Source organism: Streptomyces sp. NPDC092369 (assembly GCF_044755245.1).
Taxonomy (GTDB): domain Bacteria; phylum Actinomycetota; class Actinomycetes; order Streptomycetales; family Streptomycetaceae; genus Streptomyces.
Map to the genome: position 1 here is coordinate 472306 of NZ_JBIVQP010000006.1, position 54537 is coordinate 526842.

At 71.7% G+C, this 54537-nt stretch carries 57 protein-coding genes and 1 riboswitch (1 of these 58 only partly in view); of the genes, 30 read left to right on the forward strand and 27 right to left on the reverse strand.

Annotated features, from left to right (window positions below):
* Nucleotides 1–694: copper homeostasis protein CutC (locus ACIQI8_RS34045; RefSeq protein WP_402359131.1), on the reverse strand; the 694-nt coding region annotated here is incomplete at its 3' end.
* A 199-nt stretch (nt 695–893) separates the two neighbouring features.
* Nucleotides 894–1565, reverse strand: coding sequence for a maleylpyruvate isomerase family mycothiol-dependent enzyme (locus tag ACIQI8_RS34050; protein WP_402359134.1), 672 nt, complete (start codon nt 1563–1565; stop codon nt 894–896).
* A 61-nt stretch (nt 1566–1626) separates the two neighbouring features.
* Here ACIQI8_RS34050 and ACIQI8_RS34055 point away from each other — a divergent pair, with 61 nt between their 5' ends.
* Nucleotides 1627–2283 carry a hypothetical protein gene (locus ACIQI8_RS34055; RefSeq protein WP_402359137.1) on the forward strand — a complete coding sequence of 219 codons (657 nt, stop codon included), beginning with the start codon at nt 1627–1629 and terminating at the stop codon, nt 2281–2283.
* Between the two features lie 10 nt (nt 2284–2293).
* Nucleotides 2294–3355 carry a GNAT family N-acetyltransferase gene (locus tag ACIQI8_RS34060; protein WP_402359140.1) on the forward strand — a complete coding sequence of 354 codons (1062 nt, stop codon included), beginning with the start codon at nt 2294–2296 and terminating at the stop codon, nt 3353–3355.
* On the opposite strand, the gene ACIQI8_RS34065 is transcribed toward ACIQI8_RS34060, so the two are convergent.
* Complete coding sequence (locus ACIQI8_RS34065) at nt 3352–3633, reverse strand: DUF4031 domain-containing protein (RefSeq protein ID WP_402359143.1); 282 nt, start codon at nt 3631–3633, stop codon at nt 3352–3354. The genes ACIQI8_RS34060 and ACIQI8_RS34065 overlap by 4 nt on opposite strands.
* 55 nt (nt 3634–3688) lie before the next feature.
* A complete protein-coding gene (locus tag ACIQI8_RS34070; RefSeq protein ID WP_402359145.1) occupies nt 3689–4087 on the reverse strand; it encodes a hypothetical protein in 399 nt (132 codons plus the stop codon).
* A 55-nt stretch (nt 4088–4142) separates the two neighbouring features.
* Here ACIQI8_RS34070 and ACIQI8_RS34075 point away from each other — a divergent pair, with 55 nt between their 5' ends.
* The 4 genes from ACIQI8_RS34075 to ACIQI8_RS34090 all read left to right on the forward strand — a co-directional run bounded on the left by ACIQI8_RS34075 (nt 4143) and on the right by ACIQI8_RS34090 (nt 8158).
* On the forward strand, nt 4143–5051 hold the full coding sequence (locus tag ACIQI8_RS34075; RefSeq protein WP_402359148.1) for a MurR/RpiR family transcriptional regulator: 909 nt from the start codon (nt 4143–4145) through the stop codon (nt 5049–5051).
* Between the two features lie 44 nt (nt 5052–5095).
* Nucleotides 5096–6031 (forward strand): N-acetylmuramic acid 6-phosphate etherase, encoded by a 936-nt coding sequence (gene murQ, locus ACIQI8_RS34080; RefSeq protein WP_402359151.1) that lies wholly within the window; start codon nt 5096–5098, stop codon nt 6029–6031.
* A gap of 16 nt (nt 6032–6047) precedes the next feature.
* Nucleotides 6048–7451 carry a PTS transporter subunit EIIC gene (locus ACIQI8_RS34085; RefSeq protein ID WP_402359154.1) on the forward strand — a complete coding sequence of 468 codons (1404 nt, stop codon included), beginning with the start codon at nt 6048–6050 and terminating at the stop codon, nt 7449–7451.
* 134 nt (nt 7452–7585) lie between these two features.
* On the forward strand, nt 7586–8158 hold the full coding sequence (locus ACIQI8_RS34090) for a hypothetical protein (protein WP_402359157.1): 573 nt from the start codon (nt 7586–7588) through the stop codon (nt 8156–8158).
* A gap of 10 nt (nt 8159–8168) precedes the next feature.
* Here the strand turns inward: ACIQI8_RS34090 and ACIQI8_RS34095 are convergent, their stop codons facing one another.
* The 7 genes from ACIQI8_RS34095 to thrC all read right to left on the reverse strand — a co-directional run bounded on the left by ACIQI8_RS34095 (nt 8169) and on the right by thrC (nt 16170).
* Nucleotides 8169–9707, reverse strand: a complete 1539-nt coding sequence (locus tag ACIQI8_RS34095) for a carboxylesterase/lipase family protein (protein WP_402359732.1) — start codon at nt 9705–9707, stop codon at nt 8169–8171.
* Nucleotides 9708–9721: 14 nt separating this feature from the next.
* Complete coding sequence (locus ACIQI8_RS34100) at nt 9722–10627, reverse strand: metallophosphoesterase family protein (RefSeq protein ID WP_402359160.1); 906 nt, start codon at nt 10625–10627, stop codon at nt 9722–9724.
* Between the two features lie 62 nt (nt 10628–10689).
* Nucleotides 10690–11835, reverse strand: a complete 1146-nt coding sequence (locus tag ACIQI8_RS34105; protein ID WP_402359163.1) for an NADH:flavin oxidoreductase — start codon at nt 11833–11835, stop codon at nt 10690–10692.
* 200 nt (nt 11836–12035) lie between these two features.
* Complete coding sequence (gene groL / locus ACIQI8_RS34110) at nt 12036–13658, reverse strand: chaperonin GroEL (RefSeq protein WP_402359166.1); 1623 nt, start codon at nt 13656–13658, stop codon at nt 12036–12038.
* A gap of 295 nt (nt 13659–13953) precedes the next feature.
* Nucleotides 13954–14157 (reverse strand): cold-shock protein, encoded by a 204-nt coding sequence (locus ACIQI8_RS34115; RefSeq protein WP_004986573.1) that lies wholly within the window; start codon nt 14155–14157, stop codon nt 13954–13956.
* A gap of 451 nt (nt 14158–14608) precedes the next feature.
* Nucleotides 14609–14884 carry a MoaD/ThiS family protein gene (locus ACIQI8_RS34120; protein ID WP_402359169.1) on the reverse strand — a complete coding sequence of 92 codons (276 nt, stop codon included), beginning with the start codon at nt 14882–14884 and terminating at the stop codon, nt 14609–14611.
* On the reverse strand, nt 14881–16170 hold the full coding sequence (gene thrC / locus ACIQI8_RS34125) for a threonine synthase (protein WP_402359172.1): 1290 nt from the start codon (nt 16168–16170) through the stop codon (nt 14881–14883). The genes ACIQI8_RS34120 and thrC overlap by 4 nt, the downstream gene beginning before the upstream one ends.
* Before the next feature lie 17 nt (nt 16171–16187).
* Nucleotides 16188–16342: riboswitch (SAM riboswitch) on the reverse strand.
* 170 nt (nt 16343–16512) lie between these two features.
* Here thrC and ACIQI8_RS34130 point away from each other — a divergent pair.
* Both ACIQI8_RS34130 and ACIQI8_RS34135 read left to right on the forward strand, forming a co-directional pair.
* On the forward strand, nt 16513–17457 hold the full coding sequence (locus ACIQI8_RS34130; protein WP_401715885.1) for a glucosyl-3-phosphoglycerate synthase: 945 nt from the start codon (nt 16513–16515) through the stop codon (nt 17455–17457).
* A 117-nt stretch (nt 17458–17574) separates the two neighbouring features.
* The gene (locus ACIQI8_RS34135; protein WP_402359175.1) at nt 17575–19065 is read left to right on the forward strand and encodes a trehalose-6-phosphate synthase; all 1491 of its coding nucleotides are present in this window, start codon (nt 17575–17577) and stop codon (nt 19063–19065) included.
* Here the strand turns inward: ACIQI8_RS34135 and otsB are convergent.
* Genes otsB through ACIQI8_RS34150 form a run of 3 tightly spaced genes read right to left on the reverse strand, consistent with a single transcriptional unit; the run spans nt 19053 to nt 21471 of the window.
* Nucleotides 19053–19922: a trehalose-phosphatase gene (otsB, locus tag ACIQI8_RS34140; protein WP_402359178.1), complete on the reverse strand. Its 870-nt coding sequence runs from the start codon at nt 19920–19922 to the stop codon at nt 19053–19055. The genes ACIQI8_RS34135 and otsB overlap by 13 nt on opposite strands.
* Nucleotides 19923–19962: 40 nt before the next feature.
* The gene (locus ACIQI8_RS34145; protein ID WP_402359181.1) at nt 19963–20196 is read right to left on the reverse strand and encodes a DUF3263 domain-containing protein; all 234 of its coding nucleotides are present in this window, start codon (nt 20194–20196) and stop codon (nt 19963–19965) included.
* Nucleotides 20197–20253: 57 nt separating this feature from the next.
* Nucleotides 20254–21471 carry an extracellular solute-binding protein gene (locus ACIQI8_RS34150; RefSeq protein WP_402359735.1) on the reverse strand — a complete coding sequence of 406 codons (1218 nt, stop codon included), beginning with the start codon at nt 21469–21471 and terminating at the stop codon, nt 20254–20256.
* Nucleotides 21472–21646: 175 nt separating this feature from the next.
* Here ACIQI8_RS34150 and ACIQI8_RS34155 point away from each other — a divergent pair, with 175 nt between their 5' ends.
* The 3 genes from ACIQI8_RS34155 (at nt 21647) to ACIQI8_RS34165 (ending at nt 24844) form a co-directional block, all read left to right on the forward strand.
* Nucleotides 21647–22591, forward strand: a complete 945-nt coding sequence (locus ACIQI8_RS34155; protein WP_402359184.1) for an ROK family protein — start codon at nt 21647–21649, stop codon at nt 22589–22591.
* Nucleotides 22592–22626: 35 nt separating this feature from the next.
* Nucleotides 22627–23826: an N-acetylglucosamine-6-phosphate deacetylase gene (gene nagA, locus ACIQI8_RS34160; protein ID WP_402359187.1), complete on the forward strand. Its 1200-nt coding sequence runs from the start codon at nt 22627–22629 to the stop codon at nt 23824–23826.
* 88 nt (nt 23827–23914) lie between these two features.
* Nucleotides 23915–24844: a 1-phosphofructokinase family hexose kinase gene (locus ACIQI8_RS34165; protein WP_402359190.1), complete on the forward strand. Its 930-nt coding sequence runs from the start codon at nt 23915–23917 to the stop codon at nt 24842–24844.
* A gap of 102 nt (nt 24845–24946) precedes the next feature.
* On the opposite strand, the gene ACIQI8_RS34170 is transcribed toward ACIQI8_RS34165, so the two are convergent.
* Both ACIQI8_RS34170 and cdgB read right to left on the reverse strand, forming a co-directional pair.
* Entirely contained in the window at nt 24947–25906 is a 960-nt protein-coding gene (locus ACIQI8_RS34170) for a carbohydrate-binding protein (RefSeq protein WP_402359193.1), read from the reverse strand.
* A gap of 132 nt (nt 25907–26038) precedes the next feature.
* Nucleotides 26039–27736, reverse strand: a complete 1698-nt coding sequence (cdgB, locus tag ACIQI8_RS34175) for a diguanylate cyclase CdgB (RefSeq protein ID WP_402359198.1) — start codon at nt 27734–27736, stop codon at nt 26039–26041.
* A 337-nt stretch (nt 27737–28073) separates the two neighbouring features.
* On the opposite strand from cdgB, the gene ACIQI8_RS34180 reads away from it, so the two are divergent.
* Both ACIQI8_RS34180 and ACIQI8_RS34185 read left to right on the forward strand, forming a co-directional pair.
* Nucleotides 28074–28658, forward strand: coding sequence for a flavin reductase family protein (locus tag ACIQI8_RS34180; protein ID WP_402359201.1), 585 nt, complete (start codon nt 28074–28076; stop codon nt 28656–28658).
* Between the two features lie 71 nt (nt 28659–28729).
* The gene (locus ACIQI8_RS34185) at nt 28730–29206 is read left to right on the forward strand and encodes a GNAT family N-acetyltransferase (protein ID WP_402359204.1); all 477 of its coding nucleotides are present in this window, start codon (nt 28730–28732) and stop codon (nt 29204–29206) included.
* Nucleotides 29207–29218: 12 nt separating this feature from the next.
* On the opposite strand, the gene ACIQI8_RS34190 is transcribed toward ACIQI8_RS34185, so the two are convergent.
* Both ACIQI8_RS34190 and arfB read right to left on the reverse strand, forming a co-directional pair.
* Nucleotides 29219–30076: a sigma-70 family RNA polymerase sigma factor gene (locus tag ACIQI8_RS34190; protein WP_402359207.1), complete on the reverse strand. Its 858-nt coding sequence runs from the start codon at nt 30074–30076 to the stop codon at nt 29219–29221.
* Between the two features lie 156 nt (nt 30077–30232).
* Entirely contained in the window at nt 30233–30661 is a 429-nt protein-coding gene (arfB, locus tag ACIQI8_RS34195) for an alternative ribosome rescue aminoacyl-tRNA hydrolase ArfB (RefSeq protein WP_402359210.1), read from the reverse strand.
* Between the two features lie 187 nt (nt 30662–30848).
* Here arfB and ACIQI8_RS34200 point away from each other — a divergent pair, with 187 nt between their 5' ends.
* Entirely contained in the window at nt 30849–31424 is a 576-nt protein-coding gene (locus tag ACIQI8_RS34200; protein WP_123996707.1) for a TerD family protein, read from the forward strand.
* 219 nt (nt 31425–31643) lie between these two features.
* Nucleotides 31644–32198 (forward strand): GNAT family N-acetyltransferase, encoded by a 555-nt coding sequence (locus ACIQI8_RS34205; protein WP_402359214.1) that lies wholly within the window; start codon nt 31644–31646, stop codon nt 32196–32198.
* 3 nt (nt 32199–32201) lie between these two features.
* On the opposite strand, the gene ACIQI8_RS34210 is transcribed toward ACIQI8_RS34205, so the two are convergent.
* Nucleotides 32202–33623: a M1 family metallopeptidase gene (locus ACIQI8_RS34210; RefSeq protein WP_402359217.1), complete on the reverse strand. Its 1422-nt coding sequence runs from the start codon at nt 33621–33623 to the stop codon at nt 32202–32204.
* Between the two features lie 53 nt (nt 33624–33676).
* On the opposite strand from ACIQI8_RS34210, the gene ACIQI8_RS34215 reads away from it, so the two are divergent.
* Together ACIQI8_RS34215 and ACIQI8_RS34220 are read left to right on the forward strand one after the other, a co-directional pair.
* Nucleotides 33677–34177, forward strand: coding sequence for a hypothetical protein (locus tag ACIQI8_RS34215; protein ID WP_402359220.1), 501 nt, complete (start codon nt 33677–33679; stop codon nt 34175–34177).
* Nucleotides 34178–34279: 102 nt separating this feature from the next.
* Nucleotides 34280–34747, forward strand: coding sequence for an SRPBCC family protein (locus tag ACIQI8_RS34220; protein ID WP_402359223.1), 468 nt, complete (start codon nt 34280–34282; stop codon nt 34745–34747).
* A gap of 78 nt (nt 34748–34825) precedes the next feature.
* Here ACIQI8_RS34220 and ACIQI8_RS34225 read toward each other — a convergent pair whose 3' ends face one another.
* Complete coding sequence (locus ACIQI8_RS34225) at nt 34826–35503, reverse strand: pentapeptide repeat-containing protein (RefSeq protein ID WP_402359226.1); 678 nt, start codon at nt 35501–35503, stop codon at nt 34826–34828.
* A gap of 162 nt (nt 35504–35665) precedes the next feature.
* Here ACIQI8_RS34225 and ACIQI8_RS34230 point away from each other — a divergent pair, with 162 nt between their 5' ends.
* From ACIQI8_RS34230 to ACIQI8_RS34240, 3 genes are all read left to right on the forward strand, one after another.
* Nucleotides 35666–36835, forward strand: coding sequence for an NAD(P)-binding protein (locus tag ACIQI8_RS34230; protein ID WP_402359229.1), 1170 nt, complete (start codon nt 35666–35668; stop codon nt 36833–36835).
* A gap of 72 nt (nt 36836–36907) precedes the next feature.
* The gene (locus ACIQI8_RS34235) at nt 36908–37888 is read left to right on the forward strand and encodes a zinc-binding dehydrogenase (protein WP_402359232.1); all 981 of its coding nucleotides are present in this window, start codon (nt 36908–36910) and stop codon (nt 37886–37888) included.
* Nucleotides 37889–37944: 56 nt separating this feature from the next.
* Nucleotides 37945–39447, forward strand: a complete 1503-nt coding sequence (locus tag ACIQI8_RS34240; RefSeq protein WP_402359236.1) for an MFS transporter — start codon at nt 37945–37947, stop codon at nt 39445–39447.
* Here ACIQI8_RS34240 and ACIQI8_RS34245 read toward each other — a convergent pair.
* The 3 genes from ACIQI8_RS34245 to ACIQI8_RS34255 all read right to left on the reverse strand — a co-directional run bounded on the left by ACIQI8_RS34245 (nt 39440) and on the right by ACIQI8_RS34255 (nt 41965).
* Nucleotides 39440–39763 carry a hypothetical protein gene (locus ACIQI8_RS34245; protein WP_402359239.1) on the reverse strand — a complete coding sequence of 108 codons (324 nt, stop codon included), beginning with the start codon at nt 39761–39763 and terminating at the stop codon, nt 39440–39442. The genes ACIQI8_RS34240 and ACIQI8_RS34245 overlap by 8 nt on opposite strands.
* A gap of 117 nt (nt 39764–39880) precedes the next feature.
* Complete coding sequence (locus ACIQI8_RS34250; protein WP_402359242.1) at nt 39881–41287, reverse strand: NAD(P)/FAD-dependent oxidoreductase; 1407 nt, start codon at nt 41285–41287, stop codon at nt 39881–39883.
* A 9-nt stretch (nt 41288–41296) separates the two neighbouring features.
* Entirely contained in the window at nt 41297–41965 is a 669-nt protein-coding gene (locus tag ACIQI8_RS34255; RefSeq protein WP_402359245.1) for a rhomboid-like protein, read from the reverse strand.
* Here ACIQI8_RS34255 and ACIQI8_RS34260 point away from each other — a divergent pair.
* Nucleotides 41964–42890 carry an aminoglycoside phosphotransferase family protein gene (locus ACIQI8_RS34260; protein WP_402359248.1) on the forward strand — a complete coding sequence of 309 codons (927 nt, stop codon included), beginning with the start codon at nt 41964–41966 and terminating at the stop codon, nt 42888–42890. The genes ACIQI8_RS34255 and ACIQI8_RS34260 overlap by 2 nt on opposite strands.
* A gap of 59 nt (nt 42891–42949) precedes the next feature.
* On the opposite strand, the gene ACIQI8_RS34265 is transcribed toward ACIQI8_RS34260, so the two are convergent.
* Nucleotides 42950–43501 carry a DUF1062 domain-containing protein gene (locus ACIQI8_RS34265; RefSeq protein WP_402359251.1) on the reverse strand — a complete coding sequence of 184 codons (552 nt, stop codon included), beginning with the start codon at nt 43499–43501 and terminating at the stop codon, nt 42950–42952.
* 217 nt (nt 43502–43718) lie between these two features.
* On the opposite strand from ACIQI8_RS34265, the gene ACIQI8_RS34270 reads away from it, so the two are divergent.
* Entirely contained in the window at nt 43719–44207 is a 489-nt protein-coding gene (locus tag ACIQI8_RS34270; protein WP_402359254.1) for a GNAT family N-acetyltransferase, read from the forward strand.
* On the opposite strand, the gene ACIQI8_RS34275 is transcribed toward ACIQI8_RS34270, so the two are convergent.
* From ACIQI8_RS34275 to ACIQI8_RS34285, 3 genes are all read right to left on the reverse strand, one after another.
* Nucleotides 44132–44758, reverse strand: a complete 627-nt coding sequence (locus ACIQI8_RS34275) for a sigma-70 family RNA polymerase sigma factor (RefSeq protein WP_402359257.1) — start codon at nt 44756–44758, stop codon at nt 44132–44134. The two genes, ACIQI8_RS34270 and ACIQI8_RS34275, sit on opposite strands and share 76 nt — an antisense overlap.
* Before the next feature lie 106 nt (nt 44759–44864).
* Nucleotides 44865–45692 (reverse strand): hypothetical protein, encoded by an 828-nt coding sequence (locus tag ACIQI8_RS34280; protein WP_402359260.1) that lies wholly within the window; start codon nt 45690–45692, stop codon nt 44865–44867.
* A 28-nt stretch (nt 45693–45720) separates the two neighbouring features.
* Nucleotides 45721–46548, reverse strand: coding sequence for a transglycosylase SLT domain-containing protein (locus ACIQI8_RS34285; RefSeq protein WP_402359263.1), 828 nt, complete (start codon nt 46546–46548; stop codon nt 45721–45723).
* Between the two features lie 222 nt (nt 46549–46770).
* Between ACIQI8_RS34285 and ACIQI8_RS34290 the strand changes: the two genes are divergently transcribed.
* From ACIQI8_RS34290 to ACIQI8_RS34325, 8 genes are all read left to right on the forward strand, one after another.
* Entirely contained in the window at nt 46771–47712 is a 942-nt protein-coding gene (locus ACIQI8_RS34290) for a hypothetical protein (RefSeq protein WP_402359264.1), read from the forward strand.
* A 253-nt stretch (nt 47713–47965) separates the two neighbouring features.
* The gene (locus ACIQI8_RS34295; protein WP_402359267.1) at nt 47966–48244 is read left to right on the forward strand and encodes a hypothetical protein; all 279 of its coding nucleotides are present in this window, start codon (nt 47966–47968) and stop codon (nt 48242–48244) included.
* Nucleotides 48245–48573: 329 nt separating this feature from the next.
* Nucleotides 48574–48861, forward strand: a complete 288-nt coding sequence (locus ACIQI8_RS34300) for a hypothetical protein (protein ID WP_402359270.1) — start codon at nt 48574–48576, stop codon at nt 48859–48861.
* Between the two features lie 20 nt (nt 48862–48881).
* On the forward strand, nt 48882–49625 hold the full coding sequence (locus tag ACIQI8_RS34305; RefSeq protein ID WP_402359273.1) for a hypothetical protein: 744 nt from the start codon (nt 48882–48884) through the stop codon (nt 49623–49625).
* A 1-nt stretch (nt 49626) separates the two neighbouring features.
* Nucleotides 49627–50865: a hypothetical protein gene (locus ACIQI8_RS34310; RefSeq protein ID WP_402359275.1), complete on the forward strand. Its 1239-nt coding sequence runs from the start codon at nt 49627–49629 to the stop codon at nt 50863–50865.
* 64 nt (nt 50866–50929) lie between these two features.
* On the forward strand, nt 50930–52423 hold the full coding sequence (locus tag ACIQI8_RS34315; protein ID WP_402359278.1) for an SCO6880 family protein: 1494 nt from the start codon (nt 50930–50932) through the stop codon (nt 52421–52423).
* A 215-nt stretch (nt 52424–52638) separates the two neighbouring features.
* Nucleotides 52639–54261, forward strand: a complete 1623-nt coding sequence (locus ACIQI8_RS34320) for an ATP/GTP-binding protein (RefSeq protein WP_402359738.1) — start codon at nt 52639–52641, stop codon at nt 54259–54261.
* Between the two features lie 23 nt (nt 54262–54284).
* A protein-coding gene (locus ACIQI8_RS34325; protein WP_402359741.1) for a type IV secretory system conjugative DNA transfer family protein crosses the window boundary here: on the forward strand, nt 54285–54537 show its beginning. The gene runs 1526 nt beyond the window's last position; 253 of the gene's 1779 nt are visible here — the first part of the coding sequence; its start codon is at nt 54285–54287; its stop codon lies off the right edge, out of view.

A 54537-nucleotide genomic window follows, 5' to 3' on the forward strand; every position in this document is an offset into this window, starting at 1 on the left:
CGTCCAGTACCGCCCGCCACTCCGCGACCGCCGTCGTCGACACCGGCTCGTCCCAGCCGGTGGGGCGGGCCGCGCCGCCGATGTGGAAGGCGTCGAAGCCGGCGGCGAGCAGTGGGGGCACGTGGTCGAGGCGGAGGCCGCCGCCGACGAGGAGTTGGGGCTCGTACCCGGGCTCCCCGCGGTGCCTCGCCTCGGCGAGCAGCGTGGGCAGGCCCTCGTCGACCCCGGCGGCGGACCCCGCGGTGAGGTAGGTGTCGAGGCCGGGCAGGTCGGCGAGCTGCTTGCGCAGGGCGGCCCGGTCGGCCGCGTGGTCGATGGCCCGGTGGAACGTCCACCGGCACCCGTCCAGCTCCCCGGCCAGCCGCTCCACCACCCCGAGGTCCACCGCGCCCCCGGCGTCGAGGAAGCCGAGCACGAACTCCTCGGCGCCCGCGTCCCGCATCTCCAGGGCGATCCGGACCAGCCGCTCGACGTCCTCGGCGGGGCCGGCGGCGAAACCGTCGGTGAGTCGCAGCATCACGCGCAGATCGATGTCGACGGAGGCCCGGATCCCGGCGAAGGTCCGCACCGACGGGGTGAGCCCGTCGGCCGCCATGTCGGTGATCAGTTCGAGGCGGTCCGCGCCTCCGGCCTGGGCGGCGACCGCGTCCTCGACGTCGAGGGCGATCACCTCCAGGACTGCACGCGTGCTCATAGGACCCCTTCCGTCGTGTTCCCCTGGGAGCGGCTACAGGTCTAGTCCAATCTCAGGGTAGCCGGGCAGGCAGGGGACCGCGAGATCGCCCCGTCGCCCTCGTCACGCTTGTCACGTTCGTCACGTGAAGTCGTCGGGCCGAGCGCCTGAATCCGGTCACGGCAAGACCCGGACCGGTCAACGACAAGCCCCTGACCGCTCACCCGAAGATCGTCAGCTCCCCCTCCTCCGCGCCGGCCAGCTCGTACGACCCGCCCGCCGGCACCGGACGCCCCGCGTAGAGCCGTACGAGCGTGGCGGCCTCGCCGATGTAGCGCGCGGGTGGGCGCGGCGCGGTCACGGCGCCCAGGCGCAGCGGCTCGTCCACGTCGTCGAGGTCGGCGTGCAGCGGCAGGTGCTCCCGCTCCCGGGTGACGCGCACCAGCAGGGTGAGCGCGTCCGGCAGCCCGGCCCCGGCGTACGCCCCCGGCGCCCCGAGGACCTCGCGCACGTCACCGGCGTGCACCCACTCCCCCAGCGCGATCATGTCCAGCACCCCGCCGGCCTTGGCGATCACCGGCCCGGCCTCGGTCATCCCGCGCTCCAGTTCGTCGACGACCTGCGCGTTCGTCCACTCGGCCCGCTCGGCGATGTCCCGGTCGTTCGCCTCCGGGGAGAAGACACCCCGCTCGAACCGGCTCTCCACCACCCGCGTCAGCACGGCCGCACAGTGCGCGAGCACGTCCCGCACCGTCCACGCCGGACAGCCGACCGTGGGCAGCGCGAAGTCCGTGTCGGGCCGGACCCGCAGCAGCGGTACGAGGTGGTCGCGCTCGACGCCGAGCAGCCGGCCGGGGAGTTCGGGGTCCCGTTCCTGGTATGGATCAGTCATGGCACCCACGCTAGGGCGACCGCCGCTCCCAGGTCACCGGGACAACGGGGACAATGGCGCCATGGCCGACCTCGATGCCCTCCGTCTGCGCTGGTCCCGTGCCCTGGACGGCGCCCGTGCCGCGGGCCCCGACCCGCTTCCCTATGCCGACGACCTGCTGGCCCGCTGGCAGGAGCCGCAGCGCCGCTACCACACGCTCACGCACCTCACGGCGGTCCTGGACCGCATCGACGTACTGGCGGAGTACGCCGAGGACGCGGATCTCGTACGCCTGGCCGCCTGGTTCCACGACGCGGTCTACCTGCCCGACCGCTCGGAGAACGAGGAGCGGTCGGCGCGGCTCGCGGAGCGCGCGCTGGCCGAGGCCGGGGTGTCGCCGGACGGGACCGCCGAGGTGGCCCGGCTGGTCCGCCTGACCGTCACGCACGCCCCCGAGCCCGCCGACGCGAACGGCGCGGTCCTCTCCGACGCGGACCTCGCGATCCTGGCGGCGCCCCCGTCGGCGTACGCGGCCTACACGGCGGAGGTCCGCGAGGAGTACCACTTCGTGCCGAACGAGGCGTTCAGGGCGGGCCGTTCGGCGATCCTCCGCCAACTCCTCGATCTTCCCCAGCTGTTCCGCACCCCCTACGGCCTGCGCGAATGGGAGGCGACGGCCCGCTACAACCTCGCCGCCGAGCTGGAAATGCTGTCGACCGCGACGGATGCCGCCACCTAATCTGCGAACCATGCGTGAATGGGGCGTGGAACGGGTGGAAGAAGCCGTCGCCGGCTGTGCGGCGACGCTGCGGATGGCGCTGGACCGGGACTGGGAGTCGGTGCCGGCCGGTGGTCTCGAGTGGGACTGCCGGCACACGGCGTTCCACATCGCCGAGGATCTGATCGCGTACGCCGGCCAGTTGGCGGGACGCGCGCAGGACGCCTACGTGCCCTTCGAGCTGGTGCCGGAGGAGGACATCGACAACGCGGGCGTCGTGCAGGTCATCGAGACGACGGGCGCCCTGTTCGCCGCCACGCTCCGCACCACCCCGCGCGAGGTCCGCGCCTTCCATCCGTACCCCTTCCGCAGCGCCAACCGCGAGGGCTTCGCCGCGATGGGGATGGCGGAGGTGCTGGTGCACACGTACGACATCGCCGAGGGGCTCGGCCTGCCGTACCAACCTCCGGCCGCACTGGCCGAGTTCGTCGTGACGCGCATCTTCCCGCACGTCCAGCCCGACCCCGACCCGTGGCGCACGCTCCTGCACGCCACCGGCCGCATCGCCCTGCCCGGCCGTTCCCTGCGCACCGAATGGCGCTGGAACAACAACCTGGTCCTGCACTCCGACCGCCTCACCCTCGAAGGCGTCACCCCCGCGGCCGTCGCCGACCTGGCGGCGGGCGGCGACGGCGGCTTCAACTGGGTGGTGGGCGGCCCCTATTCGGGCACCCGCGAGGCGGCCGGGATGGTCCTCAAGGCCTACGAAGCCGGTGTGCACCGGCCCGAGTTCGGCCTCTTCGTCCTCGTCCGCGAGGACGGCCTCGCGGTCGGCGGCATGGGCTTCCACGGCGTCCCCGACGAGGACGGCCGCGCGGAGGTCGGCTACGACCTCGTCGAAGGCGCTCGCGGCCGCGGCTACGCGACCGAGGCCCTGCGCACCCTCTCCCAGTGGGCCCTGGCCCGGGACGACGTGAACGCCCTCCTCGCGACGATCGACGGGGACAATCTGGCATCGCAGGCGGTGGTCTCGCGAGTGGGGTACACACGCGTGAGCGCGGACGAGGAGGGGCTCGCCTTCGAACTGCGCTAGGGCCTGTCCGGCGGAGCCGTCCGCCCCTTCGGCCGCCGCAGCCCCGCCTCCGTCAGCAACCGCACCACTTCCCGGCTGCTGACCTCCACCGCGCCCGCCCCCACCGCGTCCCCGTACCGAGTCGACGGCAGGTCGTAGTGATCCCGCTCGAAGGCGCGCCTGGGCACGCCCAACGCGTCGGCGAACACGTGCAGTTCGTCGTACGAGACGTCGCTGACGAGGTGGGACCACATGCGGCCGTGGCCGGGCCAGGTCGGCGGGTCGATGTAGATCGTCACGGGTGCCTCACGCAGGCCGACACGGAAACCCTCACGCGGACCGTCCCGGGCGCCCTCATGACGACGGCATCCCACCGGTCGCCGGGCCCAGCGTGCCGACCGCCGCGACCTTCACGCCCGCCTGGTGGCAGACCCAGTGCGGGTCGGGGCCGAGTTCCGGCTCGACCTCCAGCGCGTGGGGGTCGCCCGCGCCGCACACCGGGCACAGGGGCCAGCGGCCGTACCGCTCCAGAAGCGCGTCCTGGACGTCCTGGGCGACCAGTCCGGCGACGTACTCGACGCCCTCCGGCCACTGCTCGACCCACCAGCGCCGCTGCACGACGGAGTCCTCGACCAGGGACACCACGTCCGCCTCGGCGACCGCGCCCGCGGCCAGATCGGCGAGCACGAGGGCGCGTGCCGCGTGCAACGCCTGCTCCAAGGGGTCGATCTCCGGCGGGTCGATGGGGTTCATGCCCCTATTGTGCGCACTCTTGACCGCGACACCGAGCCGAAAATATCTTTCATACGTGACCCAGGAAGTGAAGGAAATTTTCGCCGACCGTGCCGGGCCCGCTCCCGCCGCTCTCGCCGCCAAGGTCCGCACCCTCGCGCCCTCGATGACCCGCTCGATGCAGCGCGTCGCCGAGGCCGTCGCGAACGACCCCGCGGGCTGCGCGGCCCTGACGGTCACCGGCCTCGCCGAACTCACCGGCACCAGCGAGGCGACGGTCGTCCGCACCGCCCGCATCCTCGGCTACCCCGGCTACCGCGACCTGCGCCTCGCCCTCGCCGGCCTCGCCGCCCAGCAGCAGTCCGGGCGCGCGCCCGCCATCACGACCGACATCGCGGTGGACGACCCCATCGCCGACGTCGTGGCGAAGCTCGCCTACGACGAGCAGCAGACCCTCGCGGACACCGCTGCGGGGCTGGACACGGTGCAGTTGGGGGCCGCCGTCACCGCGGCCGCGGCGGCTCGGCGGATCGACGTGTACGGGATCGGTGCGTCCGGGCTCGTCGCCCAGGACCTCACGCAGAAGTTGCTGCGGATAGGGCTCATAGCCCACGCGCACAGTGATCCGCATCTTGCCGTCACCAACGCCGTGCAGCTTCGGGCCGGGGATGTGGCCATCGCGATCACGCATTCCGGGTCCACCGGGGATGTCATCGAGCCGTTGCGGGTCGCCTTCGAGCGGGGGGCCACGACGGTGGCGATCACCGGGCGGCCCAACGGGGCGGTCGCTCAGTACGCGGATCACGTGTTGACGACGTCCACTGCTCGGGAGAGTGAGTTGCGGCCCGCGGCGATGTCCTCCCGGACGAGTCAGCTGCTCGTCGTGGACTGTCTGTTCGTGGGGGTGGCACAGCGGACCTATGAGGCGGCGGCACCGGCGTTGGCCGCGTCGTACGAAGCGCTGGCTCATCGGCACCGTCGTTAGACCGCACCTTCTCCGTCACCGCACGATTGAAAGAGCCGCTCCTCATGACCTCCACCTCCAACCCCCGTGATCTCCGCGCCGCGTTGGAATCGCTGACCACCGAGGCGTTTCGGCCGGAGTTGGCCGATATCGACCGCCTCCCCACCCTCGACATCGCCCGGCTCATGAACGGTGAGGACACGACCGTTCCCGTCGCCGTCGCCCGGCGGCTTCCCGAGATCGCCGCCGCCATTGATGCCATCGCCGAACGGATGGCCGGCGGCGGGCGGCTCGTCTACGTCGGTGCCGGTACCGCCGGGCGGCTCGGGGTGCTCGACGCTTCCGAGTGTCCGCCCACCTTCAACACCGACCCGGACGAGGTCGTCGGGCTCATCGCCGGGGGCCCCGAGGCCATGGTGACGTCGGTGGAAGGGGCCGAGGACTCCGCCGAGTTCGCTCGGGCCGATCTCGATGCTCTCGGACTCGCCCCCGCCGACACCGTCGTCGGGATCTCCGCCTCCGGGCGGACCCCGTACGCCATCGCCGCCGTCGAACACGCCCGTGGGCTCGGTGCGTTGACCGTCGGGCTCTCCTGCAACGCGGGCAGTGCGCTCGGTACCGCCGCCGAGCACGGGATCGAGGTGGTCGTGGGGCCCGAGCTGGTCACCGGGTCGACCCGGCTCAAGGCGGGGACGGCCCAGAAGCTCGTGCTCAACATGCTCTCGACGATCACGATGATCCGGCTGGGCAAGACGTACGGGAACCTGATGGTCGACGTACGCGCCTCGAACGAGAAGCTGCGGGCCCGTTCCCGGCGGATCGTCGCCCTGGCCACCGGTGCCGGGGACGAGGAGATCGAGCGGGCGCTCGCGGCGACCGACGGTGAGGTGAAGAACGCGATCCTGACGCTCCTCGCCGGGGTCGACGGGCCGACGGCCGCCCGCCTTCTGGAGGAGTCCGGCGGACATCTGCGTGCCGCGCTGGCGGCGGCACCCCGCTGACCAGCACTCTCGGGGGATGCCTACCCCCCGGGATCTCGCCGCCGCGCTCCTCCCCCTCGTCGGAGGAGCGGCCAACGTCACCTCCGTCGCCCACTGCATGACCCGGCTGCGGCTGGGGCTCGCCGACCCTTCCCTCGTGGACGAGGAGGGGGTGCGGGCGGTGCCCGGGGTGCTCGGGGTCGTGGACGACGACACGTATCAGATCGTGCTGGGGCCCGGAGTGGTGGCCCGGGTGACGCCCGAGTTCGAGAAGCTGGTGGGCCTTGCCAGTGAACTGGCCGTGCGGGGCGCGGAGTTTCAGGAGGAGCGGCGCAGACGCAACTCGACCCCCGGCAGACTCCTGCTGCGCCGCGTCGCGAACATCTTCGTCCCCCTCATCCCCGCCCTGATCGGCTGCGGCATCCTCGCCGGGTTCAACGGACTGCTCCTCAACCTGGGTCTGCTGGAAGGGGTGACCCCGGCCCTGGCCGCCGTCGCCTCCGGGTTCATGGCGCTGATCGTCGTGTTCGTCGGCCACAACACCGCCAAGGAGTTCGGCGGTACGCCCGTGCTCGGCGGCGCCGTCGCCGCGATCGTCGTCTGTCCGGGCGTGGCCAAGGTGACCGCCTTCGGGGTCGCCCTCTCCCCCGGGCAGGGCGGTGTCCTCGGCGCGCTCGCCGCCGCGCTCCTCGCCACGTACATCGAGAAGTGGTGCCGGACCTGGGTGCCGGCCACCCTCGATGTGCTGGTCACCCCGACCCTGACCGTCCTGCTCGCCGGGCTGGCCACGCTCTACGGGCTGATGTACGCCGCCGGCGCGGTCTCATCCGCCATCGGCACGGGCGCGAATTGGCTGGTGGAGACGGCGGGACCGTTCGCGGGGCTGATCCTCGGCGGGCTGTTCCTGCCGCTGGTGATGCTGGGGCTGCACCAGGCGCTGATCCCCGTCCACACCACGCTCATCGAGCAGCAGGGCTACACCGTGCTGCTGCCGCTGCTGGCGATGGCGGGCGCGGGGCAGGTGGGTGCTGCGGTGGCCGTGTACGTCCGGATGCGGCACGACGTCTCCCTTCGTACGACCATCAAGTCCGCGCTGCCCGCCGGGCTGTTGGGGATCGGGGAGCCCCTCGTCTACGGCGTCTCGCTGCCCCTCGGGCGGCCGTTTCTCACCGCCTGCGCGGGCGGGGCGGCCGGGGGTGCCTTCGTCGGGTTCTTCGCGCTGCTCGGCGACCGGGTGGGAGCGACGGCGATCGGGCCGTCGGGCTGGGCCCTGTTCCCGCTGCTCGCGGGGAACAGGGGCCCGGCCCTGACGGTGGCCGTCTACGGCGGCGGGCTCGTGACCGGCTACCTGGTGGGCTTTCTCGCCACGTACGCGCTGTTCAGGCCCGCGGTCACGACGACGGACGGCGCCCCGACGGCCGGTGCGCAGACCCCCGTGTGACCAAGTCGTCCGCCTCGTCGCTGGGCGGCTCGGGCGGCACGAGTGCAACAGTGGTTGTCCGAGACCTCCGGTGAACCCGCCCGGTCCACGACAGCAGGTTGGCCTGAACCGTGCGCATTTGAAAGGCTCACACCGTGAACCACGCCCAGCTCACCGCCCTCGGTCGCGCCCTCCGGCTCCTCGGTGAGCACGGCGAGGCGCTGTCCACCGACACCCCGGACGCCAAGCTGCACGAGGCCAGGGCCGATCTGCGCCGGGCCCTGGACCTGCTGGACGAGAGCGTCACCGGCGCCGCCCCCGCCACCCGCTGCCCCGAGCATCCGAACGGCCCGGTCGACGAGAACGCCCACGACCTGTGCCTGCTCTGCGAGACCCGCCGCCGCTCCGCCCGCCGCGCCGAGTTCAACGGCCCCGCGATGCCGGCCAGGAGCGCCGACACCACCGCCTCCTCCCGCTACGGCGTCCGCTCCGACCGCCCGCAGCCCCAGGAGCGCTGGCTGCCGGAGCTGTGGAACGGGCAGGAGTGGCAGCTGTGCGGTACGCCACGGCGGGACCGGCACGAGGCCGAGCTGTATCTCACCGCCCAGCGCCGCGCCCCCCGGGCCGCGATGGCGTACCGGCTCGTGCACGAGTTCACCGACTACGAGGTGCTGCGGGTGTGGGGCACACCGGTGAAGGTCGACATCGAGCCGCTGGGCAACTTGTAGGCGCCGCCCGCTACTTGGGCAGCTCCAGCGTCCCGAACTCGTACCCCTCCCAGAGGCGGCGCGAGCTCTCCCCCGGGTACGGGACGACCTGCGGGTCCGCGTCCAGGACCTGGACCAGGCGCCGTTCTCCGTCGTACGCCGGCCAGCCCGGGTCGCCGCCTCGCGCGAACGCCGACCAGGAGGAGCGGAAGCGGGTGGACAGGGCCCGGGCCTCCGCGGGCACCTCCGCGCCCCCGAACAGCAGGATGCCGAGGTCCGCCGCGTACGTGCCGAACAGCAGCGGGATGTCCAGGGCGTGGCAGGCGCCGAAGATGCCGTCGGCGCCGGGGGCCGGCCAGGTCAGTTCGTAGACGTGGGCCCGGCCGCCGCCCTTGAGCTGGGCCTCGGCCAGGTGCAGGGTCGGCATGGCGAACAGCCAGTCCGTCCAGACCTGTTCGAAGAGTTCGACGGGTGTGGCGTCCGGGAAGGCGGCGCGGTAGGAGCGCTCGCCGTCCGGCCGGGGCGCGTAGGTCCGCAGGGCCCACTCGGCCTGCTTGTCGCCGACCTCGGCCGCGGTTCCGGACAGTTGGGCCAGGACCGCGAAGAGGCGGTACTCGTCGCGGTTGTGGCCGGTGAGGAGGTCCACGTCCCGGGCCGCGCCCGCCGCCAGGGCCTCCCAGGGGGTGACGGGGAGGACCTCGCCGTCGACGACCGGTGAGAAGGGGGTCGCCGTCGCCGCGACCTGGCCCCACCGCTCCCCGTACGCGCGCATCTTCTGGCCCAACGCCTCGCCGGGCACGGTGAGTTGGTGGGGGGCGAGGGTGGAGAGGTCGGCCGCCGTGGGGCGCAGGCCCGCCTCCTCGGCGATGGCCGCGGCGATGTCCCGGGCCAGTTCGTCGGAGAAGAACGTGCCGGGCACGCTCTGCGCGATCGCCCGCCCGAACAGGCCCCGCGCGCTCGGCATCGCGAGCAGCGAGGCCACCGACCCGGCCCCTGCCGACTCCCCGAAGACGGTGACCTGTTCGGGGTCCCCGCCGAACGCCGTGATGTTGTCCCGTACCCACTCCAGGGCCGCCACCTGGTCGAGCAGTCCGCGGTTGGCGGGCGCTCCCTCGATGCGGGCGAAACCCTCCACGCCCACGCGGTAGTTGAAGGTGACGACGACCACGTCGCCCTCGCGCGCGATGTGCTGGGCGTCGTAGCCAGGACTGCCCGCGTGGCCGAGCTTGTAGGCGCCGCCGTAGATCCAGACCATGACCGGGCGCCGGGCGGCCGGCTCCGGGTCCGGGGTCCAGACGTTGACCGTCAGCCAGTCGTCGCCCGTGGGGACGGCCGCCGGGCCCTTGAACCCCTGGATCCCCGACTCCTGCGGAGGCGGCGGCCCGAAGGCGTACGCCTCCCGGGTGCCGTCCCAGCTCCGGACGGGCCGCGGCGCCCCGAACCGGGCCTCCCCCACCGGGGGTTCGGCGAACGGAATACCGCGGAAGACGGTGAGCCCGTCCTCCCGCCGCCCACGCACCGCCCCGGCGGCGGTCCGCACGACAAGCCCCGCGGGCTCGCTGGTCGTCATCGACTGCTCCTCACTCATGAGTCGCGGGACTCCTCGGCCCCGACGTACCGCTCGATCAGCTCCCGCGTCCGCTCCCGGTCCAGTTCGTACACCGTCTCGTGGGCACGGGGGTCGCGGGCGTGGAAGGTGTGGAACATCGGGCCCGTCGCGCCGCCCAGCTCGACCAGCGAGGCGGACGCGCCGCGCACCGCGCGTTCCGTGCCGGAAGGTGTCGTCAGGTCGATGCGGTTGACCACGCCGGGGGTCACCCAGACCGGGACCCCGGCCAGCAGCCCGAAGAGCTGGAGATGGAAGTGTCCGGTGAGGACGACCCGGACGTCACTGCCGCGGATGACGTCCGCGAGGGCGTCCGGGTCGCGCAGCCCGAAGACGCGCTGCGTCTCGACGTCCAGGGCGAGGGGCGGATGGTGGAAGGCGAGGATCGTGCCGTGCGCGGGGTCGGCCGGGGTCGCCAACACCCCGCGCAGCCAGTCGAGTTGCTCGTCCCCCAGCCATCCGTGCACCTTGCCCGGCACCAACGAGTCCAAGGTCACGACCCGCCGGCCGGCCACCGTGCTCACGGCGGCCCGCTCGCCCCGCGCCGACCCGAGGACCGCCTCGGCCCGCTCGGTACCGTCGGCCGCCAGATGCCCGCTCCCCAGCACCTTGCCGAACGCCTCGCGCTCGTCGTGGTTCCCGGTCGTGAAGAACACCGGCGCGCCCCACCGCCGCGCGAACTCCGTGATCAGCTCACGGGCGGTCGTGTACGCCTCCACGGCTCCGTCATCGGCGATGTCACCGGTGACGAAGACCGCGTCGACGTCTCGCTGGTGGCGCAGCTCGCCGAGCATGAGACGGAGGGATTCGGTCGCGTTGACACCGTGCCGGTTGGGGGCGTCGGTGCGGTCCAGATGCGTGTCGGACAGATGGATGATCCGCATACGACGGAACGCTAGCCGAGCGCCCTCCCGCGGTCACCGCCCCGGATCCGGTCTCCGGTCGCTCAGCTCAGGGTCTTCAGGGCCGCCGCGTCGTACGGCTTGAGTTCGTCGAAGCGACCCGCGAGGACCTTCGCCGCCCACTCGGGGTCCTGGAGCAGGGCGCGGCCGACGGCGACCATGTCGTACTCCTCGCGCTCCAGGGCGTCCAGCAGGTCGTCGATGCCCTTGAGCGGGGCGCCCTCGCCCTTGAAGCCCTTGAGGAAGTCGCCGTCGAGGCCGACCGAGCCGACGGTGATGACGGGCTTGCCGGTGAGCTTCTTGGTCCAGCCGGCGAGGTTGAGGTCGGAGCCGTCGAACTCGGGGAGCCAGTAGCGGCGGGTGGAGGCGTGGAAGGCGTCGGCGCCGGCCGCCGCGAGGGGCGCCAGGATCGACTCCAGCTCCTCGGGGGTCTCGGCCAGGCGGGCCTTGTAGACGTCCTGCTTCCACTGCGAGTAGCGGAAGATGATCGGGAAGTCGGGGGACACGGCCTCGCGGACCGACCCCACGATCTCCGCCGCGAACTTGGTACGGGCGACCGGGTCACCGCCGTAGGAGTCGGTACGGCGGTTGGTGCCGGCCCACAGGAACTGGTCGAGCAGATAGCCGTGGGCGCCGTGCAGTTCGACCCCGTCGAAGCCGATCCGCTCGGCGGCGACCGCGGCCTCGACGAACGCGTCGATGACGTCGTCCAGGTCGTCCTGGGTCATCGCCTTGCCGGTGGGCTCGGTGGCGCCGATCCGCAGCCCCGAGGGGCCGACCGCGGGGGCGTCGGCGTACGGCGGCTGGCCCTGCTCGCGCACCATGCCGATGTGCCACAGCTGCGGCACGATCCGCCCGCCCGCCGCGTGCACCGCGTCGGCGACCTTCGCCCAGCCCGCCAGCTGCTCCTCGCCGTGGAACCGCGGGATGCGGTCGCTCTGCCCGGCCGACTCGTGTCCGACGTACGTGCCCTCGGTGACGACGAGACCGACGCCGGCCGCGGCGCGGCGCGCGTAGTACGACGCCACGTCCTCGCCGGGGATGCCGCCCGGGGAGAACTGGCGGGTCATCGGCGCCATCACGATGCGGTTGGGGACGGTCAGGCCGCCCAGGGCGATCGGCCGGGAGAGGATCTCGGCCGCGCGGGAGGCGGCGGACGTGGAGGCGGAGGCGGAGGCGGAGGCGGTCACGTGGGGGAACTCCTTGGGGTACCGGATGGTATGTGCGCGTGCATTGAACGTCGGTCAACGTTCAACGCCTGCGACGGCCATCGCATTCCGCCCCGCCGGCACCTCACATTGTGATCCCGGACACGCCGAAGGGCGGCACCCCCTGCCGGAGCAGGAAGTGCCGCCCTCCGTAAGGACGTTGATCAACCGGAACCGGTCGATCAGAAGTCCATGTCACCGCCCGGCATGCCGCCGCCGGCCGGCGCGGCGGCCTTCTCCGGCTTGTCGGCGATGACGGCCTCGGTGGTGAGGAACAGCGCGGCGATGGACGCGGCGTTCTGCAGAGCGGAACGCGTGACCTTCGCCGGGTCGATGATGCCCTCGGCGATCATGTCGACGTACTCGCCGGTGGCCGCGTTCAGACCCCAACCCACGGTCAGGTTGCGGACCTTCTCGACCACGACGCCGCCCTCGAGACCACCGTTGACGGCGATCTGCTTGAGCGGGGCCTCCAGGGCGAGCTTCACGGCGTTGGCGCCGGTCGCCTCGTCACCCGTCAGCTCCAGCTTCTCGAACACCGCGGAGGCCTGCAGCAGGGCCACGCCACCACCGGCGACGATGCCCTCCTCGACGGCCGCCTTGGCGTTGCGCACGGCGTCCTCGATGCGGTGCTTGCGCTCCTTGAGCTCGACCTCGGTCGCGGCACCGGCCTTGATGACGGCGACGCCACCGGCGAGCTTGGCCAGGCGCTCCTGGAGCTTCTCGCGGTCGTAGTCCGAGTCGCTGTTCTCGATCTCGGCGCGGATCTGGTTGACCCGGCCGCCCACCTGGTCCGAGGACCCGGCGCCGTCGACGATGGTGGTCTCGTCCTTGGTGATGACGACCTTGCGGGCACGGCCCAGGAGGTCCAGGGACGCGTTCTCCAGCTTGAGGCCGACCTCCTCGGAGATGACCTCGCCGCCCGTGAGGATGGCGATGTCGCCGAGCATGGCCTTGCGACGGTCACCGAAGCCCGGAGCCTTGACGGCGACGGACTTGAAGGTGCCACGGATCTTGTTGACGACCAGGGTCGACAGGGCCTCGCCCTCGACGTCCTCGGCGATGATCAGCAGCGGCTTGCCCGACTGCATGACCTTCTCCAGGAGCGGGAGCAGGTCCTTGACGGAACCGATCTTGGAGTTGGCGATCAGGATGTAGGGGTCGTCGAGCGACGCCTCCATCCGCTCCATGTCGGTGGCGAAGTACGCCGAGATGTAGCCCTTGTCGAAGCGCATACCCTCGGTGAGCTCCAGCTCCAGACCGAAGGTCTGGGACTCCTCGACGGTGATGACGCCTTCCTTGCCGACCTTGTCCATCGCCTCGGCGATGAGCTCGCCGATCTGGGTGTCGGCGGCGGAGATGGAGGCCGTGGAGGCGATCTGCTCCTTGGTCTCGACATCCTTGGCCTGCTCGAGGAGGGCACCGGAGACGGCCTCGACGGCCTTCTCGATACCGCGCTTGAGGGCCATCGGGTTGGCACCGGCGGCTACGTTGCGAAGGCCCTCACGGACCAGCGCCTGCGCCAGAACGGTCGCGGTGGTCGTACCGTCACCGGCGACGTCGTCCGTCTTCTTGGCGACTTCCTTGACCAGCTCGGCGCCGATCTTCTCGTACGGGTCCTCGAGCTCGATCTCCTTGGCGATGGAGACACCATCGTTGGTGATCGTGGGGGCGCCCCACTTCTTCTCGAGGACGACGTTGCGGCCCTTGGGGCCGAGCGTCACCTTCACGGCGTCCGCGAGCTGGTTCATGCCGCGCTCGAGGCCGCGCCGCGCCTCCTCGTCGAACGCGATGATCTTGGCCATGTGAAGTGGTCCCTCCAGGACTGGGGGTGATTCCTTCGGACCGCGCCCGCGCCCGCGACGGACGGCTCGCATGCCCTGTGGTTCCTTGCCCCACCCGGCCTGCGGGCCTCACCGACCCGGTCCTTCTTGTCACTCTCACCTTCAGAGTGCTAACGCCAATGATTAGCACTCGCCCCCTGCGAGTGCAAGCGGCTCTCGGGGATCGGCAGGCGGCCGGGGCGCCGTCGAGGGCACGCACAGACATGGCGAGGGGCCCGCACCCTGTCGGATGCGGACCCCTCGCCATGTGAAATGTTCAGGCGGTGACGCGAACCATGTCGGCCTGCGGGCCCTTCTGACCCTGCGAGATCTCGAACTCGACCCGCTGGCCCTCTTCCAGGGTGCGGTAGCCGTCCATCTGAATGGCGCTGTAATGGACGAAGACGTCCGCACCACCGTCGACCGCGATGAAGCCGTACCCCTTCTCCGCGTTGAACCACTTGACGGTGCCCTGAGCCATGCCTAACTCCCCTATTACTGGCCCTTGCACAGATCCACACTTCGTGGATCCGGGTCAGACCTCACCCCCCACGGATTGGGGGCGTGCGCCGGAACGCGTCGACCGCGGCCGAATGTATCCGTCCAACTGCCGTCTGCAACAGGTCAATCCGACGAGAATTCAGGGCACGACCGGTCGGGAATCTGCCGAGAATTCGTTAAAATTCAGGGCAAGTCGGGCTCCATAAAAGGCGCAAAACACACAAAAAACCTGCTTACTTTGGCTACTTCTTGTCGCCCGTGCAGCAGGTTTCCGGGGAGGCCGACCCGTGGATCGGCGGCGCGTTCCCCAACTGTACCTCGCTCAACCCCACTGAATTGCCCCCTCCGCTTCTCTCACGGAGGGGGCAATCGGATGAACTCTCGGTAATCGCTATTACCGACGGTAATTATCAGCCACGATCCGGCCGGGATCAGCCACCCGCGACGGCCGGGATGATCGAGACACCCGCACCGTCCGGGGTCACCGTCTCCAGCCCCTGCTCGAACCGCACGTCGTCGTCATTCACGTACACATTGACGAACCGCCGCAGCTTGCCCTGATCGTCCAGTACGCGCGCGGCGATACCGGTGTGGTTCTTCTCCAGATCGGCGATGACCTCGCCGAGGGTCGCGCCCTCGGCCGTCACCTCTGCCTCGCCACCCGTGTAGGGACGCAGGATGGTCGGGATACGGACGGAAACGCTCATGATGCGAGGCCTGCCTCTCGGAAGGAGTCGAGGTTCGGGCGGATGGTGGCGGTCAGACCGGTGCCGGCCACCGCGTCCAGGGTCTTCAGGCCGTCGCCGGTGTTCAGTACGACCGTGGTCCTGGTCGGGTCGAGCAGACCGTTCTCGATCAGCTTCTTCGCGACGCCGACCGTCACGCCACCGGCCGTCTCCGCGAAAATACCCTCGGTGCGGGCCAGCAGCTTGATCGCATCGACCACCTGCTCGTCGTTCACGTCCTCCACCGCACCGCCCGTGCGGCGCGCGATGTCGAGAACGTACGGTCCGTCCGCCGGGTTGCCGATGGCCAGCGACTTGGCGATGGTGTTCGGCTTCTGGGGGCGGACCACGTCGTGACCGGCCTTGTAGGCCACGGACACCGGCGAGCACCCCTCGGCCTGCGCGCCGAAGATCTTGTACGGCTTGTCCTCGACGAGGCCGAGCTTGATCAGCTCCTGCAGCCCCTTGTCGATCTTCGTGAGCTGCGAGCCGGAGGCGATCGGCACGACCAGCTGGTCGGGCAGCCGCCAGCCGAGCTGCTCGCAGATCTCGTAGGCCAGGGTCTTGGAACCCTCCGCGTAGTACGGCCGCAGGTTGACGTTGACGAAGCCCCAGCCCTCGCCGGCCGGGTCGCCGATCAGCTCGGAGCAGAAACGGTTCACGTCGTCGTAGTTGCCCTCGATGCCGACGAGCTCGCCGCCGTAGATCGCGGCCATGACGATCTTGCCCTGCTCCAGGTCGTGCGGGATGAACACGCACGAGCGGAAACCGGCGCGCGCGGCGGCGGCGCCGACCGCGCCGGCCAGGTTGCCGGTGGAGGAGCAGGAGAGGGTGGTGAAGTCGAAGGCGCGCGCCGCTTCGATGGCCTGCGCCACGACGCGGTCCTTGAAGGAGTGCGTCGGGTTGCCGGAGTCGTCCTTCACGAAGAGCTTGCCGGCGTCGACACCCAGCTCGCGCGCGAGGTTGTCGGCCTGGACGAGCTTGGTCCAGCCGGGGTTGATGTTCGGCTTGGTCGCCACGTCCGCGGGGACCGGCAGCAGCGGCGCGTAACGCCAGATGTTCGCGGGACCCGCTTCGATCCGCTTGCGGAGCTCCTCGGTTTCGTAGGCCGAGAAGTCGTACGCGATCTCGAGCGGGCCGAAACACTCCTCGCACGCGAAGACCGGTCCGAGCGGTACCCGGTGGCCGCACTCACGGCAGGAGAGCGCCGCGGCCGGGCCGAGGTCTACGGTGGAGTCGGTGGTGCTTGCAACAGTCTGCACAGCCATGGAGGCGAGGCCCTTTCTCCTCATCTTCCTCGCGACGCATCTCGTCGCGAGACGGATTTGGCACCTTCCCTAGCCGGGAGCCTCGCGGAACGATCAACACTGATCTACGAGACCGGCTGGAGGGTTGCCGGGGCTTCATCGGGCCGTATCCCTCTGCCCCTCTGGATGAGCGGTATGCGGTTGTATGAGCGATTGTGGGCGCCTCCGACCCCCGACATGCGATGGTCATCAGCGTTGTTCAAGACTGTAACCGAAGGCCAGGACAGTTGAGCTAGCCGTCCGAACCGCGAGATGGATCACAGAAGATCCAATCGCCGAGAGAACGCAGAGGAGCCGCGCACTGTGCTGAACGAAGTCGAGCGTTGGCTGAGCACCCGCTCCTGGTCCGTGACCGATCGCCCGCTCCACAAGATCCTGGCCGCGAAGCACCGCACGGGCCAGTCGGTCAGTGTCGTGCTGCCCGCGCTCAACGAGGAGGAGACCGTCGGCGACATCGTCGCCGTCATCCGTCACGACCTCATGCAGCAGGTCCCGCTCGTCGACGAGATCGTCGTCGTCGACTCGGGATCCACCGACCGCACGTCCGAGGTCGCCGCGGCGGCCGGGGCACGGGTCGTCCACCGCGACGACATACTGCCGCACATCCCGCCCGTGCCCGGCAAGGGCGAGGTGCTGTGGCGCTCGCTCCTGGTCACCACCGGGGACATCGTCTGCTTCATCGACGCCGACCTGAAGGAGTTCTCCTCGGACTTCGTCTCCGGCATCGTCGGCCCGCTGCTCACCGACCCCGGCGTCGACCTCGTCAAGGCGATGTACGACCGCCCGCTCGGCGGCGCCGCGGGCCAGGGCGGCCGGGTCACCGAGCTGATGGCCCGCCCGCTGCTGAACATGCACTGGCCCCAGCTGGCCGGCTTCGTGCAGCCGCTGGGCGGTGAGTACGCGGCCCGCCGCAGCCTGCTGGAACAGCTGCCGTTCCCGGTCGGGTACGGCGTCGAACTGGGCATGCTGGTCGACGCCCTGCACCTGGTGGGCCTCGACGCCCTGGCCCAGGTGGACGTCGGCGTGCGCAAGCACCGGCACCAGGACGGGCAGGCGCTGGGCCGGATGTCCGCCGCGATCTACCGCACCGCGCAGCTCCGGCTGGCCCGCGGGCACCTGATCCGCCCCTCGCTGACCCAGTTCGAGCGGGGCGCGGACGGTTTCGAGCCGCGTACGTACTCCGTGGACACGGAGGAGCGGCCGCCGATGGTGGAGATCGCGGAGTACGCGCAGCGCAAGGTCGCCTGACCCACGCCGCATATGGGCCGCAACCGCGCGTACTGCGAGAATCACGGCCCGTATACGGCACCCACGTGGGGGCGTCCGCACGTTTGAGCGTTTCCGGGCCGGGCTAGGTTGTGGCGTATGGCTTCCACGGCTTCCACGCAGGGCGCTGCCCAGGTATTGGTCGCGTCCAACCGCGGCCCGGTCTCCTACGACGTCCGGGAGGACGGCTCGCTCGCCGCCCGGCGCGGTGGCGGCGGGCTGGTCTCCGGACTGTCCGCGATCGGGCCGGACGCGGGCGCGCTGTGGGTGTGCTCGGCGCTGTCCGACGGCGACCGCGAGGCCGTGCGGCGCGGGGTCGGCGAGGACGGCGTGCGGATGCTGGACATCCCGGCCGACGTGCACGCGGACGCCTACAACGGCATCGCCAACTCGGTGCTGTGGTTCGTGCACCACATGCTGTACCAGACGCCGCTGGAGCCGGTCTTCGACGCGGAGTTCCGGCGTCAGTGGGCGTCGTACGAGACGTACAACCGCGCGTTCGCCGAGGCGCTGGCCGAAGAGGCGGCCGAGGGTGCGGCGGTGCTGGTGCAGGACTACCACCTGTGTCTGGTGCCCGGGATGCTGCGCGAACTCCGCCCCGATCTGCGCATCGGGCACTTCTCGCACACGCCGTGGGCGCCGGTGGACTACTTCCGGATGCTGCCCGACGACATCCGGGCGCGGCTGATGGAGGGGATGCTCGGGGCGGACCGGGTGGCGTTCCTGACCTGGCGCTGGGCGACGGCGTTCCAGAACTGTGCGGGCGAGGTCGACACCGATCGCTGGCTCTCCACGTGGCCCTCGGGCGCCCCGCGGGCCATCGAGCACGTGGGGAAGGACGGGACCTCCCACCAGGAGCGGATCACCCGCCGGACGCTCATCGGTGTCCACAGCCTCGGTGCGGACGCCGAGTTCCTGCACGCCCGCTCGCACGAGGCGGACGTCGAGGAGCGGATGGGGGCCCTGCGCGAGGAGATCGGCGCGGGCCGGAAGACGGTGGTCCGGGTGGACCGGACCGAGCTGTCGAAGAACATCGTGCGCGGGCTGCTGGCGTACCGGCAGCTGCTCGACGACCGCCCCGAGTGGCGGGAGCGGGTCGTGCACGTGGCCTTCGCCTACCCCTCGCGGCAGGACCTCGCCGTGTACCGGGACTACACCGCCGAGGTGCAGCGGGTCGCGGACGAGATCAACTCCCTCTACGGGACGCCGGGTTGGACCCCGGTGGTCCTCCATGTGAAGGACGACTTCGCCCGCTCCCTGGCCGCGTACCGCCTCGCGGACGTGGCCCTCGTCAACCCGATCCGGGACGGCATGAACCTCGTCGCCAAGGAGGTGCCGGTCGTCTCCGACGAGGGGTGCGCGCTGGTGCTGTCCCGAGAGGCGGGGGCGTTCCAGGAGCTGGGCAAGGACGCGATCGTCGTCAACCCGTACGACGTCATCGGGACGGCGCGTGCGCTGCACGAGGCGTTGTCGATGCCGGTGGAGGAACGGGCCGAGCGGACGAAGAGGCTGGCGGCGGCGGCGACCGCGCTGCCGCCGGCGCAGTGGTTCCTGGAGCAGTTGGAGGCGCTGCGGGATCAGGCGAGCTGAGCCGCCAGCGCCCGCAGCAGTCGTACGACCCCTTCTGGGCCGTCCACGACCAGGTCCGCGCGCTCTCGGAGTTCCGTCACCTCGTCGCTGCCGCTGCACACCAGGAGGCCGGGGACGCCGTCGGAGCGGAGTTTGTCGACGGCGGCGAAGGCGGGGAGGTCGCCCAGGTCGTCGCCGGCGAAGAGGACGGCCTCGGCGGAGAGTCGGCGGACGTGGTCGAGGAGGGCGACGCCCTTGTCCATGCCCGGGGGCCGCAACTCCAGGACCAGGCGGCCTGGTTCGACGACGAGGCCGTGGCGGGTGGCGAGGTCGGTGAGGGGCTCGCGCAGGGCCTCGAAGGCGGCCTGGGGGTCGGCGGCACGGCGGGTGTGGACGGCGACCGCGCGGCCCTTCTCCTCGATCCAGGTGCCCTGCCAGGCGCCGATGCCGTCGAGGAACCCGGGCAGCTCGGCGCGGACGGCGGCCACGCCGGGGTGCGCGGCGGGGGCGGTGACCTCGCCGGTGGCCGCGTCCCAGCGCTCGGCGCCGTAGTGGCCGAGGACGACCAGGTGCTCCAGGCCCGGCACGCCCGCGAAGCCGCCGTGCCGGACCGCGACGCCGGCCGGGCGGCCGGTGATCACGGCGACGGAGGCGATCCGCGGCGCGAGCGCGGCCAGCGCGGGCACCGCGTCGGGGTGGGCGCGGGCCTGTTCGGGGTCCGGCACGATCGGGGCGAGGGTGCCGTCGAAGTCGAGGCCGACGACCGTCCGGGCCGGCCGCCGCAGGATCGCCGCGAGTCCGTCGCGGCCGGCCTGCGTGGCCGGGGTCGGCAGGGGTTCCATGAAGTGCGTCGAGTCCGTGTCCGCGGGGATGCCCATACGGTGACCCTAACCGGGCGGGGCCGCACGCACTCATGGCTCAGCGCTCCGACCGGCGCCGGTCCCTGACCCTTCTCAGCCTGTTCACCGTGACCGGGTCGTGGGCGAGGGCCCGCTCGTCGTCCAGAAGGGCGTTGAGCAGCTGGTAGTAGCGGACCGGGGCCAGGCCCAGCTCCTCGCGTATCGCCCGCTCCTTGGCGCCGGGGCCGGTGAACCCCCGGCGCTCCAGGGCGAGGACGGCCCGCTCACGCTCCCCCAGCTGCTCGTGCTCCATGGCCCCAACGGTAGGCCCCGCCACTGACAACGCAGGCCCTACCCCGGTCCCGCCCGGTCACTGCTTGCCGTCCTCCTTGGCCGCCGTCGACTCCAGCCGGCCCAGGACCGTCGAGGGGCTGGCGCCGGGGGCGACGGCCTTGCCTATGTCCTTCTTGACGGCCGCGCTGACCGTGGACCAGGAGGTCTTGCCGACCGGGTAGAGCTCGGACTGCGGCAGCTCCTGGAGGAACGGCTTGAGGTCGGTGTCCTGGTCGGCCGTGGCCATCACCTGGGAGGCGGAGTTGGTGACCGGCAGCAGGTCGTACTCGCGGGAGAAGGCCAGCACGTTCTTCTCGCTGTAGACGAAGTCGAGGAAGTCGCCGACCTGTTCGGCGTGGCCGCCCTGCTTGAAGGCGGTCATCCAGTCGGCCACGCCCATGGAGTACTTGGTCTGTCCGTTCACCCCGGGCATCGGCACCATGCCGAACTTCACGCCCTTCTTCTCGGCGATCTTCATCAGCGAGGGGTGGCCGTTGAGCATGCCGACGTCACCGTCCGCGAAGGCCGAGAAGGCGGCGGCCCGGTTGAGCTCGCCGGGCGCGACGGGACCGGTCAGGCCCTTGTCGACGAGGTCGTCCTTGAGCCAGGTGAAGGTGTCGATGTTCTCGGCGGAGTCGAGGGCGTAGCTGCCGAAGCTGTCGGTGTAGCCGCCCCCGCCGCTGAGCACCCACTGCATGGTCTCGGCCTGCGCCTCCTCGGGCCCGAGCGGGAGGGCGTACGGGTAGGTCACGCCCCGCTCCTTGAGGGCCGCCGCGTCGGCCGCGAGCTGGGCCCAGGTCTTCGGCGCGGTGAGGCCGGCCTCCTTGAAGAGGGTCTTGTTGTAGAAGAGCAGCCGCGTGGAGGCGGCGAACGGCATGCCGTACTGCACGTCCTTGACCTGCCCCGCGGTCGCGAACTGCGCGGCGAAGTCGGCCTGGGTGCGGATGGAGAGCAGATCGTCGGCCTGGTAGAGCAGACCGGCGTCCGCGTAGTCGGCGTACGCGCCGATCTGCGCCATGTCGGGCGCCTTGCCGGCGTCGGCCATCTCCTTGACCTTGCGGTCGACGTCGTTCCAGGAGTAGACGCTGACCTCGATCTTCACGTCGGAGTGGTCGCGCTCGTACTCCTCGACCAGGCGGTCCCAGTACTTCCGCGAACTGTTGGCGGTCGAGTCGCCGTACTCCGCGGCGACCAGTCTCAGGGTGACGTCCCCGGAGTCTCCCGTGAGGCCACAGCCGGCGAGTACCGCCGTCATGCCCAGCGCGGAGCCCACCGCGATCGTCCCTGTCCTGCGCCCCTGGCGCTCTTGCCGCCGCTGCACCGCTGTTGCTCCCACCCTGCTGTCTCGCCGTTCAATAAAAGGACCCAATAGGTCTACACCACGTAAGTGGACTAGACCTCTCATGGGTCGGGGCGTCACACTGTCCCCTGTGAGACATGTCATCGCCCTCGACGTGGGCGGCACCGGGATGAAGGCCGCCCTGGTCGGCGCGGACGGCGCACTGCTCCACCAGGCCCGCCGGGCGACCGGGCGCGAGCGCGGTCCCGACGCGGTCGTCGAGGGCATCCTCGACTTCGCCGCCGACCTGCGCGCGTACGGCGCCGAGCACCTGGGCGAACCCGCCGCCGCGGCCGGTCTCGCCGTCCCCGGCATAGTCGACGAGCCGGCCGGCATCGCCGCCTACTCCGCCAACCTCGGCTGGCGGGACGTACCCCTGCGCGACCTGCTGGCCGCGCGGCTCGGCGGGGTCCCGGTCGCCCTCGGCCACGACGTGCGCACCGGCGGGCTCGCCGAGGGCCGGATCGGCGCCGGCCAGGGCGCCGACCGCTTCCTCTTCGTCCCCCTCGGCACCGGCATCGCGGGCGCCATCGGCATCGCGGGCCGCGTCGAGGCGGGCGCCCACGGATTCGCCGGCGAGATCGGCCACATCGTCGTACGCCCCGGCGGCACCCCCTGCCCGTGCGGCCAGATCGGCTGCCTGGAGCGGTACGCGTCGGCGGCGGCGGTCAGCGAGGCGTGGGCGGCGGTCACCGGGGACGGGGAGGCGGATGCGGCGGACTGCGCGAAGGCGGTCGAGTCCGGGGACCCGAACGCCGTACGCGTCTGGCAGAACGCCATCGACGCCCTCGCCGACGGCCTGGTCACCGCCCTCACCCTGCTGGACCCGCGCACGCTGATCATCGGTGGCGGGTTGGCGGAGGCGGGGGAAACGCTGTTCACACCGTTGCGGGACGCCGTCCGGCGGCGGGTCACCTTCCAGAAGACGCCGGCCATCGTGCCGGCAGCCCTCGGAGACACCGCCGGATGTCTCGGTGCCGGGCTCCTGGCCTGGGATCTCCTACACACCACTGACCGTACGGAGGTAACGCCCTGATGGCATCCGACCCAGGGACTCGGGACAGCGTCGATATGCGACTCCGTCGCGGGGCGCGACCAGCCACCCTCGACGCGAGGCCCGCGTCCGGCAATGCGCCGCAGATCCTGTCCGGCGCCGACGTGGTCCTCCCCACCGGAACGGTCAAAGCCGGCCGAGTGATCATCGACGGCACCCGGATCGCCGGAGCCGCCCCGGAGAACGCCCAGGTCATCGACGTCACCGGCCACTGGCTGGTCCCGGGATTCGTCGACATCCACAACCACGGCGGCGGCGGCGCCAGTTTCACCTCCGGCACAGTGGACGACGTCCTCAAGGGCATCCACACCCACCGCCTGCACGGCACGACGACCCTGGTCGCCTCCACCGTCACAGGCGACATGGACTTCCTCGCCCAACGCGCCGGAATCCTCTCGGAGTTGGCCGAGCAGGGCGATATCGCCGGGATCCACTTCGAGGGCCCGTTCATCTCCCCCTGCCGCAAGGGCGCCCACTCCGAGGAACTCCTGCGCGACCCGGACCCGGCGGACGTGCGCAAGCTGGTCGACGCGGCGCGCGGCCGGGCAAGGATGGTCACGCTCGCCACCGAACTGCCCGGCGGACTCGACTCCGTACGCCTGCTCGCCGAACACGGCGTCATCGCGGCGATCGGCCACACGGACGCGACGTACGAGCAGACGGTGGAGGCGATCGACGCGGGCGCGACCGTGGCCACGCACCTGTTCAACGCGATGCCGCCGCTCGGTCACCGCGACCCGGGTCCGATCGTCGCGCTCCTCGAAGACCCCCGTATCACCGTCGAGTTGATCAACGACGGCACACATCTCCACCCGGCCTCACTGGAGTTGGCGTTCCATCACGCGGGCGCGGACCGGGTGGCGTTCATCACGGACGCCATGGACGCGGCGGGCTTCGGCGACGGCCGTTACATGCTCGGCCCGTTGGAGGTCGAAGTCAGCGAGGGTGTGGCGCGGCTGGTGGAGGGCGGTTCGATCGCGGGGTCGACGCTCACGCTGGACCGCGCGTTCAAGCGGGCGGTGACGATCGACCGGCTGCCCGTCGAGGACGCGGTCGCCGCGCTCTCCGCCAACCCGGCCCGGCTGCTGGGGGCTTACGGCGAGATCGGCTCCCTGGAGCCCGGCAAGTACGCCGACCTGGTCCTTCTCGACCGTCATTTCGACCTCAAGGGCGTCATGCGGCGCGGCGAATGGGTGGTCGATCCCCAACTGGGCTGATCTGTCCCGCTGTTGAGGTGGCGGCCGTCCTGGAACACTGGGGCGGCCGCTGTCCAATATGCGCCTCACCGGGGGGAGGTCGGCCCAGGTGATCCTGACGGTCACGCTGAACACCGCACTCGACATCACGTACCACGTACCGGTTCTGCGCCCGCACGCCTCCCACCGGGTCACCGAGGTGACCGAACGGCCGGGCGGCAAGGGCGTGAACGTGGCCCGCGTGCTGGCGGCCCTCGGCCACGAGGTGACGGTCACGGGCTTCACGGGCGGCGCGACCGGACGGGTCGTGCAGGAGCACCTCACGGCCACCGCGGGAATCGTGGACGCGCTCGTGCCGGTGACCGGAGCGACCCGGCGCACGATCGCCGTGGTGGACCGGCAGACCGGCGACACCACCCAGCTCAACGAGCCCGGCCCGACGGTCACTTCGGCCGAGTGGTCGGCCTTCCAGGAGGCCTACGAGGATCTGCTCGCCTCGGCGTCGGCGGTGGCGCTGTGCGGCAGCCTGCCACCGGGAGTCCCGGTGGGGGCGTACGCCGGACTGGTGCGGACCGCGCGGGCGGCCGGAGTCCCGGTCCTCCTCGACACGAGCGGGGAGGCGCTGCGTCGCGGGGTCGCCGCCCGCCCCGACATCGTCAAGCCGAACGCCGAGGAACTGGCCGAACTCACCGGCTCCCACGAGCCGTTGCGCGCCACGCAGGACGCCCGCAGACGGGGCGCCGGAACCGTCGTCGCCTCACTCGGCCCCCAGGGCCTGCTTGCGGCCACCCCGGAGGGCCGCTGGCGAGCCACCCCACCGGCCCGGGTCCACGGCAACCCGACCGGCGCCGGCGACTCGGCGGTCGCGGGCCTGCTGTCGGGCCTGGTCGACCAACTCCCCTGGCCGGACCGCCTGACCCGAGCGATAGCGCTGTCGGCGGCGACCGTACTGGCGCCGGTGGCGGGGGAGTTCGACCGGGCGGCCTACGAGAAGTTGCTGGGGCGGGTGGCGGTGACCTCGGATGTCACCGCGGCGTAGGCGCGCCGCCGGAAGGGCCGCGACATGCCGTCGCTCGCCTGCGGCACCGTCGTGGCTGGTCGCACAGTTCCCCGCGCCCCTTCAGGGCGCTGGGCACCACGGTCAGTTCTTGACCTGGCCCGCCTTCAGCGACAGCTGGTCCAGCAGGACGTTGCACTTGTCGCCGTCCTGGCAGGAGATCGAGATCGTGTTCGTGCCCTTGTTCAGGCTCGGCCAGGCGTAGGTCTTCGTCCAGCCCTTCGAGAAGTCGCCGTCCTTGGCGTGCGCGAAGTTGCCGAAGTTGAACTTGGAGCCGAAGGTCTTGCCGTTGACGGTGAGCGTCATCTCCTGGTCCTCGTCGGCGGTGCTGTAGGTCGCGAAGACCGTGTACACGCCGTCCTCGGGGATGCCGTTGACCGTCCAGGTGACCGAGGCGCCGGGCTGGTTGAGGCCCGTGACGTAGACCCCGCCGTCGGAGCTCGCGCCCTTGACGTCCGAGGCCGTCGAGACGCCGGTGCCGAGGTTCAGCGCCTTCGCGTCGATGGTCGGCAGGGCCGCGGGCGACGCGTTGCTGTCGGCCGACTTGCTGGGCTCGGTGCTGGCGGACGTGGAGGGCGCGACGCTGGAGCTGCCGCCCGCCTTGTCGTCCGAGGAGTCGCCGTTCAGCATCGCGATGCCGATGCCGATGACGACCGCGGCGACCACCGCGATCGCGCCGATCAGCAGGCCCTTGGTGTTGGGACCGCGGCCCCGGCCGCCGCCGCCGTCACTGCGGAAGGACTGCTGCGGGCTGGTGGGGGCGCCGCCCGGGAAGGTCTCCGGTGCCGCGTAGTGCGAGTTCGGCTGGTTGTAGGTGCCCGGCTGCTGCGGGACCTGGGCGTACGGGGCGGTCGCGGCGGCCGGGGCCTGCTGCTGGCCGCCGTACTGCCGCTGACCGACGGCCCGCTGCCGGTTGACCGAGTTCGGGTAGCCGTAGCCACCGCCGGAGGGCGGTTGGGCTCCCTTGGCCTGTCCGTCGGCGTAGAGGTAGCCGAACGGGTCGTCGTCCTCGGGCGTACTGGCGCCGTTGTTGCCGGACGTCATCCCTAGGTACTCCTCAGCGGTGCGGGTCGGATGCGATACGTGGAGTCAGAATGGCGAGCCTACCCGCTCCCGATGACCCAAACGGGTGACTCGGATCGCATCGACCGGCGGACCTGGCCCCTGACCTGGAGATCATCCGGCCCGTCTGTGCTGTTTGGGACGAGATCGTTTCTCTACGTACATCCGCTCGTCAGCGGACTTCAACACCTCGTCCGCGGTCATCCCGCAGTGCGCCCACCCGATGCCGAAGCTGGCGCCCACGCGCATGGCGCGGCCGTCGACGCGGATGGGCTGGATGATCTCGTTGCGCAGCCGTACGGCCAGGTCCTGGGCGTCGGCGCGGCCGAGGCCGTCGGCGAGGACGACGAACTCGTCACCGCCGAGGCGGGCCACGGTGTCCCCGTCGCGCACGCCCCGCGACAGCCGCCGGGCGACCTCGATGAGAACCGCGTCACCCGAGTTGTGCCCGAACCGGTCGTTGATCGACTTGAAGCCGTCGAGGTCGCAGAAGAGGACCGCGAGCCCCTTGCTGCCGTCGTCGCGCTCGCCCTCGGGGGCGACGGTGTGCACATGGTGGTCGAATCCGTCGAGCCCGCCGAAGCTGTCCAGTGCGCCGGAGCCGCCGATGACTTCGAGGCCGCCACCGGGCCGGTAGTCGAACCCGTGGCCGTTGGCGTCGTAGGCCTGGTGTCCGTAAGCCGCCGCGTCCAGGGTCTCCAGGGCACCGGGCGTCGTGGCGCGCTGACAGAGGCGGCTGGAGAGGCGGGAGCGCAGCTCGGCCGAGTTCGGCAGGCCGGTGAGGGAGTCGTGGGAGGCGCGGTGGGCGAGCTGCAGCTCGCGGCGCTTGCGCTCCTCTATCTCCTCGACGTGGGTGAGCAGGAAGCGCGGCCCGTCGGCGGCGTCCGCGACGACCGAGTTGCGCAGGCTGACCCAGACGTAGGTGCCGTCGCGGCGGCCGAGTCTCAGCTCGGCGCGGCCACCCTCGGCGGAGGTTCTCAGCAGCGTGCCGATGTCCTCGGGGTGGACCAGGTCGGAGAAGGCGTAGCGGCGCATCGCGGAGGCGGGGCGGCCGAGGAGGCGGCACAGGGCGTCGTTGGTGCGCAGTATTCGGCCGTGCTGGTCGCCGCCCATCTCGGCGATGGCCATGCCCGAGGGGGCGTACTCGAAGGCCTGCCGGAAGCTCTCCTCGCTGGCCCGAAGCGCCTGCTGCTCCCTTTCGAGCCTGACCAGGGCGCGCTGCATATTGGCGCGAAGTCGCGCGTTGCTGATCGCTATCGCGGCCTGAAACGCGTACATCTGAAGCGCTTCGCGACCCCAGGCGCCCGGCCGCCGGCCGTTGCGCGGGCGGTCCACGGAGAGCACGCCGATCAGTTCACCGCACGCGCCGCCGTTCACGCCCGGCGTGAACAAGGGCGCGAAGAGCCGGTCGGAGGGGTGCCACTCGTCCTCGAAGCGGGGCGCGGGCCCGTCCGTGTACCACTGCGGTACGTCGTCGTCGTCGAGGATCCAGCCCTCGGTGTGCGGGATGAAGACCAGGTCGCCCCAGTGCTCACCCATACCGAGCCGGCGATCCCAGGAGTCGCGCGAGCCGACGCGGCCGGTGATCAGCGCCTCGGCCGCGGGATTGCCCGCGAAGGCGGCGACCACCAGGTCGCCGTCGGGGCGGACCAGGTTGACGCACGCGAGCTCGTAGCCGAGGCCGTTGACGACGCCGTCGGCCACGGTCTGGAGTGTGTCGGCCAGGCTGCGCGCGGTGTTCATGTCCGCCATGACCTGGTGCAGTTGTCGCAGGGACGCGAGGCGGACGTAGGGCTCCGACTCGGTTTCCATGATCGCCCTCCCCCCGAGTCCTCGGCGCGAATCAAGGGTGCTCATCGGCGTATCGTTCTGGCAGCTTTCCCCGCCACTGAATCACAGCGCGCTGCCCACTCGGTACACAGGGTCAACAATTAGTACCCCTTGTGACTCAAGTCACAGCTAAACATGAACAATTGTGTGGAGTTTCTGCGTTTTCGCTGTGCGTTCGCTGAACGCAATCTTTGTACGTATGCGAGGGCCTCTGCCACTCATCCGCCGCTGGTCCGTCATCGGTCCGTCATTGGTCCTAGGACCTACCTCGGACCGCGGCCCGATGCCGGCGCGCAGGGAGGACATTAGCGTTCCGTACGTGCCGAACACTCCCGCCGCCACCTCCCCGCCGCTCCCCCTGCCCGTCGCCCGGCATCCTGAGGGCGTGAGCAATGACGAGTTCCGCGCCGCCATGTCCCGGCTGACCGCGGGCGTGGTGCTGGTGACCGCACAGGAGCCCTCGCTGGACCCCGACGACCCGTCGGCGCCGCCCGGCGAGGACGTCGGCATGACGGCCACCGCGTTCCTCTCGGTGTCCCTGGACCCGCCCCTGGTCCTGGTCAGCGTGCGCGAGGGCTCCCGCATGGACGACCTGCTCGCCGAGCAGCCGCTGTGGGCGGTCTCGGTCCTGTCCGAGAGCCAGCGCCACATCGCCGGCCGGTTCGCCATGAAGGGCCGCATCAGCGACCGCCTGCTCTTCGAGGACATCCCCTACGTCCGCGGCAAGGCCACCGGCGCGCCCCTGGTGGGCGGCGCCCTGGCCACCCTGGAATGCAGCACGGAACAACGGATCACCTCCGGCGACCACACCCTGGTGATCGGCCACGTCCTGACGGCGTCCGTGCCGAGCGCGGACGGGGGCCCGCTGGCGTACTTCCGGGGCCGGTACCGGCAGTTGGGCTGAGCCTCGCGCGGGAGCCATGGGCGGGTGAAATTCCGTGGCACGCGCGCGTGGTGCCCGCCTAGGGTGCGCGCATGGCGACGACGGCACCATGGCTGCACCTCGAAGAGATCACCCCGCGCACCTTCGAGGCCGCGACCGGCATCCGGGTCCGCCCGGAGCAGGAGTTCGCCGTCTCGCCGGTCATGCAGTCGCTCGCCGAGGCGTACGTCCATCCCGCCGGGGTCGCCTGGCCGCGGCTGATCGTCGACGGCGAGCGTCCGGTCGGCTTCCTCATGGCCTTCTTCGACATCGACTGGCACACCGACGGCAGCCTCTTCCGCTCCGGCCTGTGGCGCCTGAACATCGCCGCCGACGAACAGGGCCGCGGATACGGCCGGTTCGCGGTGGAGTCCGTCGCCGCCGAGATCCGCCGCCGGGGCGGCAAGGAGCTGTACGTCACCTGGCACCCCGGCGAGCACGGCCCCGAGAACTTCTACCTCCGCCTCGGCTTCCGCCCCAACGGGGAGCTCTCCGAGGGCGAGACGGTGGGCGTGCTGGACCTCGGTTAGTGGGGTTACGGGCTAGCGGAGCCTGACGTCGAGGCGGGCGACCAGGTCGGGGGCGGTCACGATGTCGATCACGGCGATCCGGTCGCGTACGAAGGTGAAGGTCAGCGCGCGTTCCACGCGGTCGTCGACGAACGCGGCGATGCCCGGCAGACCGTCGACCAGCGCCGGTCGCGTCACGCGCGCGTGGCGTCCGTAGGCCGTCGCGCCCTTGGCCACCGCCGCCGCGCCCGAGGTGACGCCGGTGTCGGCGCGGGCGATGACGTCCGGGTCCAGCAGTTCGACAAGGGCCGCGAAGTCGCCGTCCCGCGTGGCCGCCAGGAACGCGTCCACGACCTGCCACTGCCGGGCCTGGCGGTCCCGTTCCGCGCCGGGCGCCTCGGCGCCCCGCACCCGGCGCCGAGCCCGGCTGGCCAGCTGCCGCGCGGCCACCGGGGAGCGCCCCACGATGGTCCCCACCTCCTCGTAGGACACCCCGAACAGGTCGTGCAGCACGAACGCGAGCCGCTCGGGCGGGGACAGCGTCTCCAGTACGACGAGCAGCGCGACCCCCACCGAGTCGGCGAGCAGCGTGTCCTGCTCGGGATCGGCGCCGGCCGCCGCCGGCACGCGCGCGTGGGCCTCCAACGGCTCCTCCGCGCGGGACCTGCGCGAGCGCAGTATGTCCAGGCAGACCCTGCCGACCACGGTCGTCAGCCAGCCCCCGAGGTTCTCCACCTGCCGGGTGTCGGTACGCCCGAGCCGGAACCACGCCTCCTGCACCGCGTCGTCGGCCTCCGCCAGCGAGCCGAGCATGCGGTGGGCGACGGCACGGAGGTGACTTCGGTGTGATTCGAATCGCAGGGCGAGGAATTCTGTTTCGTTCGCGTCCATGGCCACAGCCCCTTGCCCGTCGTCCGGTATCCGCCGTCGACGACATGACGGAGGACGGAGGGGTGATGTGACGGGCGGCGCCTGCACAGGGGTGGGCCGGGGCCAAGGGTCGGGGGGTGTGCCGGGGCCAAGGATCGGGGGGGTGTGCCGGGGCCGTCAGCCCCAGCCCTTCCCCTGTCGCCCGCGCTTGGTGTCGGAGCGCTGCTTCTTCTCGCGCAGCCGGCGTTCGTTGATCCCGCGCGGGATACGGGTCGCCCGGCGCGGCTTGGGCGGTGGCGCGGTGGCCTCGGCGAGCAGCGCGGCCAGCCGTACGGCGGCGGTCTCGCGGTTGCGCCACTGGGACCGGTGCTCGGAGGAACGGACGCTGATCACCCCGTCGACGAGCCGCCCGGCCAGCCGCTCCAGCGCGCGCGCCTTCCACACCTCGGGCAGCGACTCGGTCTTGGCCAGGTCGAAGCGGAGCTCCACCTGGGAGTCGCTGGTGTTGACGTGCTGCCCGCCGGGCCCGGAGGAGCGCGAGAAACGCCAGATGAGCTCGGCCTCGGGGAGCGAGACGGAGCCGCGGATGGCATAGGGACCGGACATGACTCCATGGTCGCGGGTCTGTCCGGTCCACGTCACCCCGTTTTCACGGGCGGGCCGCCGAACGGTTGGTAAAAAAGGTAAAGGGGTGCGGAACCTTGGGGACCCCCCGCGGCGTTCATACGGGTGACGGTAGCTTCGTCCCCAGTGCGAAGCCCGTACGACGTAACGAGGGAAGGGACTCCCAACAATGGCTGTAAGCCTGTCCAAGGGTGGCAACGTCTCGCTCACCAAGGAGGCCCCGGGCCTGACGGCCGTCACCGTGGGCCTCGGCTGGGACGTCCGCACCACCACCGGCACGGACTTCGACCTCGACGCCTCGGCGATCGCGGTCAACCCGCAGGGCAAGGTCTACTCGGACGGTCACTTCGTCTTCTTCAACAACAAGCAGACCCCGGACCAGACCATCGTCCACACCGGCGACAACCGCACGGGTGAGGGCGAGGGCGACGACGAGGCGATCAACGTCAACCTGGCGGGCCTCCCGGCCGACGTCGAGAAGATCGTCTTCCCGGTCTCCATCTACGACGCCGAGAACCGCTCGCAGAACTTCGGCCAGGTCCGCAACGCCTACATCCGCATCGTCAACCAGGCGGGCGGCGCCGAGATCGCCCGCTACGACCTCTCGGAGGACGCGGCCACGGAGACGGCGATGGTCTTCGGCGAGCTGTACCGCAACGGCGCCGAGTGGAAGTTCCGCGCGGTCGGCCAGGGCTACGCCTCGGGCCTGGTGGGCATCGCGCAGGACTTCGGCGTGAGCGTCTGATCGTCCGACGCCCTTCGCCGCCGCTCAGCTGCGCAGGCTTTGAGCTGAGCTGAACTGGAGCCCCCTGGTCGCCTTTCGGACCGGGGGCTCCGGCGTTCGCGAAGACGCCGATGGCAGGGGCTTCGAGCCGAGTTACGGGGTGCCGAAGCCTTTGATCACTGCCCGGAAGCGTTCGGCCTCGGCCCGGTCGCGCGGGAATTCTCCCGATAAGTTGCCCCCATGCAGCTCACCCCCCTCGCCCTCACCCCCGACCACGACATCCCCGCCCCTCTCCTCACCGAGCTCGCCGCCCTCTACGCCTCCAACCGGGAGTTCCACGCACTCAGCGGCGACTTCCCGAACCCGGACGACATCCGGCCCGAGCAGGTCGCGGTCGCGTTGGCCGACGAGTTGGCGAATCCGGACGTGGAGGTGCTGCTGGCGCGGAGTGCGGGGCGGCTGGTCGGGGTTGCGATCACGCTCGACCGGCATCCCGACCCGGCCGATCCCGATCCGTGGATCGGGCTGCTGCTCATCGACGCCGGGGCCCAAGGGAAGGGGTACGGGCGGCAGTTGGCCGGGCTCGTCGAGGACCGTTTCCGGGCGGCCGGGCGGACCGCCGTGCGGCTGGCCGTGCTTGATGCCAATCCCGATGGGCTCGCCTTCTGGAAAGCACTCGGCTACACGGTGATCGGTCATCGGGCCGACCTCCAACTCGCCCGTCCCTGCTCGGTGTTGCGTAAGCAGTGGGGTGAGGACTCGGGTGAGGAACCGGGTGGCGAAGGGCCGGCGTGAGCCTCAGGCGTGGTCCGGCTTGCCGTCGCCGTACAGCCAGTCCTTCCAGATGCCGGTGAAGTCCTTGTCCGGCGCCCGCTTCTCCACGTACGCCGTGAAGTCGGCCGTGTCCGCGTTGCCGTGGCGGTGGGTGGCCGCCCAGCCCTGGACGATGTCGTAGAAGGTGTCGTCGCCCACGGCTCGGCGGATCTTGTGGAGGACCATCGCGCCGCGCAGATAGACGGGGGTGTCGGAGATGCGGCCGGGGGCGCTCGGGCGCGCGGGCGGGAAGGCCCAGAGGTCCTCGTAGTCGTCCTCGCCGTGCGCATAGAGGGAGGTGAAGGTCCGGTCCGCCGTGTCGCCGTCGTGGTCCTCGTCCCACAGCCATTCCGCATACGTAGCGAAGCCCTCGTTGAGCCACATGTCGCGCCAGGTCTTCGGGGTGACGGAGTCGCCGTACCACTGGTGGGCCAGTTCGTGGACGAGGGTGGCGGTGTCGGGGGCGCCGGGGAAGACGGGTCGGTTCTGGGTCTCCAGGGCGTACTCGGCGTCGTCCGGGCGATCGACGATCGCGCCGGTGGAGGAGAAGGGGTACGGACCGAAGGTGTAGCGCGCCCAGTCCATGATCTCGGGGAGCCGGGCCAGTACCTTGCGGCTCGCCGCCGTCTGGGCCGGGTCCACGGCCACGTACACCGGCAGGCCGTCGGACGTCGTCGAGCGGCTGACGGTGTAGTGCCCCACCGCGATCGTGGCCACGTAGCTCGCCATGGGTTCGGCGGTGTGCCAGGTGAAGGTCGTGCGGTGTCCGGTGGTCCTCTCGTCCGTCAACTCGCCGTTGGACACTGCCCGCAGGCCCTTCGGGACCGTCACCGCGATGTCGTACGTCGCCTTGTCGGAGGGATGGTGGTTGCCGGGGAACCACGTCATGGAGCCGATCGGCTCGCCGAGGGCGAGTGCGCCGTCGGCCGTAGGGAGCCAGCCCTCCTTGGAGCCGTCGGGGTCGGTGATCGTCTGCGGGGTGCCGTGGTAGCGGACGGTGGTGCGGAAGGTCTCGCCCTTTTCGAGGTCGCCCCGGGGGCGGACGGTGAGTTCCTGACCTGCGCGGTTCCAGCGGGCGGCCCTGCCCTCGACGCTGACGTCCGTCACGTCCAGGCCCCTGAGGTCGAGGTCGAAGGCCGAGAGGGCGTGGGTGGCGCGGGCGGTGACGGTCGCCGTACCGGTGAGGCGACCGCCCCGCTGATCGCCGTCGTTCGGGTCGTACGCGAGTGTCAGGTCGTAGTGCGTGACGTCGTAGCCGCCGTTGCCCGCCTTGGGGAAGTACGGGTCCCGCAGGCCGGAGCCGCCCGGTGTGCCCTTGACCCCGCCGTCGCACCCGGCGAGACCGCACCCGGTCAGGAGGACGGCGAGCAGCAGGGCGGCCGGGGCGATGGGGACGGATCGGGGCACGTCAGTGATCCTAGGCGGCCGAGGGACCGGCACGGCGTGACACCATCGCCTACGTGCTCGACATCGGCTACGCCCTCTCCAACCGCTTCCCCGACCCGCCCCAGACGGACTACCGCCGCGTGGACGTCCGGACGCTGCGGCACGACCTGTTCTGCGGGGACGTCTATCTCGCCGACACCAAGGCCGACCGGGAACTGTCCACAGCCTGGGGATGGGTACCGGTGCTCGACTTCGCGTGGGCGTTGTGCGACATCGTGGAACAGCTGGACAAGGACCCGGCGGGATCGCGCGCCGCGCGGCCGCAGCGCGCGGAGCTGGACTTCACGGAGACCACCGACCGCATGCTCTTCGAGCGGCGGTTCGGGTGGGTGGACGTCGAGTCGGACTGGATGCCGGCCGACGAGCCACCGCTGTCCTTCTCCCACAGCGAACTGCGGCGCGAGGCGCGGGACTTCCTCCAGGACCTGATCGCCGACCTGGTGGACATGCACGAGGATCTCGGCGAGAACCCGGCGATCTGGGCCCTGCAGGCCAGGTTTCCCCGGGTGAACTGACGCACGAGGGGCACCGTCGGGGTACCGCCGATAAGCTGAACACGCTCGGGTACCAGTGCGCTCTCCGCAGGAGCTTCCGCGATACGCAGCACAGGAGGAACCGTGGCCGGCCAGTTCGAGGCGACAACAGAGATCAACCGCCCCATCGAAGACGTCTTCGCCTTCCTCGCCGAGGGCACGAACGACCCCAAGTTCAGCCCGCGGGTCCAGTCGATCGCCAAGACCCCGGAAGGACCGACGGCCGTGGGCACGGTCTTCACCAGTACGGTCAAGGACGCCGGCATGAAGTCGGGCCGGACGTTCCGGATCACCGAGTTCGAGGCACCCCACCGGATCCGCTGGGCGGAGACCTCGAAGAACTCGGTGACGGCGGACGAGGGCGGCTACGACCTGGAGTCCATCGGTCCCGACACGACCCGCGTGCGGATCTTCAACGTCCTCGAAGGCCATGGCATCGGCAAACTGCTGGTGGGCTTCGCGGCGGCCGCCGCCCGCAAGGACGGACCCGCGTTCGGACAGCGGATCAAGGCGGCGGTGGAGGCGGAGACCAAGCCGTCCCAGGGGGCCTGAGGCTCCTGGGGGTCCCGAGATTCCCAGGAGTTCCGGGGCTCCTGGGGGCCTCCTCCTCGCCTCGCCCTCGCTTCCCCCTCACCCCTCCACCCGGATCCCCAGCTCCCCCGCCAACACCACCGCCAGATCCACCAGTTGGGCCGGGCTGATCACCGAGCCGGTCAGTCGGTCCACGCCCCGGGCGATGTCCAGTTCCGCCGCGCCTCTGAGGTCCACGTCCTTCAGGACCGCGCCCGTCAGGTCCGCCTGTCTCAGGGCGCAGTCCACGAACTCCACGCGCTCCAGGCGGGCGCCGCCGAAGTCGGGTTCGACCAGGACGCAGGACTCGAAGACGACGTCCTTGAGCTTCGCCGTGCGCAGGTTCAGATAGTCGATCTTGCCGCCGCGGATCACCACCCGCTCCAGTACGGCGCCGTGCAACTGCGTGCCGCCCAGGCGGGCGTCGATCAGCTCGACGTCACGGAAGGTGGACTCGGCCAGGTCGGTGCCGACTCCCCGCAGGCCGGTCAGGACGGAGTCCAGGACGCGCGCGTGACGCAGTCTCGTCTCGTCCAGCGCGCACGCCGTCAGCGCGCAGTCCATGAAGCGGGCGCCCCCGCCGTCCTGCCCGGCGAGGTCCAACTCCCGCAGTTCCAGCCCGTCGTAGTCCCCGTCCGGCGCCAACTCCCCCTCGCCGAAGGGCTCCAGCACCGGAAGCCGGATCTCCGGGCGGCGCGCCGCCTTCACCGCCGTAGCACTCGTCGCTTTCCTTGCCATGGGCCCATCCTGCACCCCGCCACCGACAATCCCCGCTGATCAACCACCGGCCAGGATCTGAGCAGCCCAAACGCCCTCCCATGTCACATTTCCGGGCCCCGATCCGTCGTACAGGGAGAAAGGCCGCACGGACCGGGGCCACCGACCGAGGGAGTTCCACCCATGCACCGCATCACCGTCATCGGCGGCGGATTCGCCGGACTGACCGCTGCCGTCACCGCTGCCGAGGCGGGCGCCAAGGTGACCGTGTACGAAGCCCATCACACCCTCGGCGGGCGGGCGCGGACCGCCGAGGGGCCGTATCTGACGAACGACGGACCGCACGCGCTCTACAGCGGCGGCCCGCACTGGACCTGGCTCAGGCAGCGGAATCTGATCGGTCCGCTCGCGCCGGTGCCGCCGTTGGAGGCGGCCCGCATGCGGCTGCGGCACCAGGGCGTGCTGCGCCGGACCCCGCCCTTCGCGATGCTCAAGCTGCTGCGGCCCGGTGTCCAACAGGCGCCTGTGGACGTCGACTTCCGCACCTGGGCCACCGGAATCGCCGGTGAGGAGGGGGCTCGGGCCGCCGCCCACTACTCCGCCGTGGCGCTCTTCCATCACGATCCCGGCGCGCTGTCCGCCGCGTTCGTGCAGGAGCGGTTGCGGCGGGCGACCCGGTTGCCGCCGGAGGCGCACTCTCCGCGGGGCGGCTGGGCCGCTGTCATCGACCGGATGGCCGCGCGGGCCTGGAATCTGGGCGTGCGGATGGAGACGCTGGCGCGCGTCGACACCCTGCCGGCCGATGGGCCGGTCGTCGTCGCCACCTCGCTCGACGCGGCCCGGCGGCTGCTCGGGGACGCCTCCCTGACCTGGCCGAGCGGCCGTACCGCACTGGTCGACCTCGCCCTGCGGACCCGGCGCGGGGACGCCTTCGCGGTGTCCGACCTGGACTCGCCCGGCTGGATCGAGCGGTTCACCGCGCGGGACCGGTCCCTCGCGCCGGCCGGCGAGCAGCTCCTCCAGGGTCAGATCCCGATCGCCCCGCACGAACGCCGGGCCGACGGAGTCGCCCGCGCCGAAGAGCTCCTCGACCTCGGCTTCGAGGGCTGGCGCGAGCGCGTGACCTGGCGGCGCGAGGCCACCGCCAACGGTCGTACGGGGGCCGTGGACCTGCCCGGCACCAGCTGGCGGGACCGGCCGGCCGTCGACCGGGGCGACGGCGTCTATCTCGCGGGCGACCAGGTCGCGGTGCCCGGTGTGCTGTCCGAGGTCTCCTTCAACAGCGCCCTCACCGCCGTCTCGCTCGCCCTCGGCGCGCGCGGCCGTGCCGCCCTTGACCTCAAGCAAGCCTGAGGTTGGAGGGTGGGGGCTCAGGAACCGGTGGCCCCGCCGACAGGGGCCTCGCGAACGACTGGGGGAACCATCATGCACGCCATCCGACTGCACGCCTTCGGCCCGGCCGAGAACCTCACCTACGAGGAGGTCGCCGATCCGCTGCCGGGCCCCGGCCAGGTCCGTATCGCCGTGAAGGCCGCCGGAGTGCACCTGCTGGACACCGCCCTGCGCGAGGGCGACCAGGGGCCACTGCCCCGGCCGACCGCGCTGCCCACCATCCCCGGCCGTGAGGTCGCCGGGGTCGTCGAGTCCCTCGGCGAGGGGGTCGCCGGGCTGTGGCTCGGCCTGCGGGTGGTGGCTCATCTCGGCTTCGCCCCGGGAGGGTACGCCGAGCTCGCCGTCACCGATGTCGACCGCGTGCACGAGATCCCGGCGAACCTCGGCTACGGCGAGGCCGTCGCCATGATCGGGACGGGGCGTACGGCGATGGGGATCCTGCAGTTCGTCGAGCTGGGCGGCGACTCCGTGGTCGTCGTTCCGGCCGCCGCCGGTGGGATCGGGACCCTGCTCGTGCAGTACGCCAAGCACGCCGGTGCCGTCGTCGTGGGGCTGGCCGGCGGGGCCGGGAAGGTCGCGCGCGTGCAGGCGGGCGGCGCCGATCTCGCCGTCGACTACACGGATCCGGGGTGGGCGGAGAAGGTGCGCGCCTTCCTCGACGGGCGGCCCGCCACCGTCGTCTTCGACGGGGTGGGCGGGGCCGTGGCGCGCGAGGCCGTGGGACTCCTTGGGCCGGGCGGCAAGCACCTCGTCTTCGGCTGGTCCGCCGAAGGCATCCGGGGCGGCGGACCCTACCTCGTGGAGGGCGTCTCCGAACAGGTCCTGGGCCCCGTGATGATGCGGCGGGCCGGCGGCCCCGACCCCGTACGCACCCTCGAACTGCGTGCCCTCGCCGAAGCGGCCGAGGGCCGGCTGAACCCCGCCGTGCAGCGGTTCCCGCTCGCCGAGGCGGCCACCGCGCACCGCGCGCTCCAGACGCGCGCGACGACCGGAAAGGTGGTACTGGAGCCATGACCCGTACGTCCGCACCCGAAGATGCGACCGGCCCCCGTTCATGGTCTTCTGGCCAGATGAGTGGCACCCGGACAGGTGAGACCGGCCCGCCCGTGGACGCCGATCCCCGCCGCTGGTGGGGCTTGGTGATCATCGCGCTGGCGCAGCTGATGGTGGTGCTCGACGCGACCATCGTGAACATCGCGCTCCCGTCCGCCCAGACCGATCTGCACATGTCCGACGGCAACCGGCAGTGGGTCATCACCGCCTACACGCTGGCCTTCGGCGGGCTCCTCCTGCTCGGCGGCCGGATCGCCGACCTGATGGGCCGCAAACGGACGTTCATCTTCGGGCTCATCGGCTTCGCCGCCGCCTCCGCGCTGGGCGGCGCGGCCACCAGCTCGGGCATGCTCTTCGGCGCCCGCGCGCTGCAGGGCGTCTTCGCCGCCGTCCTCGCGCCCTCCGCGCTCTCCCTGCTGACGACGACCTTCACCGACCCCAAGGAACGCGGCAAGGCCTTCGGCATCTACGGAGCGCTGGCCGGCAGCGGCTCGGCGATCGGGTTCATCGTCGGCGGGCTGCTCACCGAGTACCTGGACTGGCGCTGGTGCCTGTACGTGAACGTGCCGATCGCCGTCGTCGCGGTCTTCGGCGCCTTCGCGCTGCTGCACGACCGGCCCGGACACACCGGCGTCCGGCTCGACGTGCCCGGTGTGCTGCTGGGCTGCGGCGGTCTGGTCGCGATCGTCTACGGGTTCAGCGAGGCCGAACCCCGGGGCTGGAGCGACCCGTTGGTGCTGGGCCTGATCTTCGGCGGGGTGGCGCTCCTGGTCACGTTCGTGTGGTGGCAGACGCGGGCGCCGTCGCCCCTGCTGCCGCTGCACATCGTCAGGGACCGCAACCGCGCCGGCTGCTTCCTGACCATGGGCCTCGCGGTCATCGGCATGTTCGGGCTGTTCCTGTTCATGACCTACTACCTCCAGGTCATCCTCGGCTACTCGCCCGTGAAGACCGGCCTGGCCTTCCTGCCACTGACCGTCGCCATCATCATCGGCTCCACGCAGATCTCGGCCCGGCTGCTGCCCCGCGTCGCGCCGCGCGCCCTGATGGTCCCCGGCATGGTCCTGTCCGCCGGCGGCATGCTGATCCTCACCCGGATGACGGTCGAGTCCGACTACCCCACCGAGATCCTGCCCGCACTGATCCTGATGGGCCTGGGCATGGGCCTCACCTTCATGCCGGTGTTCTCCACGGCCACCGCCGGTGTCGCCCCGCAGGACGCGGGCGTGACCTCGGCGACCGTCAACACCGCGCAGCAGGTGGGCGGTTCGATCGGTACGGCGCTGCTCAACACCATCGCCACCACCAGCGGCACGACCTACATCGCCGCCCACCTCCACAACCCCGCCCAGCGCGCCCTGGTCACCAGGGAGGGCATCGTGCACGGCTACACGGTCGCCATCTGGTGTGCCGTCGGCATCATGCTCCTCGCCGGTCTGATCGCGGGCCTGATGGTCACGGCCAAGCCGCCCAAGCAGGGGGCGCCCACCGAAGCGCCCGTGCCCGAGTCGGTCAACTAGCCGCCACCTTCGTCGCCTTGCTCACCGCCGAGCCGTCCTGGTGGCCGGTGCGGTGAGCGACGACCTTCACGGTGATCCTCTTGCCCTTCTGGGCCGCCTTGAGCACCAGCGAGGCCTTGCTGACGCTCCACGTGCCGGGCGCGACACCGGTCGCGGAGACCGAGTCGGTCCTGGCGGTGAGGGTCGTGCCGTTCTGGTACAGCCGGACCGTGGCGGTGGCGGGGAGCGCGGTGCCGTTCACGGCGAGCGTGGCCTTGGCACCGGTGATGTCCTTGATCTCCGCGGCGAAGCGGTCGTATCCGGCCGTCGGCAGCACCGCGCACGCCGGGTCGGTGGCGCTCGCGGTGGCCGCTCCCGTCAGTGAGAGCAGCCCGGCTAGCAGCGCGACCAGGGCCGCGAGCGTGGTGAACCGTCTGTGGAGGTCTCCAACTCCTCAGTGGCGCCCGGACACCCGGTCCGCGATCCGGGCCAGCCGGGACGACCGCGCGCTGTGCGAGGCCGACTCCCGGCGGTCCGCGGTCCGGTAGGTGGCGTACATGCCCTGCACGCCCAGCCAGCGCAGCGGCTCCGGCTCCCACTTGCGCACGCGGTGGTTCACCCAGGGCAGTTCGGTCAGCTCGGTCGGGCCGCTCTCGCCGGAGTCGTGGCGCACGAGGTCGCGGAGCGTGCGCGCCGCGAGGTTGGTGGTGGCCACGCCCGAACCGACGTAACCGCCCGCCCAGCCGAGGCCCGTCGAGCGGTCCAGGGTCACCGTCGCGCACCAGTCGCGCGGCACCCCGAGGACGCCCGACCAGGCGTGCGCGACGCGGACTCCGGCGAGGGTGGGGAAGAAGCGGACGAGGAGGTCGCGCAGCGCCTCGATCGTCGCCTCCTGCGTCCGGCCGTCGTTGTCGGTACCGGATCCGAAGCGGTACGGCACCCCGCGTCCGCCGAGCGCGATGCGGCCGTCGGCGGTGCGCTGGGCGTACATGTAGGCGTGCGCCATGTCGCCCAGCGTCTCGCGGCCGGCCCAGCCGAGCGCCGCCCACTGCTCGTCCGTGAGCGGCTCGGTGGCGATCATCGAGGAGTTCATCGGCAGCCAGGTGCGCCGCTGACCCTTGAGGTCGGCGGTGAAGCCCTCGGTGCAGCGCAGGACGTAGGGCGCGCGGACCGTCCCGTACGGCGTCACCGCGTGCCGCGGCCGGATCTCCGTGACCGGCGTCGACTCGTGGATCGTCACGCCGAGGGCCTCGACGACCGCGGCGAGCCCTTTCGCGAGCTTCGCCGGGTGCAGCCGGGCGCCGTGCGGGGTCCAGGACGAGCCGACGGCGTCCGCGACCGTGATCCGCTCGGCCGTCTCCGTCGCGCCGTACAGCTCGCGGTCCTGTTCCCCGTACGAGAGCTCGTGCGCGTGGAAGTCCTTCAGTCGGGCCAACTGCGCGGGTGTGCGGGCGACTTCGAGGACCCCACCCTTGTGCAGGTCGGCCTCGATGCCCTCGGCCCCGGCGACCGCGATGACCTCGTCGACGGTGTCGTTCATGGCCCGCTGGAGGCGTACGGCGGCCTCGTGGCCGTGCAGTTTCGCGTACCGGTCGCGGCCCGCGATGCCGTTGTAGAGCCAGCCGCCGTTGCGCCCGGAGGCGCCGTAGCCGCAGAATTTCCGCTCCAGCACGGTGATCCGGAGACCGGGCGCCGCCTTCTTCAGGTAGTACGCGGTCCACAGTCCCGTGTAGCCGCCGCCGACGATCACGACGTCCGCGCTCGCGTCCCCGGCGAGCGGCGGACGCACCGCGGGGAGGCCGTCGTCCGCGTACCAGAAGGAGATGCCGCCGTTGACGATATCGGTCGCCGAGGTGCCCATACACGGACGCTAACCCTTGACCGGGGCCGCTGTCTCCTTCGGATTCCGTGTTTTTCCACGCCCCCGCGTCAGCGGATAACACCCGAACCCGATCAGTACGGAGACGAAGTGCCCGAGGTCGGTGAAGGTGGGCGAGGAGGTCAGCGGATAGCCGTAGACCGCGAGCACGACCGCCGTGTACAGGTACCGCCAGGGCGCCGGGATCCGGTACGTCAGCACCGCGACGACCCCGGCCAGCGCGTAACTCACGCCGATGTCCAGGGTGTTGAGCGCCGAGTGCGGGGCCATCCCCTCGTTGACCGCCCGCAGCAGCGCGCCCTCGCTGATCAGTGTCGCGAGCACGTGCGCGGCCACGCAGACCGTCAGCCACCGCAGGGTGCCGAGCCAGCGCTCGGCCTGCGCGTGGAAGACGGTGTAGAGGACGGCGTACGGCAGCCAGCGGCCGCCGTCGATCCACATCGCGCTCTGCACCAGGACCCGCACGGGGTTGTCCGACAGCTCGTTGATGTTGGTGGACCGCTGCCGCAGGAACTCCTGCTCGAACTCCGGCGACATGTGGTGCATGGCGACGGTCGTGACGAACAGGATGGCCAGCCAGGCGTACGTCCCGGGCGCGCTGCGGACGTACGCGCCCACCCTCCTCAGCCCCCGGTCGATTCGCCCCCGATCAATTCGCATGAGCCGATTCACGCACGCAAGTATCGTCGCGAGGGTGATCGACATTCCGGGCGGGCTGGCGGCGGCGCAGGAGAAGTACAACGGGGCGGCGGGCCGGGACTTCGTGGCCGGGCTGCCGGAGCTGGCGGCCTCGTTCCTGGACCGCTGGGGGCTGCGCCTCGACGGTCGTGCGATGCACGGGGTCTCGGCGTTGGTGCTGCCCGTGGTGCGGGCGGACGGCGTCCCGGCCGTGCTCAAGCTGCAGCTCCTCGACGCGGAGAGCGTGGGCGAGCCGGTCGCACTGCGCGCGTGGGACGGCGACGGGGCGGTACGGCTCCTTGACCACGACGAGCCCACCGGCACGATGCTCCTGGAGCGCCTCGACCCGGCCCGCATGCTGTCCCACCTGCCCGACTCCCGTGAGGCCGTCCTGGTCATCGCCCGGCTGCTGGCCCACCTGACCGCGGGGCCCGCCCCGGCCGGCCTGCGTGGCCTCGGCGACATCGCGCGGGAGATGCTGGAGCGGACGCCCTGGACCCTGGACCGTATTCCGGATCCCGCCGACCGCCGTCTGGTCGCGGACTGCGCGGCCGCCGTGCGCGAGGTGTCCGACACCCCCGGCGACCGGCTCCTGCACTGGGACCTGCACTTCGAGAACGTCCTCGGCGCCGACCGCGCCCCTTGGCTGGCCATCGACCCCAAGCCGCTCGCGGGCGACCCCGGCTTCGACCTCCTCCCGGCCATCGACAACCGCTTCGACCCGGCCGAGATCCGCTGGCGCTTCGACGCGATGACGGACGTACTGGGTCTGGACCGGGAGCGGGCCCGGGCCTGGACGCTCGGCCGGGTGCTCCAGAACTGTCTGTGGGAGGTGGCGGACGGAAGGCCGCTGGAGGAGGAACAGCTGGAGATCGGGCGGCGGTTGCTGGGGGGCGGGGTCGGCTAGGGCCTGTCCGGCGGCAAGTCCCGCCGGACAGGCCCCTGGTCACCGGACCCGAGGTGGGCTCAGCGTTTGAGGGTGAAGGTGAAGTCGCCGGTGAGTCTGCCGCTCAGCCGGATCGCCGAGACGAGTGCGCCTTCCTCGATCAGCCGCTCCACCTCGGCCCGCGTCAGACCGCACCCGTCGGCGATCAGCCGCACCGGCCGGACCGGGATCCGCGCCGCGAAGCGGACCGAGACGTCGACCACCTCACGGTCGAGGAGGTCCGCTCCGCCGCCGGTGTCGAGACGCCAGGCGCCGGTCCAGTCGAGGGCGACGCGGTTGCGCCGCAGCACGGCCGGGTCCTGGAGCAACTCGCCTGCCAGGGCAGGGTCGTTGGCGTGCAGCCGGTCCAGCAGCCCGGGGCGCAGGGAGCGCACATTGGTCCGCTCCAGGACCGTGAGCTTCGTGGTCTCCCCGCACCCGGTGCACAGCGCGAGGAGCCAGACGTCGATGAGCTTGTGATGGGCGTTGACGCGGAATTTTCCGCTGGTCCGGAAACTCCCGGACGAGCACGCGTGGCAACGGCGGAGGACGAGCGGGAGGCAGGTGGGCATGACCACCCAGGTTTCGAGCACGGAGAAACACCGTCTCTGTGAGAAGTCCGCAGCAAAAAGGGGCGCGGCGCACATGCGCGACGCGCGACGATTCAGCGCTCGGGAGGTCTCACACGGTGTACAACGGCACGTCCTTGCCCAGACGACTCGGTCCGGAGCACGGTAGGGGCGTACGACGGAGACGGTCCAACGAATTTCGAGCGTCCCGATACCAGGACGCAGGCTCTAGCCTTCAGACATGATCCGTACCGCCACCCCCGCCGACATCCCCGTCATCCACGCCCTGGTCCGTGAACTCGCCGAGTACGAGAAGGTCCCGCACGAGGCGAAGGCGACCCAGGAGCAGCTGCGCGAGGCGCTGTTCGGCGAGCGGCCCGCCGCGTACGCCCATGTCGCCGTCGACGACACGACCGGCGAACCGGTCGGCTTCGCCCTGTGGTTCCTCAACTTCTCGACCTGGCGCGGTGTCCACGGCATCTACCTGGAGGACCTCTACGTCCGCCCCACCGCCCGCGGCGCCGGCCACGGCAAGGCCCTGCTGCGCGAACTGGCCCGCATCTGCGTCGACCGCGGCTACCAGCGCCTGGAGTGGTCCGTCCTGAACTGGAACACCCCGTCGATCGCCTTCTACGAGGCTCTCGGCGCCCGGCCTCAGGACGAGTGGACCGTGTACCGGCTGACGGACGGGGCGCTCGCGGAGCTGGGGGCGCCCGCCTCCGAGGGGTGACGCGTGGCGTCCACCCCGCGTTCCTGGAGTGCCAGCCGCAGGGCCCGAAGGGCGTAGTACACACGGGACTTGACGGTGCCCTGCGGGATACCGAGGACGGCGGCGGCCTGCTGGACCGTGCGGTCGGCGAAGTACGTCTCCTGCAAGGCCTCCCTGTGGACCGGGGTCAGGGCGTCCAACGCGTCCTTCAACACGATCGAGTTGAGCACTCGATCGATGTCGTCGGCCTCGGCGCACAGGTCGTTCAGCCAGGAGGTGGCACCGACCTCCTGCGGGCGGGCCATCCGGGTGCGGTGCCCGTCGATGACCAGGTTGCGGGCGACCCGGAACATCCAGGGCCGTACCGCCATCCCCTCGCGGTCGGTGAGGTTGCGCTTGTTCCAGCAGCGCAGCAGCGTCTCCTGCACGATGTCCTCGGCGCGGTGCGTGTCGCCGTTCGACAGCCGCAGGACGTACGCGTGCAGGGCGGGCCCGTGGGCCAGGTACAGCTCGCACAGGGCCCGCTCCTCGGCCGTGGCGGCGGCTGCCGATCCGATGACGGTCAGCTTCATCGTGTGCTCCTCGGTTCGTCGAGCCCCTGGGAGGGGGTGATCGGAGTGTTCCGAGGGGCTGTCCATACGCGATTGACGGCCGATGTGCGGATGGATGACGCCCAGGTCAGGCCGCCGCCGCCAGCCAGTGGAGATGCCGTCGGACCTGGTCCGCGAGCTCCCGGTGGACCGGCGGCAGCAGCTCGCGCCGCTCCAACGCCTCCCACATGTGCAGCAGTTCACGACCGTGCGCGACGGCCGCGATGTCGTCGTCGAGCCGGCGCCAGGCCGCGGCGGCCCGGGCGACCTCGTCGGCGGCCCGCGCGTCACCGGCCCCGCAGCGGATCCGGGCGACCGCGAGGGCCAGCACGGTGGCCTGCCGGTGCTCGCCGCACAGATACGCGAGGTACGCCTCCATCGCCCGCGCCTCCAGGGCGTAGGGGTGGGCGTCGCCCTCGGCACCGGCGAGATGCTCGCGCAGCTCGGTCGCCATCTCCAGGGCGTGGGTCAACTCGCCTTCCGCGGCTGCGGAGTTGATGGTGCGGACTCGGTCCAGGAGTTGCCCGGGGACGGGGACGGGGACGCGGGCTGAGGCCGGGACGGGGACCGGCACGGGAGCGGGGGCGGCGGTCTCTGTGAGGTCCCCCTCTGCGAGCGCCCTCTCTGTGAAGTCGCTCTCCGTGAGGTCGGTCGGCTCCTCCTCGGCGGCCGTCGGACCGCCCGCCGACGGGATGCGGCTGGAGCCGTCCGGGGCGACCTCCAGGAGGAACGTCGCCCGACCGTCCTCGTTGTTGACGGTCGCCTCGACCACGACACCCAGGCGTTGGGCGTGCCCTTGCAGCAGGTCGAGTACGACGTCGTGCACGGACCCGCCCGGGGGCGGGAACAGCGGCTCACCGTCGACCTCGGCCGTGCCGTCGTCGCCGATGCGGATCTCGAAGTGGGGTGCGGACATGGCGGTACTCCTCGTCAGGACTCGAGGCTCATGGAGACGGAGAGGGAGAGGGAGGGGGTGGCAGGGAAGGGGAGGGTGACGGGGTCGCCCCAGGGGTGGCCGGCGGTGAGGAGAACGGGATCGGCGCGGTGCCGTCGTACTTCGCGAACAGGGCGCGGACGCCCAGGACATAGCCCTGGCCCTCGTTGGTCTTCGGTACGCCGTGCGCCGCGCGGACCGCGTCCAGACCTTCGTCGTAGCCGACCAGGGTCAGGTCGAGGACGCTGCCGGTGGCTTCGCCGGAGTCGATCAACTGCTGGGCCTGGTGGGCGAGATCGCACAGGAAGCGGCCCTGCGCCATGATCGAGTCCTCGGGGTCGAGGGCGGACGTCTTGTCGTTGCCGTCCTCGTCCTCGCCGTACTTCTGGAAGATGTCCGGCGGCAGTTGGGCCAGGCCCTGCTCGCCGGCCGGGCCGACCAGGGCGGCGTTCCAGTCCGACTCGCGCTCGATCTGGGCGGCGAGGACGACCGGGCCGATCTCGACGCACAGTTCGCCCGCCTTGTTGAGGGTCTCCACCAGCTCCGAGGGGACCGTCTGCTCGTCGAGTTCGCCCTTGCCGTCGCCCTGGAACGAGGAGATCACCGCGTCCGCGTCGCCCGCGTCGCCGCCTCCGCCGCCGCCGGTGAAGAGCAGGATCAGGGCGATCAGCGGGGCCAGGATGACGCCGAAGCCGCCGATGATGATCACGACGACGACCGTGCCGAGCAGGGCCAACGGCGACAGCAGACAGCCGCAGCCGGTGCCGGCCGCGAGGACGTTGCGTGCGGTCTTCGAGGTGTTGCCCTCGTCCGGTGACTGTCCCCCAGCGAGGCTCATGAGGACGCCCCTCCTTCCTTGTCCGGTCGGTCGAAACGGATCTCCGACGCCTTGAACCGTTCGGGGCGAACGGTCCGTTGTGGCTGCCGACGGGCTCGACAGACCGAAACGGGCCTCGCTGCGAACCGGTTCAAATCATGGGAAACCGGAAGAGACACCGAGACATGGAGAAACAGAGACACAGCACACGTGTCGCGAGGGGAAGAGGGGGGTGGGGCGCGCATGACGCACAGCAGCGTTCCTTCGACCGCGCCGTCGGACCCGCAGTCGTGGGTGCGGGGGCCGACCGCATCGGACGCGGGAGGGATGCCGACCAGGACACCGGCCCGGACACGGGCCCAGGCACCGGTCCGGACGCCGGTCCAGGAGAGTCAGATCCAGGAGAGTCCCATCCAGGAGACTCCGTTCCAGGAGACTCCGGTGCGGCGGCCGGCCGGGCAGCCGGGATCGCGGCAACCGCTCGCGCCCCACGCCCCGGCCGAGACGACCATGGTGCTCTCCGGGCTCGTGGAGCGCGTGCCGGAGACACCTCTCCCACGGCCCGCCGTGGACACCGCAGTCCCTGGGAGCGAGGCTCCCCGAAGCGACGTTCCCGCCGCCCGCCGTGCCGTCACCCCGTCCGTCGGGCTGGGTCCCCGGGCAGGCGGCGTACGACGCAAGGCCGCGCCCGCGCCGGCCGCCGAGGCGTCCTGGAGTGCCCAGCAGCAGGGCCCCGCGCGGCCTCGGTCGGCGCAGGAGATCGGGTGGGTCAAGGCGCACGGCGGGGCCGGTACGACCTCGCTCGCCCACGCGCTGGGCGGCGTGGACATCGGCGCCCGCTGGCCCGACCCCGCCCGGGGCGAACCGCGCCGGATCCTGCTCGTCGGACGGACCAGCGCCGGCGGACTGCGGTCGGTGTCACGGGCGTTGCAGGCGCTGCACGAGGGCAACGCCCCGCGCGGACTCGACCTGCTCGGGGTGATCCTGGTGGCCGACATCCCGGGCCGACTGCCGCTCAGCCTGCTCCGCCGTATCCGCGTCATCCGCGCGGCGGCACCCGTGCACCGGGTCCCGTGGATCCCGTCCTGGCGCGTGGGCGCCCGCTCCAGGTCCCTGCCGAGACAACTCGCCCCCCTGGCCGAACTGATCGACCGCCACCGCGCCGAAGAGGGGGGCCACGCATGAACTCGACCTACTGCGGCCCGAGTCCACAGGCAACGCCGGACGAGCACGACGCCCCGGGCAGCGATCACGCCCTCCCATCCGGCGCCGGGCCGGCCGAGACCGTCGAGGAGGCCGCGTCCTCGAACCGTCCCGCCTCTGACGTCACCCGACTCGCCTTCCACAGACCCGTGTTCGAGGTGAGCACTCCCGTGAACGTCCCCGCCCCGCCCGACCGGCCCGCCCCGCGGCGGCTCGTTCGGGGAGGTGAGGGTCCATGACCGGCCGCGGTGCCACCCTCGGTCGTACGCTCGCCGCCTTCGACCCCGGGCCCGACGCCGGGACCATCCTCGGGGTCATCGCCTGGTGCGCCAGTGCCGCCGGGGTCGGCGGGCTGATCGTCGTCGGCATCAACATGGCGATCCAGATGCGCCGCGGCGACCCCGGCGAGGGCGGCGAGCACTTCCGCGGCGTTCTCTTCGTCGCCCTCGGCTGCCTCATCGCCTCGACGGCCGGCCCGTTGGTCGCCTTCCTCGGCGACCTCTCCCTGCACTGACCGCTCCCGCCGGCCGCTCCCGCGGACCACGTCGGCACACCACGTCCACCGACTGTTTCGCGCACCGCGTCCACCGACCGTTTCGCGGAACACATCCGCCGACCCTTTCGCGCATCACCACCACCGACCGTTTCGCGGACCACATCCGCCGACCCTTTCGCGCGCCACCTCCACCAACCCTTTCGCGCATCACCACCACCGACCGTTTCGCGCACCACCACCGACCGTTTCGCGCACCGGACTCGCCGAGCGTTCCCGCACCGGGCCCGGCCCCGCCGGCCCACTCCCTTCCGCCACCTTCCGTGGCACACACCCACCCGGAGACATCCATGTCCTCACTGCTGTTCGACACCGCGTCCGTCCTCGCCGCCGGCGTGCCCCAACCGGGCCGCAACGCACCGGGGGAACTCACCGCCAAGGTCAACACCGTGCTCGGCATAGCCGCCTGGGCCGGTACCGCCGCCGGCGTGGCCGGTGTGCTGATCACCGGCGCGATGATGGCCATCTCCGTCAAGCGCGGCGAGAGCTCGGAGCACATGAGCCGGCTCGGCATGGTGCTCGGCGGCTGTGTGCTCGTCGCCACCGCCGGTCCGCTGGTCAACTTCGTCTTCGCGTGAGCGGGTAGGGGGCGGTCGAGGTGTTCACACGCCGACAACGGCGGGCCGAGCCCGAGGGCCCGTACTACAAGCAGCGCAGCTGGCAGGTGTCGGCGGGATTCCTCGCCGTGGTCCTCGTCGTGGGCGGCGTCGTCGCGCTGACGACGGACCGCGACGAGGCCTCCGCCGCCGCTGTCTCCGAGGGCGGCCCGCTGTCCGGGACGCCGGTCGCCCAGGGCGCCCGGCCCGCGGGCTGCCGTACCGACGACAGCGCGGGCCCGGCACTGCCCACGGCCGCGCCGAAGGACATCAACTGGCGCACGCTCGACGTGTCCCGGGTACCGGTGTCCGCGTCGGCCGGCCCCACCCGTACCTCGGGCCCGGTGTGGTGGTGCTTCGCGCACACCCCGACGGGCGCCGCGCTGGCAGCCCACATCATCCCCTCCCAGATGAGCGGCCCGAACTGGCGGACCGTCACCGAGGAACAGGTGATGCCGGGCCGGGGCCGCGACCTGTTCGTGTCCCAGCGCTCCACCGTCCGTGACTCCACCGGCCCCCGCACCCCGGCGACCGCGACGTACGCCGGCTTCACGATCTCCTCCTACCGGGGCTCGGCCGCGGACGTGAACCTGCTCATCAAGACCTCCTCGGGCTACGCCACCACGACCGTCGGTCTGCGGTGGAGCGGTGGCGACTGGAAGGTACAGCCCAGCGGCGACGGCGCCCTGCACACGGCGGTCCAGACCGTGACCGCCACCAACGGCTTCCTGATGTGGGGGATGTGACATGGCCTGCCCGACGGGCAATCCCGTGGTCGACGCCGTGGTCGGCTTCTTCGACTTCCTCGGCGACCCGATCGGCACCATCGTCAAGGGCATCGCCAACGCCGTCCTCGCGGGCGCGATCGCGGTGTTCGGGGCGCTGACCACCGCCATACCGACCCTGTCGGGGACGGGCACGGCACGTGACGTCAACAGCCAGTCGCAGTGGATCGTGGTCTATCTCGCGGTCGGCTCGCTGATCTTCGCCGCCGCCCGGATGGCCGTCGAGCGCCGCGGCACCGCCGGTGTCACCGCGCTCAAGGGCGTCCTGCGGGTGATCCTCGTCTCCGGCGCCGCCACCACCATCGTCACCGCGGCGGCGGGGCTGTCCGACCGGTACGCCGACTACCTGTTCAAGGCCGGCGCCCAGGACCAGCTGAACAACGTGGGCGCCTGCTCCGACGGTGACGGCATCACGTCGTTCCTGCTGCTGATCCTGGCCTTCCTGCTGCTGATCGCCGGCATCATCCACACGATCCTGCTGTACATCCGGCTCGGCGTGATGATCCTGATGCTCGGCACGCTGCCGCTGGCCGCCGCCGCGTCGATGACGGAGTGGGGCGGCGGCTGGTGGCGCAAGCACATCGGCTGGATGATCGCCTGGCTGCTCTACAAACCGGCCGCGGCCCTCGTGATGTACGCGGGCTCGGCGATGATCACCTCCGGCGGCGCGCAGGACCAGGGCGGCAACGACATCAACGAACGCATCGCCGGTATCGGCGTGATGCTGCTGTCCGCGATCGCCCTGCCCGCCCTGCTGAAGCTCGTCGTCCCGGCCACCGCGGCCCTCGGCTCGGGCGGCGTCGGCGGCGCGATGTCCCAGGTCGGCGGCGCGCTGGCGTCCGGCGCGCGGTCCGTCGGCTCGGGCGGCTCGGGCTCGGGCGGCCAGGCCGGGCCCAGCGGCGCGGCGGGCGGTTCGGGTGCCTCCGGAGGCAGCGGCTCGTCCGGCGTCAGCGGCGCGGCGGGCGGTGGCGGCGCGAACGGCGGCGACGGTTCCGGCGGCGGTGCGGGGCCCGGCGGCAGGTCGGGGCCGAGCGGCGCCGGCGGCGGCATGGGTTCCGCCGGTGCGGGCGGTTCCGCCGCCGCGGCCGCCGGGCCGGTCGGGGCCGCGGTCAGCGCGGCGACCACCGCGGCACGCATCGTCGGCGACACGGCGGTCGGCGCTGTCAGCGGCGCGGACGGCGACCGCGGCCACAACACCTGACACACCATCAGTCGACCTTGCTCCCTCCCAACTCGCCCCTTCACGAAGGGAATTCAGGATCACCATGTCCACGGAAGCAGTCACCCATCCCACCTACGGGAACTGGCGCCGGCCGCGCAGGCCGGGCCTTGGTCCGCTCGGTCTGGTCGGCACGTTCGGGGTCTTCGGCGGCCTCGTCCTGACCCTGCTGGCGTCGCTGATCTCGCTGATCGCCGCCCTGGTGGTGATCGCCCCGCTGATCGTCCTGCTGGTCCCCTTGGCCATCCGCACTCAAGACGGGCGCAACGTCTACCAGTTGATCACCCTGCGGGTCGGCTGGTGGCGCCGCAAGGCCAAGGGCTCGCACCTGTACGTCTCCGGGCCGCTGTCACCGCGTCCGGGCGGCCGGTTCCGCCCGCCGGGCCTGCTCAACAAGGTGACCGCGACCGAGGGCACGGACACCTACGACCGCCCCTTCGGCGTCCTGCACCACCCGGCCCGCAACCTGTACACGATCGTCCTGGGCTGCGACCCCGACGGCGGCTCCCTCGTCGACCCGGACCAGGTCGACGTATGGGTGGCGCTGTGGGGCGAGTGGCTGGCCCGTCTCGCGCACGAACCGGGTCTGCGCGGCGCCTCCGTCATCGTCGAGACCGCGCCCGACCCGGGCACCCGGCTCGCCAACGAGGTGCTGCCCCGCATCCACCCCGACGCCCCGCCCGCCGCCCGCGCGGTGATGGAGGAGGTCGTCGAGCGCTACCCCACCGCCTCCTCCGAGATGCACACCTACGTCTCCCTCACCTACGGCGTCCCGGCCGGCCAGAAGCGCAAGCAGGAGGACGTCGTCACCGACCTCGCCATCCGCATCCCCGGCCTGCTCAGCGGTCTGATCGCGGCGGGCGGCGGCGCGGCCTACGCGCTGTCGGCGGAGCGGATCGCCGAGGTGGTCCGGGTGGCGTACGACCCGGCGGTGGCCGCCGACGTCCTCAACGCCCGTGCCCGGGACGGCGGTACGGGCCTGGAGTGGGAGGACGCCGGCCCGGCCGCGACCGTCGAGACCGTGGGCAGTTACCAGCACGACTCGGGTGTGTCCCGGACCTGGATGCTGACCCTCGCACCGCGCGGCACCGTACGGTCCTCGGTCCTTCGGGGCATGTTGGAGGCGGCCCCCGGCACCCGCCGCAAGCGGGTCGCGCTGATCTACCGGCCCATCGACCCGGCCACCTCGGCCCGGATCGTCGAGGCGGACCGGCGCAGCGCCCAGTTCATGGCGACCTCCGGCAAGGGCATGGTGCAGGCCCGCGCGGCCTCCGAGGTGCGGGCGGCGGAACAGACCGCGGCGGAGGAGGCGGCCGGCGCCGGACTCGTGGAGTTCTCCCTGATGGTGACGGTCACCGTCGACGACATCGGCCAACTGGCCGACGCCGGCGTGGCCGTACGCAATCTGACCGCGGCCTCCCGGGTGCTGATGCGCCCCGCCGACCGCATGCAGGCGGCCGCGTTCAGCTGCACCCTGCCCGCCGGGATCCTCCCGTGGGAACAGACCCTGATCCCCTACGAGCTTCAGGAGGCGCTGTGAGTCGCCGCGGTGAGGAGAAGAAGGCCGAACGGGCGGACCGCCGGGCCGAGTCGCAGGCGCGCAGGAACCTGGCGGCCCAGCGGGCCGGGCGCCCGGCGCCCGGGACGGACCAGCCCGGGAAGCCGGCGCGGAAGGCGCAGGCCCCGGCCCGCCCCAAGCGGCTCCACGTGCCGGCCCGCGGCTGGTACGGGCCGGGCGGCGGGCAGGTCGGCTACATGGACCCGCCGACCATGTGGCGGGCCACCACCGTGCAGGCCTGCGGGATGTGGCCGTTCTCGGCCGGTTCCGGCTCGCCGATGACCGGAGTGCCGCTCGGGCAGCACCTGTTCACCGGCGCCACGGTGTGCGGGGATCCGCTGAGCTGGTTCACCCGGGCCCGCTACATCTCCAACCCGTCGCTGTTCATGCTCGGCATGCCGGGCCTGGGCAAATCCACGCTCGTCAACCGGATGCTGATCGGGCTCGCCGCGACCGGTGTCGTACCGCTGGTGCTCGGCGACCTCAAGCCCGACTACGCCGACACCGTGCGCGCGCTCGGCGGCCAGGTCATCTCCATCGGCCGCGGCCGGGGCGGCATCAACGTCCTGGACCCGGGCGCGATGGGCGCGGCGGCGGCGAAGATCGGCGGCGAGGCGGGCGAGGTCCTGCTGGCCGAGACGCACGGGCGCGTGCTGAACATGGTGGCCGCGCTCATCACGATCGTGCGGGGCCGCCCGATGGACGACCACGAGCAGTCCGTGCTGAGCGCCTGCCTGCACCACCTGCGCGAACGCACCCCGGCGGGCGGTACGGTCCTGCTGCCCGACCTGCTGCGGGTGCTGACCGAGGGCCCCGACCGGGTCCGCGCGGTCACCCTGGACCGCGGCGACGACGCCCGTTACCGGGACGCCGTGGACCCGCTGCACCGCTCCCTGCTCGGCATCCTCGACGGCCCCCTCGGCTCCACCTTCGCCTCCGAGACGTCCACCCGGATCGACCCGGACGCGCCCGCCGTGTGCATCGACATCTCCGGCATCGGCGAGGCGGACACCCAGTTGACCGCGGCGGCGATGCTGGCCGCCTGGTCCGACGGGCTCGGCACGGTGGCCGCCTCGCACGCCCTCGCGGACGCCGGACTCGCGCCCCGGCGCTGGTTCTTCACCGTCCTCGACGAACTGTGGCGCCCGCTGCGCGCGGCCTCCGGCATCGTCGACCGCATCGACGCGCTCACCCGACTCAACCGTTCCCTCGGTCTCGGCGACGCCAAGATCACCCACACCCTCAAGGACGCCGAGGCGCTCGGCTCCGACGCCGACCGGGCCAAGGCCCGCGGCTTCGTGGAGCGGGCCGGGATGGTGGTCTGCGCAGGCCTGCCGAAGACCGAGATGGAGGACCTGGGCAAGGTGGTGGGCCTCTCCCGGCGCGAGGTGGAACTCGTGTCGTCCTGGTCCTCGCCCCCGGGCTGGGGAGTGACCGGCGACCACGAGGAGCCGCCCGGCCGGGGCCGCTTCCTCATCAAGGTCGGCGGCCGCCCCGGCATCCCCATCAAGGTCGCCATCACCGACGCGGAGCGCCGCCTGCACAACACCAACACCCGCTGGACCCCGAACGAGGAGGCCGTCGAACAGGCGGTGGCCCGGGCCGCCGGGGAGGTGGCGAGGGCCGCGCAGGAGGGGCCGCGGGGAGTGTTCCAGGAACCCGGGCCCGCACTCGGACCTGACGGCTTCCCGCGCGGGACGCGCCAGGAGCCCGGCCCCTACGGCCACCCGGGCACACCGCTCCAGCAACCGGGCCCCGACGGATTCCCCTTCCCGGGTACGCCGGACCCGCAGGCCGCCGCCGGGCGGTGGACCGCGTGAGCGGCCCGCGCGGCGGCGGTGACATGAGCGAGCAGCTGCCCTGGGCGCTGGTCGCGATCGCCGGCGTCTCGCTCGCGCTGTTCACGGTCGCCTGGGCCGGCGGCACTCTCGGCGCGGGAGTCGGCGGCTACGGTTTCGACGCCCCGCCGTTCACCATGTCCACGGTTTCCCACCTGGTCGGCGACGGCCCGGCCACGCTGTGGCCGCAGGCACCGCCGGCCGTCGTCTACGCGGGCATGCTCGGCCTGCCGGCGCTCATCGCGGTCCCGGTCGCCC

Excerpts from the sequence above, each read along its gene's own strand:
- ACIQI8_RS34310 (WP_402359275.1), top strand. The coding sequence starts at position 49,627 with ATGGCCTGCCCGACGGGCAATCCCGTGGTCGACGCCGTGGTCGGCTTC.
- ACIQI8_RS34300 (WP_402359270.1), top strand. The coding sequence starts at position 48,574 with ATGTCCTCACTGCTGTTCGACACCGCGTCCGTCCTCGCCGCCGGCGTG.
- ACIQI8_RS34315 (WP_402359278.1), top strand. The coding sequence starts at position 50,930 with ATGTCCACGGAAGCAGTCACCCATCCCACCTACGGGAACTGGCGCCGG.
- ACIQI8_RS34055 (WP_402359137.1), top strand. The coding sequence starts at position 1,627 with ATGGCCGACCTCGATGCCCTCCGTCTGCGCTGGTCCCGTGCCCTGGAC.
- ACIQI8_RS34135 (WP_402359175.1), top strand. The coding sequence starts at position 17,575 with ATGGCTTCCACGGCTTCCACGCAGGGCGCTGCCCAGGTATTGGTCGCG.
- ACIQI8_RS34250 (WP_402359242.1), bottom strand. The coding sequence starts at position 41,287 with ATGGGCACCTCGGCGACCGATATCGTCAACGGCGGCATCTCCTTCTGG.
- ACIQI8_RS34050 (WP_402359134.1), bottom strand. The coding sequence starts at position 1,565 with ATGACTGATCCATACCAGGAACGGGACCCCGAACTCCCCGGCCGGCTG.
- ACIQI8_RS34285 (WP_402359263.1), bottom strand. The coding sequence starts at position 46,548 with ATGAGCCTCGCTGGGGGACAGTCACCGGACGAGGGCAACACCTCGAAG.
- nagA (WP_402359187.1), top strand. The coding sequence starts at position 22,627 with ATGCGACTCCGTCGCGGGGCGCGACCAGCCACCCTCGACGCGAGGCCC.
- ACIQI8_RS34150 (WP_402359735.1), bottom strand. The coding sequence starts at position 21,471 with ATGACGGCGGTACTCGCCGGCTGTGGCCTCACGGGAGACTCCGGGGAC.
- ACIQI8_RS34170 (WP_402359193.1), bottom strand. The coding sequence starts at position 25,906 with ATGACGTCCGGCAACAACGGCGCCAGTACGCCCGAGGACGACGACCCG.
- ACIQI8_RS34270 (WP_402359254.1), top strand. The coding sequence starts at position 43,719 with ATGATCCGTACCGCCACCCCCGCCGACATCCCCGTCATCCACGCCCTG.
- murQ (WP_402359151.1), top strand. The coding sequence starts at position 5,096 with ATGACCTCCACCTCCAACCCCCGTGATCTCCGCGCCGCGTTGGAATCG.
- cdgB (WP_402359198.1), bottom strand. The coding sequence starts at position 27,736 with ATGGAAACCGAGTCGGAGCCCTACGTCCGCCTCGCGTCCCTGCGACAA.
- ACIQI8_RS34185 (WP_402359204.1), top strand. The coding sequence starts at position 28,730 with ATGGCGACGACGGCACCATGGCTGCACCTCGAAGAGATCACCCCGCGC.
- ACIQI8_RS34280 (WP_402359260.1), bottom strand. The coding sequence starts at position 45,692 with ATGTCCGCACCCCACTTCGAGATCCGCATCGGCGACGACGGCACGGCC.
- ACIQI8_RS34085 (WP_402359154.1), top strand. The coding sequence starts at position 6,048 with ATGCCTACCCCCCGGGATCTCGCCGCCGCGCTCCTCCCCCTCGTCGGA.
- ACIQI8_RS34320 (WP_402359738.1), top strand. The coding sequence starts at position 52,639 with ATGGACCCGCCGACCATGTGGCGGGCCACCACCGTGCAGGCCTGCGGG.
- ACIQI8_RS34095 (WP_402359732.1), bottom strand. The coding sequence starts at position 9,707 with ATGACGACCAGCGAGCCCGCGGGGCTTGTCGTGCGGACCGCCGCCGGG.
- ACIQI8_RS34290 (WP_402359264.1), top strand. The coding sequence starts at position 46,771 with ATGACGCACAGCAGCGTTCCTTCGACCGCGCCGTCGGACCCGCAGTCG.
- ACIQI8_RS34060 (WP_402359140.1), top strand. The coding sequence starts at position 2,294 with ATGCGTGAATGGGGCGTGGAACGGGTGGAAGAAGCCGTCGCCGGCTGT.
- ACIQI8_RS34115 (WP_004986573.1), bottom strand. The coding sequence starts at position 14,157 with ATGGCTCAGGGCACCGTCAAGTGGTTCAACGCGGAGAAGGGGTACGGC.
- ACIQI8_RS34200 (WP_123996707.1), top strand. The coding sequence starts at position 30,849 with ATGGCTGTAAGCCTGTCCAAGGGTGGCAACGTCTCGCTCACCAAGGAG.
- ACIQI8_RS34190 (WP_402359207.1), bottom strand. The coding sequence starts at position 30,076 with ATGGACGCGAACGAAACAGAATTCCTCGCCCTGCGATTCGAATCACAC.
- ACIQI8_RS34240 (WP_402359236.1), top strand. The coding sequence starts at position 37,945 with ATGAGTGGCACCCGGACAGGTGAGACCGGCCCGCCCGTGGACGCCGAT.
- ACIQI8_RS34235 (WP_402359232.1), top strand. The coding sequence starts at position 36,908 with ATGCACGCCATCCGACTGCACGCCTTCGGCCCGGCCGAGAACCTCACC.
- otsB (WP_402359178.1), bottom strand. The coding sequence starts at position 19,922 with ATGGGCATCCCCGCGGACACGGACTCGACGCACTTCATGGAACCCCTG.
- ACIQI8_RS34225 (WP_402359226.1), bottom strand. The coding sequence starts at position 35,503 with ATGGCAAGGAAAGCGACGAGTGCTACGGCGGTGAAGGCGGCGCGCCGC.
- ACIQI8_RS34120 (WP_402359169.1), bottom strand. The coding sequence starts at position 14,884 with ATGAGCGTTTCCGTCCGTATCCCGACCATCCTGCGTCCCTACACGGGT.
- ACIQI8_RS34205 (WP_402359214.1), top strand. The coding sequence starts at position 31,644 with ATGCAGCTCACCCCCCTCGCCCTCACCCCCGACCACGACATCCCCGCC.
- ACIQI8_RS34230 (WP_402359229.1), top strand. The coding sequence starts at position 35,666 with ATGCACCGCATCACCGTCATCGGCGGCGGATTCGCCGGACTGACCGCT.
- ACIQI8_RS34255 (WP_402359245.1), bottom strand. The coding sequence starts at position 41,965 with ATGCGAATTGATCGGGGGCGAATCGACCGGGGGCTGAGGAGGGTGGGC.
- ACIQI8_RS34275 (WP_402359257.1), bottom strand. The coding sequence starts at position 44,758 with ATGAAGCTGACCGTCATCGGATCGGCAGCCGCCGCCACGGCCGAGGAG.
- arfB (WP_402359210.1), bottom strand. The coding sequence starts at position 30,661 with ATGTCCGGTCCCTATGCCATCCGCGGCTCCGTCTCGCTCCCCGAGGCC.
- ACIQI8_RS34260 (WP_402359248.1), top strand. The coding sequence starts at position 41,964 with ATGAGCCGATTCACGCACGCAAGTATCGTCGCGAGGGTGATCGACATT.
- ACIQI8_RS34145 (WP_402359181.1), bottom strand. The coding sequence starts at position 20,196 with ATGGAGCACGAGCAGCTGGGGGAGCGTGAGCGGGCCGTCCTCGCCCTG.
- ACIQI8_RS34295 (WP_402359267.1), top strand. The coding sequence starts at position 47,966 with ATGACCGGCCGCGGTGCCACCCTCGGTCGTACGCTCGCCGCCTTCGAC.
- thrC (WP_402359172.1), bottom strand. The coding sequence starts at position 16,170 with ATGGCTGTGCAGACTGTTGCAAGCACCACCGACTCCACCGTAGACCTC.
- ACIQI8_RS34070 (WP_402359145.1), bottom strand. The coding sequence starts at position 4,087 with ATGAACCCCATCGACCCGCCGGAGATCGACCCCTTGGAGCAGGCGTTG.
- ACIQI8_RS34100 (WP_402359160.1), bottom strand. The coding sequence starts at position 10,627 with ATGCGGATCATCCATCTGTCCGACACGCATCTGGACCGCACCGACGCC.
- groL (WP_402359166.1), bottom strand. The coding sequence starts at position 13,658 with ATGGCCAAGATCATCGCGTTCGACGAGGAGGCGCGGCGCGGCCTCGAG.